43 protein-coding genes and 1 tRNA gene (1 of these 44 only partly in view) are annotated in these 48398 nt (G+C 53.5%); 30 read left to right on the top strand and 14 right to left on the bottom strand.

The window, feature by feature from the left end:
* Together ABLV07_RS17110 and ABLV07_RS17105 are read left to right on the top strand one after the other, a co-directional pair.
* Nucleotides 1-217, top strand: a 217-nt coding sequence (locus ABLV07_RS17110) for a hypothetical protein (RefSeq protein WP_205414387.1), incomplete at its 5' end; no start/stop codon positions are given.
* Nucleotides 218-347: 130 nt separating this feature from the next.
* Complete coding sequence (locus tag ABLV07_RS17105) at nucleotides 348-1079, top strand: arginine ABC transporter substrate-binding protein (protein ID WP_045413441.1); 732 nt, start codon at nucleotides 348-350, stop codon at nucleotides 1077-1079.
* A 41-nt stretch (nucleotides 1080-1120) separates the two neighbouring features.
* Here ABLV07_RS17105 and orn read toward each other — a convergent pair whose 3' ends face one another.
* Nucleotides 1121-1666 carry an oligoribonuclease gene (orn, locus tag ABLV07_RS17100; RefSeq protein WP_015704162.1) on the bottom strand — a complete coding sequence of 182 codons (546 nt, stop codon included), beginning with the start codon at nucleotides 1664-1666 and terminating at the stop codon, nucleotides 1121-1123.
* Nucleotides 1667-1760: 94 nt separating this feature from the next.
* On the opposite strand from orn, the gene rsgA reads away from it, so the two are divergent.
* The 3 genes from rsgA to mscM all read left to right on the top strand — a co-directional run bounded on the left by rsgA (nucleotide 1761) and on the right by mscM (nucleotide 7286).
* Nucleotides 1761-2822: a small ribosomal subunit biogenesis GTPase RsgA gene (rsgA, locus tag ABLV07_RS17095; protein WP_348853877.1), complete on the top strand. Its 1062-nt coding sequence runs from the start codon at nucleotides 1761-1763 to the stop codon at nucleotides 2820-2822.
* A gap of 150 nt (nucleotides 2823-2972) precedes the next feature.
* Nucleotides 2973-3935: an archaetidylserine decarboxylase gene (asd, locus tag ABLV07_RS17090; protein ID WP_015368643.1), complete on the top strand. Its 963-nt coding sequence runs from the start codon at nucleotides 2973-2975 to the stop codon at nucleotides 3933-3935.
* Between the two features lie 24 nt (nucleotides 3936-3959).
* Nucleotides 3960-7286: a miniconductance mechanosensitive channel MscM gene (mscM, locus tag ABLV07_RS17085; protein WP_015704159.1), complete on the top strand. Its 3327-nt coding sequence runs from the start codon at nucleotides 3960-3962 to the stop codon at nucleotides 7284-7286.
* 43 nt (nucleotides 7287-7329) lie between these two features.
* Here the strand turns inward: mscM and yjeM are convergent, their stop codons facing one another.
* Nucleotides 7330-8832, bottom strand: coding sequence for a glutamate/gamma-aminobutyrate family transporter YjeM (gene yjeM / locus ABLV07_RS17080; RefSeq protein WP_020079824.1), 1503 nt, complete (start codon nucleotides 8830-8832; stop codon nucleotides 7330-7332).
* 202 nt (nucleotides 8833-9034) lie between these two features.
* The gene (epmA, locus tag ABLV07_RS17075; protein WP_015368646.1) at nucleotides 9035-10012 is read right to left on the bottom strand and encodes an elongation factor P--(R)-beta-lysine ligase; all 978 of its coding nucleotides are present in this window, start codon (nucleotides 10010-10012) and stop codon (nucleotides 9035-9037) included.
* Nucleotides 10013-10289: 277 nt separating this feature from the next.
* Between epmA and frdA the strand changes: the two genes are divergently transcribed.
* From frdA to ABLV07_RS17050, 5 genes are all read left to right on the top strand, one after another.
* On the top strand, nucleotides 10290-12080 hold the full coding sequence (frdA, locus tag ABLV07_RS17070; RefSeq protein WP_015368647.1) for a fumarate reductase (quinol) flavoprotein subunit: 1791 nt from the start codon (nucleotides 10290-10292) through the stop codon (nucleotides 12078-12080).
* Entirely contained in the window at nucleotides 12073-12807 is a 735-nt protein-coding gene (frdB, locus tag ABLV07_RS17065; protein ID WP_015368648.1) for a fumarate reductase iron-sulfur protein, read from the top strand. The genes frdA and frdB overlap by 8 nt, the downstream gene beginning before the upstream one ends.
* A gap of 10 nt (nucleotides 12808-12817) precedes the next feature.
* Nucleotides 12818-13213 carry a fumarate reductase subunit FrdC gene (frdC, locus tag ABLV07_RS17060; RefSeq protein ID WP_015368649.1) on the top strand — a complete coding sequence of 132 codons (396 nt, stop codon included), beginning with the start codon at nucleotides 12818-12820 and terminating at the stop codon, nucleotides 13211-13213.
* Between the two features lie 10 nt (nucleotides 13214-13223).
* A complete protein-coding gene (gene frdD, locus ABLV07_RS17055) occupies nucleotides 13224-13583 on the top strand; it encodes a fumarate reductase subunit FrdD (RefSeq protein WP_015368650.1) in 360 nt (119 codons plus the stop codon).
* A gap of 113 nt (nucleotides 13584-13696) precedes the next feature.
* On the top strand, nucleotides 13697-14227 hold the full coding sequence (locus ABLV07_RS17050; protein ID WP_015368651.1) for a lipocalin family protein: 531 nt from the start codon (nucleotides 13697-13699) through the stop codon (nucleotides 14225-14227).
* Here the strand turns inward: ABLV07_RS17050 and sugE are convergent.
* The 4 genes from sugE to efp all read right to left on the bottom strand — a co-directional run bounded on the left by sugE (nucleotide 14224) and on the right by efp (nucleotide 15747).
* The gene (gene sugE / locus ABLV07_RS17045) at nucleotides 14224-14541 is read right to left on the bottom strand and encodes a quaternary ammonium compound efflux SMR transporter SugE (RefSeq protein ID WP_015704154.1); all 318 of its coding nucleotides are present in this window, start codon (nucleotides 14539-14541) and stop codon (nucleotides 14224-14226) included. The genes ABLV07_RS17050 and sugE overlap by 4 nt on opposite strands.
* Nucleotides 14542-14679: 138 nt before the next feature.
* Nucleotides 14680-14826, bottom strand: a complete 147-nt coding sequence (gene ecnB / locus ABLV07_RS17040) for a lipoprotein toxin entericidin B (protein WP_015368653.1) — start codon at nucleotides 14824-14826, stop codon at nucleotides 14680-14682.
* A gap of 158 nt (nucleotides 14827-14984) precedes the next feature.
* Nucleotides 14985-15116, bottom strand: coding sequence for an entericidin A/B family lipoprotein (locus ABLV07_RS17035; RefSeq protein ID WP_015368654.1), 132 nt, complete (start codon nucleotides 15114-15116; stop codon nucleotides 14985-14987).
* Nucleotides 15117-15180: 64 nt separating this feature from the next.
* Nucleotides 15181-15747 (bottom strand): elongation factor P, encoded by a 567-nt coding sequence (gene efp / locus ABLV07_RS17030; protein ID WP_003855940.1) that lies wholly within the window; start codon nucleotides 15745-15747, stop codon nucleotides 15181-15183.
* Between the two features lie 42 nt (nucleotides 15748-15789).
* Between efp and epmB the strand changes: the two genes are divergently transcribed.
* Nucleotides 15790-16821 (top strand): EF-P beta-lysylation protein EpmB, encoded by a 1032-nt coding sequence (gene epmB, locus ABLV07_RS17025; RefSeq protein ID WP_047045360.1) that lies wholly within the window; start codon nucleotides 15790-15792, stop codon nucleotides 16819-16821.
* Between the two features lie 155 nt (nucleotides 16822-16976).
* Here epmB and ABLV07_RS17020 read toward each other — a convergent pair whose 3' ends face one another.
* Entirely contained in the window at nucleotides 16977-17528 is a 552-nt protein-coding gene (locus tag ABLV07_RS17020) for a winged helix-turn-helix domain-containing protein (protein WP_045367391.1), read from the bottom strand.
* 501 nt (nucleotides 17529-18029) lie between these two features.
* On the opposite strand from ABLV07_RS17020, the gene ABLV07_RS17015 reads away from it, so the two are divergent.
* The 8 genes from ABLV07_RS17015 (at nucleotide 18030) to yjeJ (ending at nucleotide 27846) form a co-directional block, all read left to right on the top strand.
* The gene (locus tag ABLV07_RS17015; RefSeq protein WP_015368657.1) at nucleotides 18030-18599 is read left to right on the top strand and encodes a fimbrial protein; all 570 of its coding nucleotides are present in this window, start codon (nucleotides 18030-18032) and stop codon (nucleotides 18597-18599) included.
* 56 nt (nucleotides 18600-18655) lie between these two features.
* On the top strand, nucleotides 18656-19342 hold the full coding sequence (locus tag ABLV07_RS17010) for a molecular chaperone (RefSeq protein WP_015704151.1): 687 nt from the start codon (nucleotides 18656-18658) through the stop codon (nucleotides 19340-19342).
* A gap of 33 nt (nucleotides 19343-19375) precedes the next feature.
* On the top strand, nucleotides 19376-21922 hold the full coding sequence (locus ABLV07_RS17005; protein ID WP_126026877.1) for a fimbria/pilus outer membrane usher protein: 2547 nt from the start codon (nucleotides 19376-19378) through the stop codon (nucleotides 21920-21922).
* Nucleotides 21923-21945: 23 nt separating this feature from the next.
* Nucleotides 21946-22962, top strand: coding sequence for a fimbrial protein (locus ABLV07_RS17000; protein WP_032709650.1), 1017 nt, complete (start codon nucleotides 21946-21948; stop codon nucleotides 22960-22962).
* 131 nt (nucleotides 22963-23093) lie between these two features.
* Nucleotides 23094-23459, top strand: a complete 366-nt coding sequence (locus tag ABLV07_RS16995) for a hypothetical protein (RefSeq protein ID WP_015704148.1) — start codon at nucleotides 23094-23096, stop codon at nucleotides 23457-23459.
* A gap of 101 nt (nucleotides 23460-23560) precedes the next feature.
* Entirely contained in the window at nucleotides 23561-24850 is a 1290-nt protein-coding gene (locus tag ABLV07_RS16990; RefSeq protein WP_348853876.1) for an HlyD family secretion protein, read from the top strand.
* Complete coding sequence (locus ABLV07_RS16985; RefSeq protein WP_348853875.1) at nucleotides 24843-26966, top strand: peptidase domain-containing ABC transporter; 2124 nt, start codon at nucleotides 24843-24845, stop codon at nucleotides 26964-26966. Before ABLV07_RS16990 ends, ABLV07_RS16985 begins: the two co-directional genes overlap by 8 nt.
* A gap of 10 nt (nucleotides 26967-26976) precedes the next feature.
* On the top strand, nucleotides 26977-27846 hold the full coding sequence (gene yjeJ, locus ABLV07_RS16980; protein WP_047045352.1) for a YjeJ family protein: 870 nt from the start codon (nucleotides 26977-26979) through the stop codon (nucleotides 27844-27846).
* A 42-nt stretch (nucleotides 27847-27888) separates the two neighbouring features.
* Here yjeJ and ABLV07_RS16975 read toward each other — a convergent pair whose 3' ends face one another.
* From ABLV07_RS16975 to ABLV07_RS16965, 3 genes are all read right to left on the bottom strand, one after another.
* Nucleotides 27889-28242: a DUF4156 domain-containing protein gene (locus ABLV07_RS16975; protein ID WP_015368664.1), complete on the bottom strand. Its 354-nt coding sequence runs from the start codon at nucleotides 28240-28242 to the stop codon at nucleotides 27889-27891.
* A 127-nt stretch (nucleotides 28243-28369) separates the two neighbouring features.
* Nucleotides 28370-30016 (bottom strand): chaperonin GroEL, encoded by a 1647-nt coding sequence (groL, locus tag ABLV07_RS16970; RefSeq protein WP_015368665.1) that lies wholly within the window; start codon nucleotides 30014-30016, stop codon nucleotides 28370-28372.
* 37 nt (nucleotides 30017-30053) lie between these two features.
* Nucleotides 30054-30347 (bottom strand): co-chaperone GroES, encoded by a 294-nt coding sequence (locus ABLV07_RS16965; RefSeq protein ID WP_003855929.1) that lies wholly within the window; start codon nucleotides 30345-30347, stop codon nucleotides 30054-30056.
* A 231-nt stretch (nucleotides 30348-30578) separates the two neighbouring features.
* Here ABLV07_RS16965 and yjeH point away from each other — a divergent pair, with 231 nt between their 5' ends.
* Complete coding sequence (gene yjeH, locus ABLV07_RS16960) at nucleotides 30579-31826, top strand: L-methionine/branched-chain amino acid transporter (RefSeq protein WP_045389696.1); 1248 nt, start codon at nucleotides 30579-30581, stop codon at nucleotides 31824-31826.
* Nucleotides 31827-31857: 31 nt separating this feature from the next.
* On the opposite strand, the gene ABLV07_RS16955 is transcribed toward yjeH, so the two are convergent.
* Complete coding sequence (locus tag ABLV07_RS16955; protein ID WP_015368667.1) at nucleotides 31858-32328, bottom strand: FxsA family protein; 471 nt, start codon at nucleotides 32326-32328, stop codon at nucleotides 31858-31860.
* A 335-nt stretch (nucleotides 32329-32663) separates the two neighbouring features.
* Here ABLV07_RS16955 and aspA point away from each other — a divergent pair, with 335 nt between their 5' ends.
* The 7 genes from aspA to ABLV07_RS16920 all read left to right on the top strand — a co-directional run bounded on the left by aspA (nucleotide 32664) and on the right by ABLV07_RS16920 (nucleotide 40595).
* The gene (aspA, locus tag ABLV07_RS16950; RefSeq protein ID WP_015368668.1) at nucleotides 32664-34100 is read left to right on the top strand and encodes an aspartate ammonia-lyase; all 1437 of its coding nucleotides are present in this window, start codon (nucleotides 32664-32666) and stop codon (nucleotides 34098-34100) included.
* Between the two features lie 116 nt (nucleotides 34101-34216).
* On the top strand, nucleotides 34217-35518 hold the full coding sequence (locus tag ABLV07_RS16945) for an anaerobic C4-dicarboxylate transporter (protein WP_015368669.1): 1302 nt from the start codon (nucleotides 34217-34219) through the stop codon (nucleotides 35516-35518).
* A 99-nt stretch (nucleotides 35519-35617) separates the two neighbouring features.
* Complete coding sequence (gene cutA, locus ABLV07_RS16940; protein WP_015368670.1) at nucleotides 35618-35941, top strand: divalent cation tolerance protein CutA; 324 nt, start codon at nucleotides 35618-35620, stop codon at nucleotides 35939-35941.
* Nucleotides 35917-37641: a protein-disulfide reductase DsbD gene (locus ABLV07_RS16935; RefSeq protein ID WP_334642763.1), complete on the top strand. Its 1725-nt coding sequence runs from the start codon at nucleotides 35917-35919 to the stop codon at nucleotides 37639-37641. Before cutA ends, ABLV07_RS16935 begins: the two co-directional genes overlap by 25 nt.
* 35 nt (nucleotides 37642-37676) lie before the next feature.
* Nucleotides 37677-38252: a transcriptional regulator gene (locus ABLV07_RS16930; RefSeq protein WP_015704143.1), complete on the top strand. Its 576-nt coding sequence runs from the start codon at nucleotides 37677-37679 to the stop codon at nucleotides 38250-38252.
* Between the two features lie 65 nt (nucleotides 38253-38317).
* Nucleotides 38318-40405 carry a DUF1176 domain-containing protein gene (locus tag ABLV07_RS16925; protein WP_020079838.1) on the top strand — a complete coding sequence of 696 codons (2088 nt, stop codon included), beginning with the start codon at nucleotides 38318-38320 and terminating at the stop codon, nucleotides 40403-40405.
* Nucleotides 40406-40519: 114 nt separating this feature from the next.
* A tRNA-Phe gene (locus ABLV07_RS16920) sits at nucleotides 40520-40595 on the top strand.
* Between the two features lie 370 nt (nucleotides 40596-40965).
* Here the strand turns inward: ABLV07_RS16920 and ABLV07_RS16915 are convergent.
* Nucleotides 40966-41253, bottom strand: coding sequence for a PerC family transcriptional regulator (locus ABLV07_RS16915; RefSeq protein ID WP_020079839.1), 288 nt, complete (start codon nucleotides 41251-41253; stop codon nucleotides 40966-40968).
* A 330-nt stretch (nucleotides 41254-41583) separates the two neighbouring features.
* Nucleotides 41584-42150: a LuxR family transcriptional regulator gene (locus tag ABLV07_RS16910; protein WP_020079840.1), complete on the bottom strand. Its 567-nt coding sequence runs from the start codon at nucleotides 42148-42150 to the stop codon at nucleotides 41584-41586.
* A gap of 650 nt (nucleotides 42151-42800) precedes the next feature.
* On the opposite strand from ABLV07_RS16910, the gene pgaA reads away from it, so the two are divergent.
* The 3 genes in view from pgaA to pgaC are tightly spaced (at most 8 nt apart) and all read left to right on the top strand, a layout consistent with a single transcriptional unit that may run on beyond the window.
* Complete coding sequence (gene pgaA / locus ABLV07_RS16905; RefSeq protein ID WP_045367865.1) at nucleotides 42801-45248, top strand: poly-beta-1,6 N-acetyl-D-glucosamine export porin PgaA; 2448 nt, start codon at nucleotides 42801-42803, stop codon at nucleotides 45246-45248.
* Between the two features lie 8 nt (nucleotides 45249-45256).
* A complete protein-coding gene (pgaB, locus tag ABLV07_RS16900; protein ID WP_020079841.1) occupies nucleotides 45257-47272 on the top strand; it encodes a poly-beta-1,6-N-acetyl-D-glucosamine N-deacetylase PgaB in 2016 nt (671 codons plus the stop codon).
* Nucleotides 47265-48398: the 5' portion of a poly-beta-1,6-N-acetyl-D-glucosamine synthase gene (gene pgaC / locus ABLV07_RS16895; protein WP_020079842.1), read on the top strand. It continues 198 nt past the right edge of the window; only the first 1134 of its 1332 coding nucleotides appear in the window; it begins with the start codon at nucleotides 47265-47267; the stop codon falls past the right edge of the window. Before pgaB ends, pgaC begins: the two co-directional genes overlap by 8 nt.

Here is a 48398-nt window from a genome sequence, read left to right as displayed (position 1 = left end):
AACTCGCGACCCCGACCTTGGCAAGGTCGTGCTCTACCAACTGAGCTATTCCCGCGTTACTGCTTTTTTGCCATATTTCGATGGCGTCGTAATTTGCATTTCTGCGTCGTTACGGGAGGCGCATTATACGAGAATTCGATTCACCTGCAACCCCCTGGCGAGCACTTTTTTTCGTTTTTTGTTTGAATGGACATTTTCTCGCCACACAGCCCTCTGAATTGTATAAATAACCGCCATAATTAGCAAAATATCTTTTTACCCCCGCGCGAATGGCGCAAAATCGCCCGCATGACACCGCGGAGGTTATCCGCGAAAAGGTCCACCATGACGACAATCAGGGATTCAGAATGAAAAAAGCGCTTACCGTCCTGCTGCTGACCACATCCTTCATCGGAACGGCTTCTGCCGAGACTCTCCATTTTGGCACCACAACCGCCAATCCGCCGTTTGAGACCGTCAAAGGCAAAGGCCAGGCAACGGGTTTCGACATTGATTTGGCCAATGCGCTGTGTAAGCAGATGCAAGCGGAATGCAAATTCACGCCGCAGCGCTTTGATACCCTCATTCCGGCGCTGCGCTTTAAAAAGTTCGACGCCATTATCGCCGGCATTGAAGTGTTGCCGATGCGTGAAAAGCAGGTCGCCTTCAGCCAACCTTATCGCCAGGAGCTATCCGGCGTGGTAGTCACGGCAAAAGACGCCGCCCACGGGTTTGCCGACCTGCAGGGTAAAAAGCTCGCCGTCGTCAAAGGTAGCGTCCACCAGCGTTATCTACGCGATAAACAAAAAGGCATTCAAACCGTCGCCTTTGGCAACGATAGCGACGCGCTGGCGGCGTTGAAAAGCGGCGAAGTCGACGGCGCGATCGGCGATTTAGCGACGATGGACCAGTGGCTGGCGGATAATCCTGATTACGCCGAGATGAAAGAGCGCGCCACCGACCCGGCCTACTACGGCAAACAATATGCGATCGCGGTACGCAAAGACGACCCGGAATTGCTAAAGCAGATTAACGACGCGCTGGAGGCCGTGAAGGCGTCGCCGGAGTTCCAGCAGATGGAACAAAAGTGGTTTAAGTAACACATCAAAAAGAACGGGGCCATGTCGGCCCCGTTTACGCTTCAGAGCTTAATAAAATGCTCGCGATAATAGGCTAACTCGGCGACGGATTCACGGATATCGTCCATGGCCTGGTGAGTGCCCTGCTTTTTAAACCCATCGAGGATTTCCGGCTTCCAGCGGCGCGCCAGCTCTTTCAGGGTGCTGACGTCGAGATAGCGATAATGGAAGTAAGCTTCAAGTTCCGGCATATATTTGAACAGGAAGCGGCGGTCCTGACCGATGCTGTTGCCGCAAATTGGCGATTTTCCCGCCGGCACCCACTGCTTGAGAAACTCAATAGTGGCCAGTTCCGCTTCGCGGTCGCCCACGGTACTGGCCTTCACGCGATCGACCAGGCCGCTGCCGGTATGAGTGCGCACGTTCCATTCGTCCATTAGCGCCAGCTGAGCATCAGACTGGTGCACGGCAATGGTCGGGCCTTCTGCCAGAATATTCAGATTCGCGTCGGTGACCAGGGTGGCGATTTCGATAATGCGATCGCGCTCGGGATCCAGCCCCGTCATCTCAAGATCGATCCAAATCAGGTTGTTTTCATCTGCACTCATGCTATTTTCCACCCTTCTTGCGTGACTATATTCATCTAAAATAGCGTGTATCATAGAGGTTTTGCCCCATCAGGGCGACCAGGAGCCAGTTCGATTGAGTAAAAATAAGCTCTCCAAAGGCCAGCAGCGCCGCGTCAAGGCCAACCACCAGCGCCGCCTGAAAACGACTTCGGAGAAGGCCGACTACGATGACAACCTGTTTGGCGAGCCTTCTGAAGGTATCGTTATCAGCCGTTTTGGTATGCATGCCGATGTCGAATCCGCGGATGGCACGACCCACCGCTGCAACATTCGCCGGACCATTCGTTCTCTGGTAACCGGCGACCGCGTGGTCTGGCGGCCAGGTAAAGACGCAGCCGACGGGGTTAACGTCAAAGGTATCGTCGAAGCGGTACATGAACGCGCCTCGGTGCTGACGCGCCCGGACTTTTACGACGGCGTGAAGCCTATCGCGGCAAATATCGACCAAATCGTGGTGGTTTCGGCCATTTTACCCGAACTGTCGCTCAATATTATCGACCGCTATCTGGTGGCCTGCGAAGCGCAGAATATCGAACCGCTGTTGGTACTGAATAAGATAGACCTGCTGGACGATGACGGCATGGCCTTCGTCAACGAGCAGATGGATATCTATCGCCAGATCGGTTATCCGGTATTGATGGTGTCCAGCCATACTCAGGACGGCCTGAAGCCGCTTGAAGAGGCGCTGACCGGGCGCATCAGTATTTTTGCCGGCCAGTCCGGGGTGGGTAAATCCAGCCTGCTGAACACGCTGCTGGGACTGCGGGATGAGCAAATCCTGACGAACGACGTCTCCGATGTGTCAGGGCTCGGCCAGCACACCACCACCGCCGCGCGTCTTTATCACTTCCCACACGGCGGCGATGTGATTGACTCTCCGGGCGTGCGCGAGTTCGGGCTGTGGCATCTTGATGCGGAAAAAATCACTAACGGCTTTGTCGAATTCCATGATTATTTAGGCCATTGCAAGTATCGCGACTGCAAGCACGACACCGACCCAGGTTGCGCCATTCGCGAAGCGGTAGAAAAAGGCGCTATCGCTGAAAGCCGTTTCGCCAACTATCACCGCATCCTGGAAAGTATGGAACAGGTGCAGGTAAAAACGCGTAAAAGCTTTTCATCAACCGACGACTGACATTTAAGCTGTCGTCGCTATACGTACTCGCTTTGCCAGCACAACGGCGCGGATACAATTCGCTGAAGTTTACGTATAGAATCGTCCCCCTTTTCAGTACCCCGCGCCAAAGTGGGGTCAGGAACGACAATTAACGGCCTGGAGGCTACCTTGTTAAACTCGTTTAAACTCTCGCTACAATACATTCTGCCTAAACTGTGGCTCACCCGCCTCGCAGGCTGGGGGGCAAGTAAACGAGCAGGCTGGCTGACTAAACTGGTTATCGATCTGTTCGTCAAATACTACAAGGTCGATATGAAAGAGGCGCAGAAGCCAGATACCGCCGCTTACCGCACCTTTAACGACTTCTTCGTTCGCCCGCTGCGTGACGATGTTCGCCCGCTCAACACCGATCCCAACGTGCTGGTGATGCCGGCTGACGGCGTTATCAGCCAGCTTGGCGCTATCGAAGATGACAAAATTCTGCAGGCCAAAGGCCACAATTACACCCTGGAAGCCCTGCTGGCGGGTAACTACCAGATGGCTGACCTGTTCCGTAACGGTAGCTTCGCCACCACTTACCTGTCGCCGCGCGACTATCACCGCGTGCATATGCCGTGCAACGGTATCCTGCGTGAGATGATCTATGTCCCGGGCGATCTGTTCTCGGTAAACCACCTGACCGCGCAAAACGTACCGAACCTGTTTGCTCGCAACGAGCGCGTCATCTGCCTGTTCGATACTGAATTCGGCCCGATGGCGCAGATTCTGGTCGGCGCAACGATTGTTGGCAGCATCGAGACCGTCTGGTCCGGCACCGTGACGCCGCCGCGCGAAGGCATTATCAAGCGCTGGACCTGGCCTGCAGGCGAAAGCGAAGGCTCCGTTGCGCTGCTGAAGGGCCAGGAGATGGGTCGCTTTAAACTGGGCTCAACGGTGATTAACCTGTTTGCGCCGGGCCAGGTGAAGCTGGTTGAACAACTGCAAAGCCTGTCAGTCACCAAAATCGGCGAGCCGCTGGCCACGGCCGTAGAAACTGATATCTCCGTGGAACCTGCGCCGTTGCCGGAAGAAGAGATCCGCGCCGAACACCGCGCCAGCCCGCTGGTTGACGATAAACAAGACGAAGGTTAATTCCTGACGACAAAGGGTTACGCCGTGCGCCTGATATACACTTTTCTGTTGGCCTTGAGCCTCAGCTTCGGGGCGTACGCAGCGACGGCCCCGGACGTCAAGCAAATTACCCAGGAACTGGAACAGGCGAAGGCGGCGAAACCCGCCCAGCCTGAAACCGTAGAGGTCCTGCAAGCCGCGTTGAATGCGCTGGAGGAACGCAATGCCTCCGTTGAGCGCGCTCGCCAGTACCAGGATGTCATCGATAATTTTCCCAAACTGTTTCAAACTCTCCGCGCCCAGTTAGCGAATGTCAGCGAAACGCCGCACCAGGTACCTACCGCCCTCACCGCCGACGCGCTGAATCAGGAGATCCTGCAGGTCAGCAGCCAGCTTCTGGAAGCCAGCCGCCAGGCGCAGCAGGAGCAGGATCGGGCGCGGGAAATTGCCGACTCTCTCAACCAATTGCCTCAACAGCAAACCGACGCCCGCCGCAAGCTTAATGAGATTGAACGTCGCGTCGGCGCGCAGCCCGGCAATACGCCGCTGGCGCAGGCGCAAAATCTCGGTCTGCAGGCGGAATCCGCGCGTCTGAAAGCGCTGGTCGACGAGCTGGATCTGGCCCAACTCTCCGCTAACAACCGCCAGGAGCTGTCGCGCATCCGCTCTGAGCTGGCGCAGAAACAGAGCGAACAACTCGATGCCTACCTGCAGGCGCTGCGCAATCAGCAGAACAGCCAGCGCCAACGCGAAGCGGAAAAGGCGCTGGAAAGTACTGAGCTGCTGGCGGAAAACAGCGAAAACCTGCCGCCGGGGATCATCGACCAGTTCAAAATCAACCGCGAGCTGTCGCAGGCGCTCAATCAGCAGGTCCAGCGCCTGGATCTGGTAGCCTCGCAGCAGCGACAAGCCACTAATCAAACGCTCCAGGTGCGCCAGGCGCTGAACACCCTACGCGAACAGTCGCAGTGGCTGGGATCATCGAATCTACTGGGCGAAGCGCTTCGCGCCCAGGTCGCCCGTCTGCCGGAGCGCCCGCGCCCACAGCAGTTAGATACTGAAACGGCCCAGTTGCGCGTGCAGCGCTTGCATTACGAAGACCTGCTCAGCAAGCAGGCGCAGCTACGGCTGATTCGCCAGGCCGACGGCGAACCGCTCACCGCGGACCAAAACCGCATCCTGCAGGCGCAACTGCGCACCCAGAGCGAGCTGCTTAACTCGCTGCTACGCGGCGGCGATACCTTGCTGCTCGAACTGACGAAACTGAAAGTCGCCAACGGCCAGTTAGAAGACGCGCTGAAAGAGATTAACGAAGCAACCCACCGCTATCTGTTCTGGACCTCGGACGTCAGCCCAATTGGCTTCTCCTGGCCGCTGGAAGTGGTGCAGGATCTGCGTCGTCTGATCTCGCTTGATACCATCAACCAGCTCGGCAAGGCCAGCGTCATGATGCTGACCAGCAAAGAGACGCTGTTCCCGCTGTTTGGCGCGCTGGTGCTGGTGGGCTTCAGTATCTATTCGCGCCGCCACTTTACCCGCTTCCTTGAGCGCTCCAGCGCGCGGATTGGCAAGGTGACTCAGGATCATTTCTGGCTGACGCTGCGTACCGTGTTCTGGTCAATTCTGGTGGCTTCGCCGCTGCCGGTATTGTGGATGACGCTCGGCTACGGATTGCAGGCGGCCTGGCCCTTCCCGCTAGCGGTCGCCATTGGCGACGGCGTGACCGCCACCGTGCCGCTGCTGTGGGTAGTGATGATTTGCGCTACCTTCGCCCGGCCGAATGGATTGTTCATCGCCCACTTCGGTTGGCCGCGTAACCGCGTCGCCAAAGCCATGCGCTACTACCTGATGAGCATTGGCCTGATTGTGCCGCTGATAATGGCGCTGATCATGTTTGATAACCTCAACGACCGCGAATTCTCCGCCTCGCTGGGCCGCTTGTGCTTCATGCTGATATGCGGCGCGCTGGCGCTGGTTACGCTGAGCCTGAAACACGCCGGGATCCCGCTGTATCTTGATAAAGCGGGCGACGGCGAGAACATGGTGAACCGTCTGCTGTGGAACCTGCTGCTCGGCGCGCCGCTAATCGCGATGCTGGCGGCGGCGGTGGGCTATCTTGCCACCTCGCAGGCGCTACTGGCGCGACTGGAAACCTCGGTCGCCATCTGGTTCCTGCTGTTGGTGGTTTACCATATTATTCGCCGTTGGATGTTGATTCAGCGTCGGCGTCTGGCCTTCGATCGCGCCAAACACCGCCGTGCGGAAATCCTCGCCCAGCGCGCCCGCGGCGAAGAAGATACCGCCCACTCCACCAGCACCGAAGGCTCGGTCGAAGCGGAAGTCAGCGAAGTCGACCTCGACGCCATCAGTACCCAGTCCCTGCGCCTGGTCCGCTCGCTGCTGATGCTGATAGCCCTGCTGTCGGTGATTATTCTGTGGTCGGAAATTCACTCGGCATTCGGCTTCCTCGAAAATATCTCGCTATGGGATGTGACCTCCACGGTACAGGGGGTCGAAAGTCTTGAGCCTATTACCCTCGGCGCCGTACTGATTGCCATTCTGGTGCTGATTATCACCACCCAGCTGGTGCGCAATCTCCCGGCGCTGCTGGAGCTGGCGATTCTGCAACATCTGGATTTGACGCCGGGTACCGGCTACGCCATCACCACCATCACCAAATATCTGTTGATGCTAATTGGCGGGCTGGTCGGCTTCTCGATGATTGGTATTGAGTGGTCGAAACTGCAGTGGCTGGTGGCGGCGCTCAGCGTCGGTCTTGGTTTTGGTCTACAGGAAATTTTCGCCAACTTTATCTCCGGCCTGATCATCCTGTTTGAGAAACCGATCCGTATCGGCGATACGGTCACTATCCGCAGCCTGACCGGTAGCGTGACGAAAATAAATACCCGCGCCACCACCATCAGCGACTGGGACCGCAAAGAGATCATTGTGCCGAACAAAGCGTTCATCACCGAACAGTTCATCAACTGGTCGCTGTCGGATTCGGTCACTCGTGTGGTGCTGACTATCCCGGCGCCCGCGGAGGCCAATACGGAAGAGGTCACGCAGATTCTGTTGACCGCCGCTCATCGCTGCTCGCTGGTGATTGATACCCCGGCGCCGGAAGCGTTTCTCGTTGACCTGCAGCAGGGGATTCAGATTTTCGAGCTGCGTATTTACGCCGCCGAGATGGGACACCGTATGCCGCTGCGTCATGAGCTACATCAGCTGATTCTGGCGGGTTACCGCGCGCATGGCATCGACATGCCGTTCCCGCCGTTCCAGATGCGTCTGGAAAGCCTGGATGGCCTGCGCAGCAGCCAGCCGCTGAACTCAGCGGGTAAAAGCAGCCGTACGCCAGGAAGTTTGTAAGCACTAACTAGCCCGGTGAGCGCTTCACCGGGCATTCTCTTTCTTAACCCTCCGCCAGCGCTACCTGTACCGCCGTTCTCTGACGATAGTTCTCGTAGATCCCTAGCGCCAGTAGCGAGAAGAAAATCGGCCCGCCGACCATCCACAGCGTACTGTTCCAGTCGCCGGAATCCATCACCGGCTGAATAACGGTGAAGATATTGGCGAACGCTACCACCAATACCACTATCGTCGTCGCCAGCAGCGTACTTATGCGGCTTTTGAACATCACAAATGGACGATCGAGATCGGCTTTGGCCTTAAAGAACGGGAAAGCTATCGCCAGGAACAGATACGGCAAGGTCATTGAGACGTTAGCCATCAGCGTCAGCTTGTTATAAAACGCCGAGGCGGTATCGCCGCCGAAGGAGACCAGCAAAATAAACAGACTCACCAGCAGACACTGCAGCCACATGGCGTTAGCCGGCATGCCGTTGGCGTTAACTTTGGTCATCATCGTCGGCCACAGCGCTTTCGGCGTCCCCTGAATAATCGCCTTCAGCGGCGAATAGCTCAGGGTGAAGAATGCGCCGGTATAGGCCAGGAACATCGACAGCCCGGTAATGCGCGCAAACCATACGCCGGTCAGCGCCGCCGCCTGCGGCGACAGATGCAGCGCCTGTCCAAGCGTTGCGCCAAGGCTGGTCATCAACACATAGGTGATATTGCCGAGGTTGGTACTGTGGTTGCTCAATACCTGCTGCCAGTTGGCGCTGACGCCCCACAGCACGATGGCCAGCGAGTAGCCGATCGAAATCACCAGCGCGGCGATAATAATACCTTTGGCAAAGTTCTTTTCCGGCTTCTCGGTTTTATCCACCAGCCCGCCGACCGCTTCAATTCCGCCGTAGGCGAAAATGGCGAACACCACGAAAGAGAGCATCGCCAGCCCGGATTGATATCCTGGGTTCGGCGACGCCGTGAAATCCAGCGATTGTGCGAAATGGCCGCCGTTCAGCAGCAGAATCGCCCCACTCACCAGCAGAAGCACCAGGTTCAGGCACATCACCGCGATGCCGCCGACGGCGGTAATTTTGGCAATCTTATTTATCCCTTTCGCCGCCACCAGCGTCACCAGCACCATCCAGCAGGCGGCCAGCACGCCGACGGTTTGCGTCGAGGTTAAGCCGGCAAAAGCCCAGCTCTGGGTTTTATCCGCGCCGAAGAGAAAGGTCGAAAAAGGGACCCAAATTTTCGCCGCGGTGCTGACCATCCACACCACATAAGAGGAAAACCACATAAAGGTGCCAATAAATGCAAATCGCGGCCCGACGCTGCGGTTCATCCACGAATAAATCCCGCCCTCTTCCTTACGATATGCCGAACCCATCTCCGCCATCATTAAGGCGAAAGGAATAAAGAAAAACAGCGCCGAGAAAAGATAAAACGGCATCGCGCTATAACCCATCAGATAAAACGCCGAAGGGCTGTTGGCAAAGCCAAACACCGAAGTAAAGATCATTAATATCAGCCCAATCAGGCTCATCTTCTTGATTTGTTGAGGCATAAATCGATCCAAACGTGAGCGTCGCCGAACGGCGTCGCCAGGTAAGCAGAAATTGAACGCGGATCCTAGCAATAATCCAGTTTGAAATTGTGGTTATTAGGGCTAATGCAGCGGGGAGAACTGTAAAAATCTTTGAATGAAGGGGAAAACGCTAACGGCGGGAAACCGCTTCCCTCTCCTCATGAAAGGGAAGCGCAGTTAATCAGGCGCGATCGACGGTGAATGAGATCACTTCGCCGATGGTCTCTACACCTAACGCCAGCATCACCAGGCGATCGACGCCCAGCGCGACGCCGGAACAATCCGGCAGGCCGGCTTCCAGCGCAGCCAGCAGATTATAGTCGATGGGCTGCTCCGGCAGGCCACGGGCCGCACGTTTGCGGTTGTCCTGCTCAAAACGCTGCTGCTGTTCGCGCGCGTCGGTCAATTCATGGAAACCGTTCGCCAGTTCCATCCCCTTGTAGTAGACCTCGAAGCGCTCGGCGACGCGGTGATCTTCGGTGCTGATCTGCGCCAGCGAAGCCTGGCTTGCCGGGAAGTGATAGACGAACGTCGGACGTTCTTTACCGATGTGCGGCTCTACGCCCATGGCGAACAGCAACTGCAGCAGCGTATCGCGATCTTCTTCCGTATCAGCGATATTACTGAGATCGAGCTTTGCCGCCACTTCGCGCAGCTGGGTTTTATCTGCCGAGAGCGGATCGATCTCCAGATAGCGCTGGAAGGCCTGTTGATAAGAGAGGCTTTCCGCGGGTTGGCACTCGAGCACCTGCTGCAGTAAATCGTCAACTTCGTTAATCAGACGATACATGTCGTAGCACGGACGGTACCACTCCAGCATGGTGAACTCTGGATTGTGGTGACGGCCCATCTCTTCATTACGGAAGCTTCGGCACAGCTGAAATACCGGCCCGCACCCGGCGGCCAGCAGCCGCTTCATGTGGTATTCCGGGCTGGTCATCAGATACAGATTCAGACCCTGAGAGTGGCCGGGGCCGACGAAACGGGTTTCAAACGGGAACATGTGGATATCGGTCACCGTTGCCTGACTCATACAAGGCGTTTCCACCTCCAGCACGCCGCGGTCGGTAAAGAAACGGCGAATTTCCGCCATTACAGCCGCACGTTTTAACAGATTTGGAATGGATGCGCTCGGCTGCCAGGTTGCCGTCTCGCTCATGGTACTTTTCTCCGATTTCATACAAGGGCACGAAGTCTACTCGCAACCGTCGAGTGAAACAAATTTTGTGCAATCCGGCGGCGATATTACATCCTGATAATTTATTGCTAACTTAATTGCATAAATAAAATTGATAAATTAGCGCACGGATTGATAAAAAAATCGAACGCGTCAATTTTCCCCACCATCCCTATGGCTATACTCATTTACCTATAAAGGAGCAGTGATACTTTTTCGCCAGCCCGGCGGCGAAATACACAAAAACTGGAGGAATGTCGTGCAAACTTTTCAAGCCGATCTTGTCGTCATTGGCGCAGGCGGAGCAGGTCTTCGCGCAGCCATCGCCGCTGCGCAGGCTAATCCAAAAGCCAAAATCGCACTGATTTCAAAAGTCTATCCAATGCGTAGCCATACCGTCGCCGCCGAAGGCGGTTCTGCGGCGGTCGCGCAGGATCACGATAGCTTTGAATACCATTTTCACGACACCGTCGCCGGCGGCGACTGGCTCTGTGAACAGGATGTTGTAGACTATTTCGTACATCACTGCCCCACGGAAATGACCCAGCTTGAGCTGTGGGGTTGCCCGTGGAGCCGCCGCCCGGATGGCAGCGTCAACGTTCGCCGCTTCGGCGGGATGAAAATCGAACGTACTTGGTTCGCCGCCGATAAAACCGGCTTCCATATGCTGCATACCCTCTTCCAGACCTCCCTCCAGTTCCCGCAAATTCAACGTTTCGACGAGCACTTCGTGCTGGATATTCTCGTCGATGACGGCCAGGCCCGCGGCCTGGTGGCAATGAATATGATGGAAGGCACGCTGGTGCAAATTCGCGCCAATGCGGTCGTCATGGCTACCGGCGGCGCTGGCCGCGTCTATCGCTATAACACCAACGGCGGCATCGTCACCGGCGATGGCATGGGCATGGCGCTGGGCCACGGCGTCCCGCTGCGCGACATGGAGTTTGTCCAGTATCACCCAACCGGCCTGCCGGGATCGGGGATCCTGATGACCGAAGGCTGCCGCGGCGAAGGCGGTATTCTGGTGAATAAAAACGGCTATCGCTACCTGCAGGATTACGGTATGGGGCCGGAAACGCCGCTCGGCGAGCCGAAAAACAAATACATGGAACTCGGCCCGCGCGATAAAGTCTCTCAGGCCTTCTGGCACGAGTGGCGCAAAGGCAACACCATTCCGACGCCGCGCGGCGATGTGGTTTATCTCGACCTGCGCCATCTTGGCGAGAAGAAACTGCTTGAACGCCTACCGTTCATCTGCGAACTGGCGAAAGCCTATGTCGGCGTCGATCCGGTGAAAGAGCCCATTCCGGTGCGCCCGACCGCCCACTACACCATGGGGGGTATCGAGACCGACCAGCAGTGCGAAACCCGCATCAAGGGCCTGTTCGCCGTGGGCGAATGTTCCTCCGTCGGCCTGCACGGCGCCAACCGTCTGGGATCCAACTCGCTCGCCGAGCTGGTGGTCTTTGGCCGCCTTGCCGGTGAGCAAGCTATGCAGCGCGCAATGGCCGCGGGCGAAGCCAACAACGCGGCGCTGGATGCGCAGGTCAACGACGTGGAAAACCGTCTGAAAGACCTCGTCAACCAACAAGGCAATGAAAGCTGGGCCAAAATCCGCGACGAAATGGGTATGTCGATGGAAGAAGGCTGTGGTATTTATCGCACGCCGGAGCTGATGCAAAAAACCATCGATAAGCTGGCCGAGCTGCAGGAGCGCTTTAAGCGCGTGCGTATCACCGACACCTCCAGCGTGTTCAATACCGACCTGCTCTACACCATTGAGCTGGGCCATGGTCTCAACGTCGCCGAATGCATGGCGCACTCCGCTATCGCGCGTAAAGAGTCTCGCGGCGCCCATCAGCGTCTCGATGAAGGCTGTACTGAACGCGACGACGTCAATTTCCTCAAGCATACGCTCGCCTTCCGTGAGGCTGACGGCAGCACGCGCCTGGAGTATGGCGATGTGAAGATCACCACTCTGCCGCCGGCTAAACGCGTGTATGGCGCCGAAGCGGAAGCCGCTGAGAAGAAGGAGACGACCCATGGCTGAGATGAAAAAACTGAAAATTGAAGTGGTGCGCTACAACCCGGAAGTCGACACCGCGCCGCACAGCGCCTTCTATGAAGTCCCTTACGACGAACAAACCTCGCTGCTCGACGCGCTGGGCTATATCAAAGATAACCTCGCGCCGGACTTAAGCTACCGCTGGTCGTGCCGCATGGCGATCTGCGGCTCCTGCGGCATGATGGTCAATAAGGTGCCAAAACTGGCCTGTAAAACCTTCCTGCGCGATTACAGCAAGGGTCTGAAGGTTGAAGCACTGGCTAATTTCCCGATTGAGCGCGATCTGGTGGTCGATATGACCCACTTTATCGAAAGTCTGGAAGCGATTAAGCCGTACATCATCGGTAATGCGCGCACGCCGGATCAGGGGCCGAATAAACAGACCCCGGCACAGATGGCGAAATACCATCAGTTCTCCGGCTGCATCAACTGCGGTCTGTGCTATGCCGCCTGTCCGCAGTTTGGTCTGAACCCGGAGTTCATTGGCCCGGCGGCGATCACCCTCGCCCATCGCTACAACGAAGACAGCCGCGACCACGGCAAAAAGGAACGTATGGCGCAGCTCAATGCCCAGAACGGCGTGTGGAGCTGTACTTTCGTCGGCTTCTGCTCCGAAGTTTGTCCGAAGCATGTCGACCCGGCGGCCGCCATTCAGCAGGGCAAGGTAGAAAGTTCGAAAGACTTCCTGATCGCCACCCTGAAACCACGCTAAGGAGTGCACTATGACGACTAAACGCAAACCCTACGTGCGGCCCATGACCTCCACCTGGTGGAAGAAGCTGCCGTTTTATCGCTTCTATATGCTGCGTGAAGGGACAGCGGTACCAACGGTCTGGTTCAGCATCGTGCTGATTTACGGCTTGTTCGCCCTCAAGCACGGCGCCGAAAGTTGGGAGGGCTATGTGGCCTTCCTACAAAACCCGATTGTGGTGATCCTCAACCTGATCACTCTTGCAGCGGCGCTGCTGCACACCAAAACCTGGTTTGAGCTGGCGCCGAAAGCCGCCAACATCATTATTAAAGGCGAGAAAATGGGGCCTGAGCCGCTGATTAAAGGGCTGTGGGCGGTTACGGCGCTGGTTAGCATCGTGATCCTGTTTGTCGCGCTGTTCTGGTAAGGAGGCTGATATGATTAATCCCAATCCAAAACGTTCCGATGAACCGGTGTTCTGGGGGCTGTTTGGCGCAGGCGGTATGTGGGGGGCGATTATCGCGCCGGTGATGGTGCTGCTGGTCGGCATTCTACTGCCGCTGGGGCTCGCGCCTGGCGATGCTTTCAGCTACGAACGCGTTTACGCCTTCGCCCATAGCTTCATCGGTCGCCTCTTTATCTTCCTGATGATTGTTTTGCCGCTGTGGTGCGGCCTGCACCGTATCCACCATGCGATGCACGACCTGAAAATCCACGTGCCGAACGGCAAATGGGTCTTCTATGGCCTGGCGGCGATTTTAACCGTCGTCACCCTGGTCGGCGTGTTATTTATCTGATGCAACATCTCGCCCGGTAGCAATCTGTTACCGGGCTCGCTTATCGACAAAATCGCCCTACTTTTTTCCTGCCGCTATCTACACTTAGAGAAAAAGCGGTAAGGAAGATACCTATGCGTCTGCTGCCAGTGTTAACCGTGGTTATCGCGTCATTGCTGAGCGTTGCGTGCAGCAATCCCGTTCCTCCCGCTGGCGTGACCGTCGTCAGCCCATTTGAAAGCCAACGCTTCCTCGGCACCTGGTATGAAATCGCCCGCTTCGATCATCATTTCGAAAGCGGGCTGGAAAAGGTTACCGCGACTTACAGTCTGCGCGGCGATGGCGGCATTGATGTGGTTAATAAAGGTTATAACCCCGAGCGTGGGATCTGGCAGAAAACAGACGGCGTTGCCTGGTTCACCGGCGATCCCAACCGCGCGGCGCTGAAGATCTCTTTCTTCGGCCCCTTCTATGGCGGCTACAACGTGATTGCGCTGGATAAAGAGTACCGCCATGCGCTGGTTTGCGGCCCGGATCGCGATTACCTGTGGCTACTGGCGCGCACGCCGAAGATTTCGCCACAGGTGAAACAGCAGATGCTGGATATCGCCACCCGGCAGGGCTTCGACGTAAGCAAACTGATTTGGGTTAACCAGCGCTATTAATGCGCGCTGAGTTTCAGCCCGATAATGCCGATCACAATACAGGCGAGGCTCGCGATACGCATCGGGCTTGCGGATTCGCCCAGCAGCACGATGCCGGTTATCGCTGCGCCAACGGCGCCGATCCCGGTCCACACCGCATAGGCGGTACCCACCGGCAGTGATTTCATCGCCCACGATAACAGCGCCATACTGACGACCATAGCGGCTATGGTAATCACACTTGGCAACAGGCGGCTAAATCCATGGGTATATTTCAGGCCGACGGCCCACACGACTTCCAGCAAACCGGCGATAAAGAGAATGATCCAGGACATAAGGCTCCAGTAATGGGGCCGTCCCCGGATGAGATACGCTCACGGGTCGTCCCGCAAGGTGGTTGAAAACGTCGGGATTATAAACAACGGCGCCGGCAATGTGAAGACCGGTACGGCGCGAGGCCGTACCGGTAATGTTTAATTCTGAGCTTTGGTCGCCGCACCAGAGATAGCGCTGCCGCCGTCAGAAATGTCTTCACCGATACCACGCGTGGTGTTACATGCGGTGAGCACAGAAGAAAGGACCAAAACAGTAAAGAACGCCGCAATCGTTTTTTTCACCATAATATCATCCTTATAAACAGTTTTTGTTTTCTTGCCCTATAAGCATAGCCAAACTGATTCAGAATGAAGGGATAGTCGCGTTTTTTAAGAGAAAAAGAGGTTCAGGCGGAACTTAGCAAGATGAATTCAGAGAATGAGAATGATCTAATGAAATGAGATTAGCTAACGGCGTGAGAAATGGCATGCCCCAACCCCTGGATATCTTCGCCAAAACCGCGAGCGGTATTGCATCCAGTAAGCAACGCGCCGCTGAGCAGCAGCAAGGCAAGAAGTTTGAGCGTCTGGTTCATGTTAGTCCCGGCGTGAAAATGAAGGCGCAGCAACCAGGCTGCGCCCACCGTCTCAAAGCATGAATTACTTCACGCGAGATACGTATTCGCCGGAGCGGGTATCTACTTTGATGACTTCGCCGATCTGAACGAACAGCGGAACTTTAACCACTGCGCCAGTGGACAGAGTCGCCGGCTTGCCGCCAGTACCTGCGGTATCGCCTTTCAGACCTGGATCGGTTTCAACGATTTCCAGTTCAACGAAGTTCGGCGGCGTGACAGCGATAGGCTGACCGTTCCACAGGGTAACGATGCACTCAGCCTGATCCAGCAGCCATTTCGCGTTGTCGCCGATAGCTTTAGCATCAGCAGACAGCTGTTCGAAGGTTTCGTTGTTCATGAAGTGCCAGAACTCACCGTCGTTGTACAGGTAAGTCAGGTTCATATCGACAACGTCCGCGCCTTCTGCAGAGTCGGTGGACTTGAAGGTTTTTTCTACACGGGTGCCGGTCAGCAGGCGGCGCAGCTTAACGCGTGCGAATGCCTGGCCTTTACCTGGTTTAACGAATTCGCTGGCTTCAACCGCATACGGTTCGCCATCCATCATGATTTTAAGACCAGCACGAAAATCGTTGCTATAGTAAGTCGCCATAAGGCCCTCTGAAATTGTTTAACTTGGTAGCTAAGCCACAAAATGGCGCATATTGTAACCCTAAATACCCCATCCAGAGAAGATTGGATCACGCAACTTGCCGATGTTGTGACCAGTCCCGATGAACTAATGCATCTTTTAGATCTGGAAACAGATGCAAACCTATTGGCGGGACGCGATGCGAAGCGTCTCTTCGCGCTGCGCGTACCGCGCGCGTTTATCGCGCGTATGGAAAAAGGTAATCCAAACGATCCTCTTCTTCGTCAGGTACTTACCGCACAAGAAGAGTTTGTTGCCGCCCCAGGTTTCTCCACCGATCCGCTGGAAGAACAACACAGCGTTGTACCTGGCCTGTTGCATAAATATAGCAACCGGGCGCTATTGCTGGTGAAAGGCGGCTGTGCGGTCAACTGCCGCTACTGCTTCCGCCGCCACTTCCCTTATGCCGAGAACCAGGGCAATAAACGCAACTGGCAGGCGGCGCTCGAGTACATAGCCGCCAATCCGCAGCTTGATGAAATTATTTTTTCCGGCGGCGATCCGCTCATGGCCAAAGACCATGAGCTTGACTGGTTGCTGACGGAACTGGAAGCGATCCCGCATATTAAACGGTTACGCATCCATAGCCGCTTGCCGATTGTCATACCGGCGCGGATCACCGAAGGGCTGGCGGCTCGCTTTAACACCTCATCGCTGCAGATACTGTTGGTCAACCATATTAATCATGCCAACGAGATCGGCCCGGAGTTCCGGGCAGCGATGGCGCGGCTGCGGCAAGCGCGCGTAACACTACTCAACCAAAGTGTTCTGTTACGCGGAGTTAACGACAATGCGCAAACCCTGGCGGACCTCAGCAATACATTGTTCGACGCCGGGGTAATGCCCTACTACCTGCACGTGCTCGATAAAGTCCAGGGCGCAGCCCACTTCATGGTAGAAGATGAGGAAGCACGGGCGATCATGCGTGAGCTATTAACGCTGGTATCTGGTTATATGGTGCCAAGACTGGCACGTGAAATCGGCGGCGAACCGAGTAAAACGCCGCTGGATTTAGGTTTGAAACAACAGCCCTAGGCCCCTCTCTGCCGGCCCTGTCCGGCAGATACTTGAAAAGCATATTTTCCAGTTAAATATACCACTAGTTTTCCAGCCTTCGCCTGAATACAGTGCTTTCTTGAGCTTTATAATTATATATTAAGTACAATTTAAACGATGTAGTAATAATGTTTCTAATAAAATAACGAAAGGATATTAGTTACAGCCATAATTACGAACATAAGAATAAACCACATGGGTAATTTAAATGTTCTATCTCTTTTGTTTTCAATATAATTTTGGCGTTCATTGTTATTTATCTCTGGCACGCTATCTTCTATTGTTACAACCTTTTTTATTAAGGGGGTTATCTGGCAGGTAGACACTTCTTCCTCAGCTTTGACAACCGGTACGATCGAGGAACCAGTTGCAAGAATAAACCCACGCTGCCTGACAGTAACAATGATATCCTGTGATAACCCAGCCTTCAGCAGTGATTTTCTGAGCAATGATATGTTTTGATAAAAAGTATTTTGTGCGACGACAACCCCCCTTGTTTTCCAGACAGATTCCAGAAATTCTTCTCGAGAAATGATTCGTCCATTACTTTCAATTAACAATTGTAGACAACGTGCAGTTGGACCATTCAAGTTAATGCTTTCACCATTTCCATTAACAGGTCGTAACTCACTCATATTCACATCGAATATGACTTCATTATTAATAATGAACTCGCTAAATGCCATAATGCTTTTCCTTTTATTCATTAGTCACGTGAATTAAACATGAAGTTAATGAGATTCCATTTTTGAACTTGAGCAAATAGCCCTAAACAGCCCTGCCGTTAGATAGTTTCACATCTCAATCATTGGCTCTCCATTTTCGAACGGCGCTAAGGCCAACGTGACCTTTTAACGAAAAGGAAGCCAAGTATATTGTCGAACATTCATCACGTTAACGCAACTACTATTCAAGGAGATTAAAATGTGAAACGTTCCTCCCATCATTAAAATAGGTTATTCAATTAAAATTCACATGCATTTTACCTGCTTGCCAATTAAATTCCTCACTGCTCCCGTCTTACGCTAATTGCGGGCAAGTACCTGCATATTACAAGGGACACCAAAGGAGTAAAGAACGGGATAGTGTTAAGACTCAGCGTCAATTAACGGTTATTCAGTGATCCGTTAATTAAAACTGAGGCAACATCTATTTCAGGGATTACGTATTTATACATGGACAAATAAATGAAAAAAACAATCGTAGCTGTAATGGTTGCTGCATCTGCAGTTCTGAGCGCACAGGCAATGGCCGCTAACACTGCTGAAGTGACCGTTCTTGGCGAAGTCAACGACTCCTCTTCTTCTTGCGTAGTCACCCCGACTGGTACTCTGAACAACGGCATCGTTCGTCTGACTTCTGTTACCACCAGCGAAGCGAATGCACAGACTGCTAACGTCCTGTTCAAAAGCCAGAAGTTTGGTTTTGACGTTTCTGATTGTGCCAAAGGCAGCGAAAAACCAGCAACCGGCCTGACTGTTGCAGTTACTGGTACCACCAGCGCCAACGCAACAATTCTGGACAACACCGCTGACGACGGCGCTGCCGGCATCGGTATCGGCATCGCGAAAGCCAGCGATGGTTCTCGTGTAGCCTTCGATGGTTCCCAAACCATGGCTGAAACCTACACTGACGGTTCCGTCACTTCTCTGAACTATTACGCGGGTTATGTGAAAGTAAACGAAGCTACCACCGTAACCGAAGGTCCGGTTAAAGGCGTAGCAACCTTTACTATCGACTATACCACTGGCGCTTAATTTTACCCCGAAGGGCTCGCTGTCTGGCGAGCCCTTTTTTCGTTTAGAGAAATGCTATGTTCAGGACCTTATTTAAACTTGTCTTTCCCTGTTTTTTACTGATAAGCGGCATTGCGCATGCCGGTATCGTCATTGAGTCTACCCGCTATCTTTACAAAGAAGGCTCCCGTGAAGTAACGGCACAAATAGAGAACAAAGACGGTATCCCCTATTTAATCAAGTCCTGGATTGAGACCCCAAAAGGACAAACGCCGTCATTCATGGCCACGCCGCCACTGTTTCGTCTCGAAGCAAAACAACAAAATACCGTTCGCCTGTTTTCTACAGGTAATGTCGCGGCGCCAACCGATCGCGAATCGATATTTTATTTCAACGTTATGGCTATTCCCCCCGCGGATGATACGAATGCTAAAAATAATACCATCCAGCTGGCGGTTCGCCATCGTATGCGTCTGGTATTTCGGCCAAAATCGCTGTTTGATATGACCCCGAATACCGAAGCGGCAAAACTTGAATGGCGAAAATCAGGCAATAAATTATCAATTAAGAACCCTACGCCATTTTTCTATTACTTCAATACAATAAAAATCGGTAATACCGAAATTAAAAATGAAGTGAGTTCTGTCCCGCCGATGGAGACCAAGGAAGTCACTTTAAAACAAAATGTAACCGCATCAGGTATTACATGGAAAATAGTCAACGATTATGGCGGAGCCGGAACGCTCTATTCATCATCGTTGTAATTGGAAGTTGTTTAACCTTATAGGGATGTGTCTATGCAAAATAAAAATAAAGACCTATTCAAACTATCAGCGCCAGGAATTGCATTACTGGCCGCGTTTTTTTCTGGTTTGGATAACAAAGCGCAAGCACGTGATTTTTTCGATCCCTCATTCATAAACTCATTGAATGGTAGCGATCCTTCAAACGCCCCAGACTTATCTGTGTTTGAAGCCAGGAACGCGCAGGCTCCCGGTAACTACCGGGTGGACATCGTCTTTAATGGCCAATACCTGGATACCAAAACTATAAAATTTGTGATTGATAATAGCCGGGCCAGCACCGCTAGCGATGAGATCAAACTGGCGCCCTGCTTCAGTCTCAAGGACTTATCGCAATATGGCGTTAGAGTTAAAGCGTTCACTAAATTGAAAGAAGATGCTAATGGTTGTACTAACCTGACGGTTATTCCAGATACCAAAGCGGATTTTGATTTTAACGCGCAGCGTTTAAATATCTCCATCCCTCAGGCGGCATTATCTACCGTCGTGCAAGGATTTATCCCTGAGGATCAATTTGACGACGGAATTAACGCGCTACTGGTGAATTACCAGTTCAGCGGCTCGGATGATTTCGAATCCGAAGACGAATACTATAGTCTTAACCTCCAGTCCGGCTTAAACCTCGGCCCCTGGCGCATCAGGAATCTGAGCACCTGGAATAAAACAAAAGGCGACGCAGGCGACTGGGAGTCGGCGTACCTGTACATGCAGCGTAGTATACGCCCCATTAACAGTAATTTGGTGATGGGCGAAAGCTCCTCGCTTTCCGGGATCTTTGACAGCGTTCCGTTTACTGGGGTCCAACTCGCGACGGATACCTCCATGCTGCCAGAGAGCCTGCGCGGCTATGCGCCAATTATCCGAGGGATTGCAAAAACCAACGCCAGGGTGATCGTTAAGCAAAACGGCTATCAGGTCTATCAGACCTACGTTGCCCCTGGCGCCTTTGAAATCACCGATATGTATCCCAGCGGCGGTAGCGGCGACCTGTATGTAACCGTAGAAGAATCAGATGGCTCAAAGCAAGAATTCATCGTACCGTTCGCCACGCTACCGGTCATGGTGCGTGAAGGCCAGCTGCAGTATGAAATCACTTCAGGTAAATATCGCCCATATGATGACGGCGTACATGAAACGCCATTTACCCAGGCAACGGCCAGCTACGGGGTGTCCAGTAGCCTGACCGCCTACGGCGGGATGCAGATGGCCTCGCATTATCAGGCGTTGTCATCCGGTCTCGGCTATAACCTCGGCGATTTCGGAGCCGCGTCAGCTGACGTCACCCAAGCCTGGTCAAAAATGCAGGATCGGGAAAAGACTTCAGGACAGTCCTGGCGAATCCGTTATGGTAAAAATATCCTTGATACCGGCACCAACATCACCATCGCTGGCTATCGATACTCTACTAAGGGATTTAACACCTTATCCGAGGTGCTGGATAGTTATGCTAATGACGGTCGCTATACCACCCGTTCATTACGCAATCGCACCAACCTGACCCTCAACCAAAGTCTGGGTAAAGGCCTGGGCAGCGTATCTATTAGCGGGCTGGTTGAAGATTATTGGGATGATAAACGCACCAACAAATCTATCAGCGTTGGCTATAACGGCGGCTTTAGAAATGTGAACTTCTATCTGGGCTATAGCTATAGCCGCTATACCTGGAGCAACAATAGCTCCGACAGCGACGCGCAGGACGATCAGCGCATTACGTTGACCGTCACGCTGCCAATCAGCAACTGGCTCCCTGGCACCTACACCAGCTATCAGCTCACCAATAGTAACCCCGGCTCGACGGATCAATCCGTCGCTATCGGCGGCGTGGGGCTGGAAAACGATAGCCTGGACTGGAGTATCCAGCAGGGATATAGCAACCGTGAGTATTACAGCGGCGACATGCGCGCTACCTATAACGGTTCCCAGGGCAGCATCAATGCCGGTTATAGCTACGATCGTGACAGTCAGCGCGTGGATTATGGCGCCAGCGGTAGCATTATCGCCCACGCCGACGGTATTACGTTAGGACAGGACATCACCGATGCCGCCGTGCTGGTTAAGGCTCCAGGCTTAGATAACGTCAAGCTGACTACCGATAGCACTATCTCAACCGACTACCGCGGCTATGCCATCGTGCCTTACGTCACCCCTTATCGCCGTACTGATATTACCCTTGATAGCACCACACTCGGTGATGATATGGAACTGCCGGAAACCACGCAGAGCGTAGTACCTACCCGCGGCGCCATTGTACGAGCCAACTACGACGGCAAGATCGGACAACGCGCCTTTATTCACCTGAAAACGGCTAGTGGTCAAGACGTTCCTTACGGCGCTATGGTCTTACTAGCCGACGATGCGAAAAGCCAGGCGAGTATCGTCAGCGACGCCGGGATGGTCTATATGTCCGGTCTGCAGCAAACCGGGATGCTCAACGTACAGTGGGGAAAAAGTAGTTCCCAGCAATGTAAAGCCCCCTTCACGTTACCTCCGCGAGAAAGCAAAACCGCTGGCTTAAACCAGATCGAAGCGGTGTGTCGCTAGCCATTATTTAAGGACGAATATTGATGAAGAGAATGTTTATTCTATTAATGCTTTTAGTTACCTGCGGTGAGGCGACTGCAAAATGTAGTTACTCAGGCAGCATCCAGCGGCAAGCATTTACTATTAGAGCAAAAATACCGACAGACGACTCAATTCCAGTGGGAAGCATATTATATTCGGCTAAATACGGCACGGGTAACTATAAAAACTTCTCATGTAGCCAAAAAACTAACGATCAGTATATAACTACCATCAGTACACCAGAAGTAGCTGGCGTTACAGGAATACAGGGAAAGCCAGTATATGAAACCGGAATTGACGGTATTGGATTCCAGATATCCGATCTTCTGGAAAGCAAAAATGGCGCATTAGTGCCTGCTGTCGCGGGCTCAGTACTAGTACCATTTGAAAATACGTCAGATAATTACTATAAATTCATTACCGTGTGGTTTATCAAAACCAAGCAGGTCATTGATACTTCAGGTTCGGACTCAAACCCATCAATAAGTTTCTCTGTCGGCAATCCTACCACCAACCCTGGAAGTAATGACAAACTATTATATACAACCAATATCAAGCTAAAAAACACCAAATATCAGGCAACCTCATGTGACATATCACCATCCAGTTCACAAATAACGCTCGGCCGGATTAAAAAAAGCACGCTAATGTCGGTCTCCCGCGGCGGCGTCACGCCAGAGCAAAAGAATTTCTTATTAACCATTACCTGCCCTGCAGGTTCCATCGGGAATACTTTAATGTACTGGTTTAATCCGATAGGCACCGCGAGCACATCTGGCGATGGTATCATTGATAATATGATAACCGACGATTCTGGCGCCAAAAATGTTGGTATCATTTTCAAACAAACTGGCACCCCGTTAGTCTTTTATGATATGGATAGCTACAGTTTTAATAGTGCCGCAACATCGCAGGTGATCAATCTCACCGCTGATTACTATCGCAAAAGCAATAGTGTTGACGACATTACAAATGGTAGAGTTAAAGCAATGTTAGAAGTAGTTATTCAGGAACAATAAAATCCTCAAACAGACATGAATTCTACATGAATTCATGTCTGTTGAGTTGTTAAAACTACAAACCTCATTTACATTTTCTTCCGTCCTATAATTAGGCCAACCAGTAATAATATTAATTTAAAGGAATAAATATGAAGGAATTAACTGTATTTGAAATGGAAGAGATCTCCGGTGGTTACACTTGGGATTTCTCATCAGTTACCTCCACTATCACTTCACTAGCTAGCAATGCGGTAGAGGCTCTTGCTATTGGAACATTAGGTGCCATTATTGTGTCAGCCGTCGGCACGTGGATTGGTGGTGTTCAAGGCGGTCATAATGGTGGTATTTTGGGACTTGGCCTACTTGGTAATGCTGTAGGGGCTGTTGTTGGCTTTGTTCTTGGTGCTATTACCGGAGCTGCTGGAGCCGTCGCATTCGGTTGGGACAAGTCAATGGCTATTTTCCAGGAATTTATAGATAGTGCCCTTGATGGTACCTTTGCACCGGGATCTTGATAATAATTTCGCGCGTTGGAAAAAGTTCCATACAATAAACAAAGGCCTTTAGGCCTTTGTTTTATATCCAATCCAAGCCAAAGTAAATATAACTTATCAATATGAATAAAAATCTCTATCGCAAGGAAGCGATCGAATACAAAAGGCATCACTGGAAAGGGAAAGCCTTGTTGCTCGCTGGCTTACCCGCCTGGTTAATCGCCTTATTGTCGGCATTATTTCTCATTGCGCTTATCTGCGCATTGATATTTTGCAAGTTTACCCAGCGTGTCGATGTTAAAGGCGAAGTCATTACCCTGCCTCACTCAATTAACGTCTTTGCGCCACAGCAGGGGTTTATCGTCAAGCAATTCGTAAAAATTGGTGACGTCGTTAAAAAAAACCAACCGCTATACGAGATTGATGTTTCCCGCAGCACCACCAGTGGCAATGTTAGCGCGGCACAGATAGAAGTTATCAATGAAAAAATCGCCAACTCTGAAGATATTATTAAAAAACTGGAAGATAATAAAAACCAGACGTTAAATACGCTGAATGCGCAGTTGAAAACTACCACTGCCTCCCTGAAGGAGACCAACCGTATGCTGGTCAACACCCAGGTAGGCCTGAAGAAAATGCATGATAACCTTTCCAGCTACGATAAATACCTTAGCAACGGCCTGATAACAAAAGATCAGTATAACTATCAGCACTCTTTATACTTTCAGCAGCAGAGTGCCTACCAGTCTTTAGTTAGCCAAAAAATGCAACTCGAATCGCAAATTACACAACTTAATAGCGATATAATCACTAAAGCTGCTGATTTTGACAACCAAATTTCCAGTCAATACAACCAGGCCAATGATTATAAAAATCAGTTAGTGGAATCTAATGCTAACGGTAATATTATTATCAAATCGACCAGCGATGGCAGGATTGAGTCACTGTCGGCTACCCAAGGGCAAACCGTTGATAATGGAAGTAGCCTGGCCCAGATAAAACCGACCGGAAACGTTGAGTATTATCTCATTCTGTGGCTACCCAACAATACCATTCCGTATTTAAAAACGGGAGATACCATCAATATTCGCTATGATGCCTTCCCATCGGATAAATTTGGTCAATTCCCAGGAAAAATTATATCCATATCATCAATGCCAGCGTCACGGCAAGAAATGTCTGAATACACCAACGTCAGTAACGGTACCAATCAGCAACAAGAACTGGCGCTGTATAAAGCGATTGTCAAAATTAAAGATAAACAGTTCGAATATGACGGGAAAAAGCTAAGCCTCTCCAATGGGCTTAAAGCACAGGCTGTTGTCTTCCTTGAAGAACGCCCTCTCTACATGTGGATGTTTACTCCGGTTTATAAGATTACTCAAAGCGTGAGCGGCCCGATTCATGACTAATGAACTGTTTGAAAAAATTACGGCGAAAGTTAATTTTTCAATACTGAAAAAAACGCCGGTCATATTGCAATCTGAAGCCGCCGAGTGTGGCATTGCCTGTCTGGCAATGGTTTGCGGCCATTATGGTCTCGATATCGATCTGTTCAATTTCCGTCAACGCTTTGGCAGCCCCTCCCAGGGGGTAACGTTGATGTCACTGAGCAAAACGGCAGAACATGCTGGCTTAAAAAGCCGTGCGCTGTCGCTCGATCTTGATGAAATCAGACAATTAAAGCTGCCCTGCGTTATCCACTGGGGAATGAACCACTACGTCGTGCTCACCAAAGTACGCAAATCTAGCTTTGTGGTTCACGACCCGGCGCTGGGTAAACGCATTATCGGCATTCAGGAAATGTCGAACAACTTTACCGGCATCGCGTTAGAGTTATGGCCCGATCAGAACTTCCAGCAGGAAAAAGCCAAATCTCGCCTGCGTTTGTTAGATCTGATGCGTAATATTGTTGGCTTAAAATCAGCGCTGCTGAAAATTTTCGCCTTTTCCGTCGTCGTTGAAGCGATTGGACTACTGTTGCCAATAGGCACGCAGTTGGTCACTGACCACGTGATCATGGCCCACGATCAAAGCCTGCTCTCGGTTATCTGTATTGGTCTGGTCTTCTTTACCCTCTTCCGCACCTTTATCAGTATGCTGCGCGCATGGACTTCACTGACGCTCAACACGCTAACCAATATTCAGTGGAAAACCACTCTATTCGATCATTTGGCTAGCCTGCCGCTGGCATTTTTCGAAAAGCGTCATCTGGGGGATATTCAGTCCCGTTTCTCTTCGCTGGATACCATTCGCTCCACGTTCACTAATAGCATCGTCAGCGGCATTATCGACTCGATCATGACAATCGGCCTGCTGATTATGCTCACCCTGTACGGCGGTTGGCTAACATGGGTCGTCGTTGGCTTTACCTTATGTTACGCCCTTATGCGTCTGGGAACTTATCGCTTCTATCGCCGCGTTGCTGAAGAACAGGTAATCAAAGGCGCGCGCTCCAGTTCACACTTTATGGAGTCGCTATACGGTATTTCGACCATCAAAGCGCTGAACCTGAAAGAACGCCGCTCTCAGCACTGGCTGAATATCAACATCGACGCCTGTAATGCGGGGATCAAACAGACCCGTTTCGACATGATGTTTAGCGGTATCAATACCTTTATTACCGCCATCGATCAGGTTGCGGTACTGTGGCTGGGCGCCATTATGGTTATTGATAATGAAATGACCCTCGGTATGTTTATGGCTTTTAACGCCTACCGGGGCCAGTTCTCCCAGCGCGCATCCAGCCTGGTTGATCTTACCATGCAGCTGCGCATGCTCTCGCTGCATAACGAGCGTCTTTCAGAGATCGTCTTCAGCGAACCAGAGCAAGAGCTACCGTCACGTGAAGTCTTTTCGAAGGATGCCGGCGCCAGGCTTGAAGTCAGAAATCTCAGCTATCAATACGATCCCTTTTCGCAGCCGATTTTCTCAAATCTGAACATCACCGTTGAGCCGGGGGAATCCGTCGCGCTGGTCGGCCCGTCCGGCGTCGGTAAGACCACGCTATTGAAAGTGATGTGCGGGCTGCTCTCGCCCACCAGCGGCGACGTCTTCGCCGATAATCTCGATATCCAGAAGATAGGTCTAAATAACTATCGCCAGGGAACCGCCTGCGTGCTGCAGGAGGACCGCCTCTTTTCCGGGTCGCTTATCGATAATATCAGCGGTTTTGAAGATAACGCCGATGTGGATTTTGTCGTCGAATGCGCCAAACGCTGCAACATTCACGACGAAATTATGAAAATGACGATGGGCTATGAAACCATCGTTGGTGAGTTGGGCCTGGGGATTTCCGGGGGCCAAAAGCAACGTATTTTGATTGCCCGCGCGCTTTACCGTAAACCGAGCATTCTGTTTATGGATGAGGCCACCAGCCATCTTGATTTAAGAAATGAGTCGGTTATCAACCAGTCTATTTCAGGCCTCAGTATTACCCGCGTCATCGTCGCCCACCGCCCGTCAACCATCGCCTCTGCCGATCGGGTTATTGATTTATCGCAGTCAAGAATACCAATGCCAGCGTAAGGAGAAGAGTATGCAAGGAACGTTTATTGGTTTTAACACCGCCGGAATTACCTACGAAGACCATTTCATGGCGCTGCTGCTGAAAGTAAAACATCAGAATGGCATGTTTCAGACGTACTATTTGCAGGCGCCGGTGCTGGCTGACCTGCTCATGGTCCTGGCAAACCGGATGTCTATTTTCTTGCAGAGATTACAACAGGATGGCGAGAATGAGGCTCAGAAAGTGGAGCTTCTTGCCTACAATGAAACGCTAATAGCCAACACGCCAGAGATAGATATGTTGGAGGTACAAAACCCCAACCCGGAGCTGCGAATCATGTCGATCACCCTGAAACCAGGGGAAACAGAATCGACGCTGATATTAATGCTGCAGAACGAGCAAATTGCAACTCTACGGATTGATGACCGCCAGGTCGAAGCGCTGATATTGGGGATCCAACAATCTCTCACCATGGCCGCGGACACGAAACTGAATGAATATTTAGCTTTGGCTCTGGACTTCGTACCGCTGTATACCGTCGATTTAACGACCCAACCTAATATCGAGTACCAGCAATACGCTCAGGAAGAGTGGAAGTTAAATCTGTTCAACCATCATCTTGGCGTGCTGTATAGCTACGAGCAGGAAGAGGGTAAAAAAGTACTCTCTGGCGCGGTGATTAAAACCAGCGCCGCGCATCAGTCAGATTTTGAAAAAAGTATCGCGCTACGTCTGATTGAAAAGAGCCAGAAGCTAAAACAAGTTCACAGCCAACATACACCGTATCAAATCTTCAGCAAGGTGATTCCATCCGCACCGGGACAAATGCTGACTAAGGATGAATGCTTAAAGTCATTGCACGAATTCTACGTGGCTACCAAAGCAGCGCTTGAGGCATAAATTGTTAAGCACTCTCTGCCTGCGCAGAGAGTGCTTAACGCATCAGTTCGGGCACTTATAAACCTGGCCGTTCATCTGGCTATCGGTCGGGACAAAGCTCGACAGCAGATTTTGCGTCGGGCTGCTCACGCCATAAATGACGTTACCGCCCATGGCCGCCGCCTGGTTACGCAGCGCATTCGCCGCGCCGCGCATCGAGCCGCCTTCATCGCCATTCTGCCCGGACAGCCAGTTGCTTTGCGTGCCGGTTGCCGTCCCTAACAGCTGGCATTCCGTTCCCGGTTTATCTTCAACAAAACGCACGCTCTGGCCGCCTGCGGTTAATTCGTTGCTGGAACTGCAACCCGCTAACAATAATGCTGCGCCGACAATCCCTGCTAAATATTTTACCTGCATGTTATTCCCCAATGAGCTGGACGCACTGGCCCGGATGTAAACCTTATACTAAAAAGCCAGCAAAAAGAAAAACCCCCAGCCATTTCTGACCGGGGGTTTCTGCATTTTTATGCCGTATAGCGCACGATTACATCATGCCGCCCATACCGCCCATGCCGCCCATACCGCCAGCAGCACCTAAGTCAGGCGCGTCACCTTTCGGCAGGTCGGTCACCATGCACTCGGTGGTGATCATCAGACCAGCAACGGATGCCGCGTACTGCAGCGCAGAACGGGTGACTTTAGTCGGATCCAGGATACCGAAGTCGATCATGTTGCCGTACTCTTCGGTAGCCGCGTTGTAACCGTAGTTACCGTCGCCTGCTTTCACGTTGTTGGCAACAACAGACGGCTCTTCACCAGCGTTGGAAACGATCTGACGCAGCGGCGCTTCCATTGCGCGCAGCGCAACTTTGATACCGACGTTCTGATCTTCGTTCTGACCGGTCAGGCCAGCGATTTTCGCCGCCACGCGGACCAGCGCTACGCCGCCGCCAGCTACCACGCCTTCTTCAACCGCAGCACGGGTCGCGTGCAGGGCATCGTCAACGCGCGCTTTTTTCTCTTTCATTTCAACTTCGGTAGCAGCACCGACTTTGATTACCGCAACGCCGCCGGCCAGTTTAGCCACGCGCTCCTGCAGTTTTTCACGGTCGTAATCAGAGGTCGCTTCTTCGATCTGCTTACGGATCTGAGCAACGCGGCCCTGAATTGCGGCTTCTTCGCCAACGCCATCGATGATGGTGGTGGTGTCTTTATTGATAACAACGCGTTTAGCCTGACCCAGGTCTTCCAGAGTCGCTTTTTCCAGCTCCATACCGATCTCTTCAGAGATAACGGTACCGCCAGTCAGGGTCGCGATGTCCTGCAGCATAGCTTTACGACGGTCGCCGAAGCCCGGCGCTTTAACCGCTGCAACTTTCACGATGCCGCGCATGGTGTTAACAACCAGGGTCGCCAGCGCTTCGCCTTCAACGTCTTCAGCGATGATAACCAGCGGTTTGCCAGCTTTCGCTACGGCTTCCAGAACCGGCAGCATTTCGCGGATGTTGGAGATTTTTTTGTCAGCCAGCAGGATGAACGGGCTTTCCAGTTCAACAGCGCCGGTGTCCGGCTTGTTGATGAAGTAAGGGGACAGGTAGCCGCGGTCAAACTGCATACCTTCAACGACGTCCAGCTCGTCTTCCAGACCGGTGCCGTCTTCAACGGTGATAACGCCTTCTTTACCGACTTTATCCATCGCTTCAGCGATCAGTTTACCTACGGTTTCGTCGGAGTTAGCGGAGATAGTACCAACCTGAGCAATGGCTTTAGAGTCAGAGCACGGTACGGACAGCGCTTTCAGTTCTTCCACAGCGGCAACGACAGCTTTGTCGATACCACGTTTCAGATCCATCGGGTTCATGCCCGCAGCAACGGCTTTCAGACCTTCGTTAACGATAGCCTGAGCCAGTACGGTTGCGGTGGTGGTACCGTCGCCTGCAGCGTCGTTCGCTTTAGAGGCAACTTCTTTCACCATCTGCGCGCCCATGTTTTCGAATTTGTCTTCCAGTTCGATTTCACGAGCAACGGAAACGCCATCTTTAGTGATGGTCGGCGCGCCGAAGGATTTGTCCAGAACAACGTTACGGCCTTTCGGGCCCAGGGTGACTTTAACTGCATCTGCCAGTACGTTTACGCCGCGCAGCATTTTTACACGAGCGTCGTTACCGAATTTTACGTCTTTTGCTGCCATTTCTTTTATTCCTCAAATTCGTTCAGGGTCGTGCGAATTACGCTTCAACAATTGCCAGGATGTCGCTTTCGGACATGATCAGCACTTCTTCGTTGTCGATCTTCTCAGACTTCACGCCGTAACCATCGTTGAAAATCACGATGTCACCAACTTTAACGTCCAGCGGCTGCACAGTTCCGTTTTCCAGGATGCGGCCTTTACCGACAGCGATGATTTCGCCACGAGTTGATTTAGCTGCCGCAGAACCGGTCAGAACGATGCCGCCTGCAGATTTGGTTTCAACTTCTTTACGTTTGACGATCACACGATCATGTAACGGACGAATACTCATTGATAGCTCTCCTTCGAGAAAGTCATTATCAGTTATGGATGGCGCCGGGCCGTAAACGGTTTCCGACTAGTGCAGAGAGAGATGGGGATGGCCATTTACGGCTTCAAGGGGAAAATTAAAAAAAAATTTCCGCCTGTGCGCTGACGCGCAAAAATATTCCCGCGGCGGCTGCGCTATCTGGCGCAAAGGGTTGTGATAACATCGTTTTTTTGCCGCGCGCAGGGTTGAGTCATGAGTGGGTTAAAACAGGAGCTGGGGTTAGGTCAGGGAGTCGGGTTGCTTTCAACATCACTACTGGGAACCGGCGTGTTCGCCGTACCGGCGCTGGCGGCGCTGGTCGCAGGCGATAATAGCCTGTGGGCGTGGCCGGCGCTGATTCTCCTGGTCTTTCCCATCGCTATCGTGTTTGCCGTGCTTGGGCGCCACTTTCCCAGCGCTGGCGGCGTGGCTCATTTTGTAGATATGGCGTTCGGCCCGCGTCTGGCGCGGGTAACCGGTTGGCTGTTTTTGTCGGTGATCCCGGTGGGCTTACCCGCCGCCCTGCATATCGCCACCGGTTTTGGCCAGGCGCTGTTTGGCTGGCACGATACTCAACTGCTGCTTGCCGAGCTCGGCACGCTGGCGATCGTCTGGTGGGTGGGCTCGCGCGGCGCCAGTTCCAGCGCTAATCTACAGACGCTGGTCGCGGTAATGATTGTCGCGCTGATCGTCGCCATCTGGTGGCGCGGCGGCATAAACCCGGCGCAGATCCCTTTCCCGGAACCTAAAGATGTCGACACGTCGCAGCTGTTTGCTGCCCTATCGGTAATGTTCTGGTGCTTCGTCGGCCTTGAAGCCTTTGCTCATCTGGCATCAGAGTTTAAACGTCCGGAGCGCGACTTCCCCCGAGCGCTGATGATTGGCTTATTGCTGGCAGGAACCGTTTATTGGGGCTGTACCGTGGTGGTACTGCATTTTCGCGCCTTCGGTACAGAAATGGCGGCGGCGGCCTCGCTGCCAAACATCGTAGTACGGCTATTCGGCGTGCAGGCGCTGTGGGTCGCCTGCGTGATCGGCTATCTCGCCTGCTTCGCCAGCCTCAATATCTATATCCAAAGTTTTGCCCGCCTGGTCTGGTCGCAGGCGCAGTTCAAGCCGGAAGGTTATCTGGCCCGCCTGTCGCCGCGTCAGGTACCGCGCAATGCGCTGAATGCGGTCTTAGGCTGCTGCGTACTCAGTACGCTGTGCATTTACGGGCTGAACATTAATCTCGATGCGCTGATCGTCTATGCCAACGGCATTTTCATCATGATTTATCTGCTGTGCATGCTGGCGGGATGCCGACTCCTGCACGGTAAATACCGCGTGCTGGCCATTGTGGGCAGCGTGCTCTGCGTTTTGCTATTGGCAATGGTCGGCTGGAAGAGCTTGTACGCCATTATTATGCTGGCGGTGCTGTGGTTCGCCTTACCTGCACGGTCATCCTCAGCAAGCCGATAACAAAAAACCGGCGCAGGCCGGTTTTGTCGTTTTAGCGGTCGTCTTTGTGATCCAGACGGTCGCGTTCGTCGTCTTTGCGCTGGAACTCCCCTTCGAAGGTGTCTCCGTTGCCGGCGCCAGCGCTAAAACCGCCGCCCGGCATCCGGCTAAAGCGCAGATACGGCATCAGTTTTAAAGTCATCAGCTTTTGCACCGGCGGCAACAGCAGCAGCAGGCCGAGGAAGTCGGTAAAGAAGCCCGGGATCAACAGCAGCAGCCCGGCGATAATCAGCGACACGCTTTTGATCATTTCTGCGGCAGGGCTTTCGCCAGCCGCCATTTTCTGCTGCATCAGCATCAGGTTTTTGAAGCCCTGGTTGCGCACCAGCGACATCCCCACCACCGAGCTAAAGATAACCAGAATCAGCGTCAGCAACACGCCAAGCACGTGTGCGACCTGGATAAAGATCGAGATCTCGACGTAAACGTATAAGAAAAAGGCAATAAATGGGATCCAACGCACCGGCGTCTCCTTCATTCGGCCGTCGTCGCAGACGCCCGTAGTGATAAATTTGCTATTCGCGTCATAGGAATGTGGGGTTGGCGCGCCATTTTTCAATCAACGGTAACGGCATTTTTTTCAAAAATAGTAAAGCGGTGACTCATTTCACAGATTAATAATTCTTATCCGCCGCGCTATATAATAAGTGATCAAGGTTACTGAACTTCGCTATCATCAGCATATGATCGTGGGCACCGGGCCGGTTAAGGAAATAATCTTCGGTCTGAAAATACGCTAAATCCTATAAATTCTGTGTATTTGGTGAATTCATTGGCAGCTTGAAAAAGAAGGTTCACATGTTAAACAACATTCGTATCGAAGAAGATCTGTTGGGCACCAGGGAAGTTCCAGCTGACGCATACTATGGCGTTCATACTCTGAGAGCGATTGAAAACTTCTACATCAGCAACAACAAGATTAGCGACATCCCTGAGTTTGTTCGGGGCATGGTGATGGTGAAGAAGGCCGCCGCGCTGGCTAACAAGGAACTGCAAACCATTCCTAAAAGCGTAGCGAACACCATTGTCGCCGCATGCGATGAGGTGCTGAACAACGGTAAATGCATGGACCAGTTCCCGGTTGATGTGTTCCAGGGCGGCGCGGGCACCTCCGTCAATATGAACACCAACGAAGTGCTGGCGAATATCGGTCTGGAACTGATGGGCCACCAGAAAGGTGAATACCAGTTCCTCAACCCTAATGACCACGTCAACAAATGCCAGTCCACCAACGACGCCTACCCAACCGGTTTCCGCATCGCGGTCTATGCTTCGATTCTCAAATTAATCGATGCCATCAAACAGTTGGGCGAAGGTTTCCAGGCGAAAGCCGTCGAGTTCCAGGACATCCTGAAAATGGGCCGCACGCAGTTACAGGATGCGGTGCCGATGACCCTCGGCCAGGAATTCCACGCTTTTAACGTTCTGCTGAACGAAGAAACCAAAAGCATTCTGCGTACCGCAGAACTGCTGCTGGAAGTGAACCTCGGCGCGACCGCTATCGGGACTCGCCTGAACACCCCTGACGGCTACCAGCAGCTGGCGGTACAGAAACTGGCGGAAGTCAGCAACCTGCCGGTCGTTCCGGCGGAAGACCTGATTGAAGCGACTTCTGACTGCGGCGCGTATGTGATGGTTCACAGTTCGCTGAAACGCCTGGCGGTCAAACTGTCCAAGATTTGTAACGACCTGCGCCTGCTCTCTTCCGGGCCGCGCGCTGGCCTCAACGAAATCAACCTGCCAGAGCTGCAGGCCGGTTCCTCTATCATGCCGGCAAAAGTTAACCCGGTGGTGCCGGAAGTGGTTAACCAGGTGTGCTTCAAAGTTATCGGCAACGATACCACCGTAACCATGGCCTCCGAAGCCGGTCAGCTGCAGCTGAACGTTATGGAGCCGGTGATTGGCCAGGCGATGTTTGAATCTATCCACATCCTGACTAACGCCTGCTACAACCTGCTGGAAAAATGCGTGAACGGCATTACCGCCAACAAAGCGGTATGCGAAAGCTACGTCTACAACTCCATCGGTATCGTGACCTACCTCAACCCGTTCATCGGCCACCACAATGGCGATATCGTCGGCAAGATTTGCGCCGAAACCGGTAAGAGCGTACGTGAAGTGGTACTGGAACGCGGGCTGCTGACCGAAGCCGAACTGGATGACATTTTCTCGCCGCAAAACCTGATGCATCCGGCTTATAAAGCAAAACGGTATACCGATGAAAGCGAACAGTAAGCTTTCAGGGTAAACTAACCAAAGGCATGTCAGCGATGACATGCCTTTTTGCTTTTTTGGGTTTACGAAACGACAACAATTCAATATCAACTTGTTAAAAAACAAGGAAGGCATATATGTTTGGTGCAGAGCTCGTGGTTGTCCTGCTGGCAATCTATTTGGGGGCCCGACTGGGGGGCATTGGTATCGGCTTTGCCGGTGGCCTCGGCGTCCTCGTCCTGACCTTAATTTTTCAAATTCCACCCGGGGCAATCCCCTTTGACGTCATTGAAATCATCATGGCGGTTATCGCCGCTATCGCCGCGATGCAGGTCGCCGGAGGGATGGACTATCTGGTCAGCCTCGCCGAACGTATGCTACGCCGCCATCCCAAGTACATTACCTTCCTGGCGCCGCTGGTCACCTGGTTTATGACCGTGCTGGCAGGCACCGGTCATACCGCGTTCTCGACCCTGCCAGTGATTACCGAAGTAGCGAAAGAGCAGGGTATTCGCCCTTCCCGCCCGCTCTCCATCGCCGTTGTCGCTTCGCAGATTGCGATTACCGCCTCGCCGATCTCCGCGGCAGTGGTCTTCTTTGCCGGTATTCTCGAACCGCTTGGCGTCAGCTACCTGACGCTGCTGGCGATCTGCCTGCCGGTTACCCTGATTGCCGTCATGCTGACCGCCGTGGTCTGTAACTTCCTCGGCTGCGAGCTGAAAGACGACCCGGTCTACCAGGAACGGCTGGCAAAAGGGGAAGTGAGCCTGCGCGGCAGTCAGGTCTTCGAACTGAAGCCGCATGCTAAACGCTCCGTCCTGCTGTTCCTCGTCGGCATCGTCGCGGTCATGTTCTACGCTACTGCCATCAGCGACACCGTCGGCCTGATCCAGAACCCGGTACTGCCGCGTAACGAAGCGATCGTAGTCTTCATGCTGACCATCGCCACGCTGATTAGCATCACCTGTAAGATCGACACTGGCGAAGTGCTGAACGCCAGCACCTTTAAGTCCGGGATGAGCGCCTGCGTCTGCGTGCTCGGCGTCGCCTGGCTTGGAGATACCTTCGTCAAAGCGCACATTGCCGATATCCAGACGGTAGCGGGCGATCTGCTGCACAACTATCCGTGGTTGCTGGCGGTAGTGCTGTTCTTCGCCGCTACGCTGCTCTATTCACAGGCCGCCACGACCAAGGCGTTGATGCCCGCCGCGCTGCTGCTCGGCGTCACCCCGCTGACGGCAATTGCCTCATTCGCCGCGGTCTCAGCGCTGTTCGTGCTGCCAACCTATCCGACCCTGCTGGCCGCGGTTGAAATGGACGACACCGGCTCCACGCGTATCGGCAAATATGTCTTTAACCACGCCTTCCTGATCCCAGGCGTCATCGCCATTACGCTTTGCGTGATCCTCGGATTCATCTTCGGCGGCCTCATGCTGTAAGATCGTTAAAAAGGGGCCAGTAAAGTAACTGTCCCCTTTGGTTAATCTCCCCGCATCATGCATGCTATAGTGCCTCTTTTCGCTGATACGAGGTTCACGATGACTACGCCTGATGCTGTTGTTGTACTCTGTACCGCGCCGGATGAAGCGACCGCCCAGGATCTGGCGGCCAAAGTGCTCGGGGAAAAACTCGCCGCCTGCGCCACCATCCTGCCGGGAGCGACGTCGCTCTACTACTGGGAAGGAAAGCTTGAGCAGGAGTATGAAGTCCAGATGCTGCTCAAAACCAACCTGGCCCATCAGCAGGCGTTACTGGACTGTCTGAAGTCCCATCACCCGTATCAAACCCCCGAACTACTGGTCCTGCCGGTTACTCACGGAGACAACGATTACCTCTCATGGCTCAACGCATCATTACGCTGATCCTGCTACTGTGCAGCGCATCCGCCAGCGCCGGGTTGTTTGACGCCCCCGGGCGCTCAAACTTCGTGCCTGCCGATCGGGCTTTCGCCTTTGACTTTCAGCAGAATCAACACGACCTCAACCTGAGCTGGCACATCAAGGATGGCTACTACCTCTACCGTAAGCAGATTACGCTGACGACAAAGGACGCGGCGATCGTCGACCCTTCTCTACCGCCTGGCGAATGGCATGAAGACGAGTTTTATGGCAAAAGCGAAATTTATCGTCAGCGCCTGATGTTGCCGATTACCCTCACGCAAGCCGGCAAAGCAGCCACGCTGACCGTCACCTATCAGGGCTGTGCCGACGCCGGGTTCTGCTATCCGCCGGAGACCAAAGTCGTGCCGCTCAGCGCGGTGCTCGCCGATTCCGACAAGGCGCAAGCGGCCAAACCATCAGCGCCCGCCACGCTCCCGGCCAGCGGTAGCCAGACCGGCGCGGAACCCGAGTCGCTGCCATTTTCGGCGCTATGGGCGCTGCTGATTGGTATCGGCATCGCCTTTACGCCTTGTGTTTTACCGATGTATCCGCTGATTTCCGGGATTGTCCTCGGCGGTAAACAGCGCTTATCAACGGCGCGCGCCCTGCTGCTGGCATTTATTTATGTCCAGGGGATGGCGGTAACCTATACCGCGCTGGGTCTGGTCGTGGCCGCCGCCGGTCTGCAATTCCAGGCCGCGCTGCAGCACCCTTACGTATTAATTGGGCTGTCAGTGGTATTTATCGCGCTGGCGCTGTCGATGTTCGGTCTGTTTACGCTACAGCTGCCTTCATCGCTGCAAACCCGACTGACGCTAATGAGCAACAAGCGCCAGGGGGGCTCGCCGGGCGGCGTGTTTGCAATGGGCGCTATCGCCGGGCTTATCTGTTCCCCTTGCACTACGGCCCCGCTTAGCGCCATTCTGTTGTATATCGCCCAAAGCGGTAACCTGTGGCTCGGCGGCGGCACGCTGTATCTGTACGCGCTGGGAATGGGGCTGCCGCTGATCCTGGTGACCGTGTTCGGTAACCGTCTGCTACCGAAGAGCGGGCCGTGGATGGCTCATGTCAAGACCGCGTTTGGCTTCGTGATCCTCGCGCTGCCGGTTTTTTTACTGGAGCGTGTTATTGGCGAAGCCTGGGGTTTACGCCTGTGGTCGCTGCTTGGCGTCGCCTTCTTTAGCTGGGCGTTTATTACCTCGCTTGGCGCGAGCAAACCGTGGCTACGGCTGGTGCAAATCGTCATGCTGGGCGCTGCGCTGGTTAGCGCGCGTCCGCTGCAGGATTGGGCCTTTGGCGCGCCGGCTGTCCAGCAGCAGGCGCATCTGGAATTTACCCGCGTCAGCACCGTGGATGAACTCAACCAGGCGCTGGCGCAGGCCAAAGGGAAACCGGTCATGCTCGATCTGTATGCCGACTGGTGCGTGGCCTGTAAAGAGTTCGAAAAATATACCTTTAGCGCTCCTGAAGTGCGACAGGCCCTAAAAGAGACCGTTTTGCTGCAAGTGGATGTCACCAAGAACAGCGCGCAAGACGCGGCCCTGCTGAAGCATTTACAGGTGCTCGGCTTGCCGACGATTCTGTTCTTCAACGCGCAGGGAGAAGAACAGCCCGCGCAGCGCGTCACCGGGTTTATGGATGCCGCGGCATTCAGCGCCCATTTGCGCGATTGGCAACCGTGAACGACACTTGAGGAGGATAAATGGAGGAGACTACCGTGCAACGTGAAGATGTCCTGGGTGAAGCCATACAAATTCTCGAAATCGAGGGTATCGCCAACACCACGCTGGAAATGGTCGCCGACCGCGTCGCATATCCGCTTGATGACCTCAAGCGTTTTTGGCCTGACCGCGAAGCGTTGCTCTATGACGCCCTACGTTATTTAAGCCAGCAGGTAGACGCCTGGCGTCGCCAGCTATTGCTGGATGAGACGCTGAGCGCAGAACAAAAGCTGCTGGCGCGCTATAGCGCACTGACCAAATGCGTCAGCAACCACCGTTATCCCGGCTGCCTGTTTATCGCTGCCTGTACCTTTTACCCGGATGCCCAGCACCCAATTCACCAGTTAGCGGAACAGCAGAAGCAGGCTTCGCTGGCCTACACGCACGAGCTGCTCACTCAGCTTGAGGTGGATGATCCGGAAATGGTCGCCAAGCAGATGGAATTAATCGTCGAAGGCTGCCTGAGCCGCATGCTGATCAAACGTAGCCAGGCCGACGTCGATACCGCCCATCGTCTGGCGGAAGATATCCTGCGCTTTGCCCGCTGCCGGATGGGCGGCGCGCTTACGTAATTCGGATTTCCGAACCCCCGCAAGGCGCATATAATTCCCTGACACTTTCTGTGGTAGGGATTTCTATGCGTCCACTTCTCTGGGCCGCCGTACTGGGGCTCTGTTCGACCTCGCTGATGGCCGCCCCTCCTCGCGGTTTCTCTTTCGCCTACAAAGATTGGGAAGTCGCCTGCGATAATACCGGCACCTGCCGGGCGGCGGGCTATGGCGCGACAATGGGCGAAGTCAGCGTTCTGCTGACCCGTAGCGCCGGCCCCGGGCGGCAGGCAACCGCGCAGGTCACGTTTGCGCAGACCGAGCACGATATTCCGCCAGATGCCAGCGTAAATCTGTTTATCAACGATAACGATCGCGGAGCGCTTGAGGCTATCGACGACAGCCATTTTCATTTTGACAGTACGCAAACCAGCACGCTTATTACCGCCCTGGAGCAAAACGCTAAAATCGAGCTGGCGCTCAATGGCCAGCGCAAACGGCTGTCTAACGCGGGCAGCAGCGCGGTGTTCCTCAAGATCGATGAATTCCAGCAGCGGATCGGTACCGCCGATGCGCTGTTACGTAAAGGCGGCGGTGACGGCAGCACCGTCCTGCGCGCCATTCCCGCACCGGAGATCCTGAGCGCGTCGTTTATTCACAACGCCCAGCCCGTTGCGCTCAATGCGAAACAACAGCAGAAATGGCTGCCGCAATTGGAAAGCACGCTCAACCGCCAGTGTGATGACTGGCAAAACACCGATATTCCGGCCAACGAACGGCAGATCACCGTCGCCCCGCTGGATAAAAATCACTCGCTGCTGCAGACTCTATGCTGGCGCGCCGCCTATAACGACGGCTACGCGATGTGGGTTGTCGATAACACACAGGCCGCCAGGCCACAGCTGATAACCACTGATGCCTCCAGCTATAACGATGGCGTAATGACCTTCTTCAACAAGGGACGCGGCGTCGCCGACTGCGTTAACGGGGAAGAACGTGTGTGGGATGGCAAAACCTTTGTGCAAAGCCTCAAGTACAGTACCGGCATGTGCCGGGAAATCACCCCAGGCGGAACCTGGCAGCTTCCCACCTTTGTTAGCAAAGTTATCCCCCGCCAGCAACGAGAGGCCGACATACTCGCGCTGAAGACGTTGCACGATGCGGTACTAAAAGAGCAAAAACGCAACCCGGAACTCGCATTAGAGAACATTGCGGAACAGTTTCCCCTCAGCGGACACATCAGCCACTTTACCCTCACCTATGCCGACGACGCGCCGGTCTCGACGACCAAGCCAGCGGCGGATATCAGCGACGATGAATGGCAAGCGTTTTTGCATTCCGATATCAGCGCCGATTCGGAAAACGGCAAAGTCAGCTTCACGCTTATCGACCTCGACGGCGACGGCAAACGCGATCTCATCATCGATAGCTATGTTGGCGGCACCGGCCTGTTCAGCTATACCGGTGTGCTGAAACGCGGTGATAGCGCCTTTGAGTCGGTGAACAATGCCGACAGCAATGACGACGATAACTTCGATGCCGGCGTGCCCGGCGCCCTTTACTCTATTAACGATCGCGGAGCGAACCAGTGGGGCCGCTGGATCAGAATCAACGGCCAGGTTTACGCCCTGTGGTTTAACGGCGTGTTTGGGGAAGATAATCTCTATCTGCTGCGTCCGTTCAACCAGAGCGACCTGACGCCGGCCATCACCATCCGCTACCGTTATAACCTCAATATCATTAGCGCTGCGGAAAACGAGCAGGCCCCCACCCCCGCCTTAAACGATAAAGATAGAGCTGGCTTATTGAAGTCATTGGACGTCATGCAAGGTAGCCTGCTAAAGGATAAATCTGCTGACGATAGCGATGAGCCGATTTGCCCGATCCCGCCAGGCACTGCGAAAGACGATGCGGACAGCTACTATGGCGGCGCTGCAGGACACTATACTGTCGAAACGGTGGCGTGGATCCCGGTATGGCTCAACGATAAATGCTTTATCGGCACGATTTTCAGCCATCATGGCGCTTACCGCCATGGAGTGGATGCGATCTTAACCATCAGTTCGCCACGGGATGACGAAGAGCTCGTTGGCGATTACGATATCTCCGGAAAACGCCATGCCATCGCCATCACCAGCGGCTGGAAAGTTCGCGAAGGCGATAACGGAGTGATGTGATTTTAAGCAAAACGCCCCTTTTGGCGCAGAATTGCCGCAAAGATAAGCAATCAAACAATAAATAGAGAAATTTCATTGACGCAGTGGGCGGATTACGGTTTAATGCGCCCCGTTGCCCGGATAGCTCAGTCGGTAGAGCAGGGGATTGAAAATCCCCGTGTCCTTGGTTCGATTCCGAGTCCGGGCACCACTATTTAAAGAACCCGCCCAAAAGGCGGGTTTTTGCTTTTCTGCGGCCGGACTCTCCATCGAACTGCGTTCGATTATTCGCCGCAATGCGGCTCACCCCTTCGGGGCCAGCGCAACAAGCGCGCTGTTCAACGTCGACTGCAAACCCGTAGGCCTGATAAGCGCAGCGCCATCAGGCGGAATGCAGGCATAGAAATCCCCGCTTGTATCGATAGCCTTTCCTCTACCCAATGTATGATTTCAAAATGAAAAAAAATGAGCCTGAAGGAGGAATGGAGGGAGCGCCATGCATCAGAATTTAATCCCCACACAGGGCACAGATGCTCTCCTCCTGAAACGGGTGAGAGAGAAAGGAATGCCGTCACGCAGAGCTAGCGCCGCGTCGCTTTCTTTTTAGCGGGAAGGCGGAACACTTCGCCATTCGGCTTAGCAATTCCCATACGATACTGCGTCTCTCTGGCTGCCTTGTGGATGTCAGCAAACTCTTCTTTACGCGCCGGCGGCAGCTTCGCTTTTTTCAGGCATTTATTGCGGTGCATCCTAATCCATTCACGGTCGTTATCATCGACGCACGTCTGCATCACATCCACCCAGCGCGAAGCGGCCCGACGGTACAATCCACGGGCTTCCAGAGACTCGGCGATACTGTCCTTGATCATTCGATAATTTCTCTCACATATGCTAGCTAATTTGCGTATATAAATATAACCACGCCATCCGAAGAAATAATGAAAGAAAACCCCGATAATTTGATCCACGATAAATCTATGCCAGCTCAATATTGAGGGCATTTATAATATTAATTGCTGTGTGCATTAAAACTGCCGAAGCAGTAAGTACTTCCAAAGAGCATTTTTATCATATACCGCGGATTATCATCTGAGTTATTCCTGAACTACGGTTATACCTATCAATGATTGATTAAATTAACATAATACCGTTGTTGAGTAGCTTGTCGTAGATACCTTACTCTGTATTCATTTCCCTTTTTATCGCTTCTGTGCGGGACACTCCAGCAGTCTATTTTTAAAGATAAACAAACAGGCCTCATTAAAGTTGGCCAGCCCCAGACGTTCATAAAGCTCAATGCGTTTACGATACAGGCTTTTCACTGAAGTATTAAGCACCCCAGCAATTTGATCCATGGTCATTCCGGCCCTGAGCAAAGTCAACGTCATATGTTCCTGTGGTTTCAGACTGAAATTCTTGAGCCATTCTCGGGTCAGCCGCTTACTCTTCACATCAAGAAACAAGCTAAATAAATTAGCCATATCCGTCGGCGTCAAAGACATGTTGAGAAACCACTTTAAGCTCAGCAAATGCTCTTCCCGATGGCGCATATCAAGCATAATACAGCAGATACGTTTACCCGCCTCCGCTGCGCCAGGAATAAGATAATCATAAAAACAAAGCGGCGCCCGACTATCCACCAGCACCGAAAACTCCTCGGCATCACTCTCAAAAAGCTTATGCTCAATCGAATGTAACTGGATGATATCTGGAAAGAAAATCCTTACCCCTTCAAAGAGATAGTGATCCTGAGTAACTAAAAACATTGTCGTTGCCACAAATCATCCCTTTAACAATAAAGCAACAAAACCCCTCCAGGGAGAATATGCACAGCGCCTGGTGGCGTGCTGACTATGGCGAGCAAAATAAAGCATGTGTTTGTCGTTTTAGTAAACCTCCAACCTCTCCATCTATAGTGAACGCTCCACTCCACGACTCTTACGTCATTTCCTAATTATCTGCCCTTCGACTAATTATAAATAAAAAACTCGCACAAAAAAGAAGCTTTTCTACTATTGAGATTTTTTGTCAAAAATCGTCTTAAATATCTACAAGAACAGCCTGAAATTATTCGTGAAAAAGCCAACCAAAAACATTAAAACAGAATTTCGGACAGACCTTAACTTTTTCCAATTCAGTTAGTTATGCGTAACATCAGACAATTAATTATTCTATAAAAAGACAATTTCCAGATTTATCTTAAAACCACAGGTCTATTATTTGACATATTTTCAGGCAAACATATCAGGTGTACATTAATCGCCACCCCGTTATCGCGAGGAGATATTTTATTACCTTAAATAAGTAATCGCAGTCGCGTACCGTCAGGTAAAAACTCATTACCCATCCTTTTGCATTCAGCTAAAAGGCCGACGTGTTGTGCAATGGATTCTTGATGGACATATGGTAAATAGTTATGGGAAGATCAACGCGTTTCAATAAGTTATTCTTTTATCGCCGCACGACATTCTCGTTTTCAATTAGTTTATTGTTGTTAACGCCTATTCTGGCTCAGGGGGCTGAGTCGATATATGATCAGCATGTGCTACAGGCGCGTGAAGGTAATTACTCCCCTTTTCTCGATTATCTTCAGCAGTATCAACAACAACATGCCTTGACGCCCGAGCAAGTCGCCGACTGGCTACAAGTTGCCTCCTGGGCTGGACGTGATGAGGAAGTTATCCAGGTTTGGCAGCGCTATCAGGTTTATATGGCGCTACCGGCACGTGGTACGGCAGCAGCGGCGCAGGCTTACCGTAATCAAAAACGGTGGTCTTCGGCGCTGGCGCTTTGGGATCAAGCGCTCAGCCAACAGCCGATGAACGACGATTATCTTATTGGCCGGATTAAAACGCTTGCCGATGCGCGTCATGACGGGCAGGCGCTAAGTGAAGCCCGGCGCTTAGCCGCCACCACACCCAGCACCGCTCACCTGCAGACGCTCTCCTACGTCTATTTACGTCAGGGAAAAAGCTGGGACCAGCTGCTCACCGATATGCGCGCGCAGGAACTTGCGCCGCAAAACAGAGAAACGCTCAATAGCTTGCTTGAGAGCCTGAGCAGCAATCGCATCAGTACTCCCGCGCTGCAATGGTCAGCCAAAACCACCTTAACGCCCGCGCAGCAGCGACAGCTGGAAATGGACGCGGCGGCGGAGTGGGTACGGCTGGCGGACACCCCTACCCGCGGTGAACAGGAGCGCTTTCGCCTGGCGCAAGCGGCGCTCAACCGCTACGACGCGCTGTTCGCCCGTTGGCGTCAGGATCCGCAGGCTGCAGAGGATCTTGCCCGCGCGCGTATTGACCGCCTCGGTGCGCTATACACCCGCGGCGATTACCCCCAGGTCATCAAAGAATATCAGTCGCTGACCGCCGCTCAGCAGCCCGTTCCTGACTGGGCCATCGGCTGGGTCATCTCCTCTTACCTTGCGCAACAGAACGTCGAGGCCGCGCTGGCGATCGCCCGCCAACATCCCCTTTATCGCCCCGATCCGCAAGATGATCGGCATGAGTTATTTTACGCGCTGCTGGACAGCGGCCAGTATCAGGCCGCCCGCGACTATCTCGCCATAGTGACTAACGGTATCCCCTACACCCGCCGCCTCTACGGCTCGCCGACGCCGCAGCCAAACGATCCGTGGCTGAACGCCCAATCGTTGAAGGTACAGTATCTACTGAGTACTAATGCGCTGCCGGAAGCCGAGCGTCTCTCCCGCCGGCTGGCCGCCACCGCGCCCGGTAATCAGGGACTGCGCATTGACTACGCTGCGATACTGCAGGCGCGCGGTCTACCCCGCGCCGCCGAACGGGAACTGAAAGCGGCGGAAGCGTTGGAGCCTTCGAATATTCCCCTCGAACGCCAGCAGGCCTACGTAGCGATGGATCTTCAGGAGTGGCGGCAGATGGAGCTATTAACCGATGACTTGCTGGCGCGCAGCCCTGAAGACCTGAGCACGCAAAAATTAGTCCGCGCTCGCGAGGTGCACCATATGTCGGAATTGCGTCTCAACAGTACTCAGGGGATCCACTCGGATAACCCGGTCAGCGGTAGCCACGATTTTAGCTGGGATGCGGCGATTTACGGCCCGCCAATCGCTGATAACTGGCGGCTTTTCGCCGGTAATCGCTTCGCCAAAGGAAATTTTGATGAAGGAAAAGGCTCCAGCCGCCAGCTCTTTGGCGGTATCGAATGGCGCCCGCGTGATGCCTGGGCTGAACTGGAAATCTCCAACAACAATTTCGCCGGCGACAACAAACCCGGCGCCCGGCTTTCCGCCTGGCAAAGTTTCAACGACCGATGGCAGATTGGCGGCGAGGTCGAACGTCTGTCACGGCAGACGCCGCTGCGCGCGCTGCGCAATGGTATCAGCGCCAACCGCGGCGAGGGCTGGGTTCGCTGGTATCAAAACGAACGACGCGAATATCGCTTCAGCGCCGCCGCCAGCCGCTTCTCCGACCACAACCGTCGTCAGGAATACACCTTCTCCGGCAAAGAGCGGCTCTGGCAATCGCCAACCATCACGCTCGATCTGGAACCTGGGCTCTCCGCCAGCGCCAACAGCCGGACGGATACCCTCTACTACAACCCGAAACGCGACTTCGCCGCCACCTCGGCGCTGGTCGCCGATCACGTCATGTATCAGCACTACGATACCGTCTGGAGCCAGCAGCTTGCGGCAGGCGGCGGCGCCTACTGGCAAAAAGCATATTCGGCCGGGGCTATCGCCATGCTTGGCTACGGCCAGCGTATTCGCTGGAACAACGTGATCGACACCGGCGTGATGCTGAACTGGGACAAGCGCCCTTACGACGGCAAACGCGAAAGTAATCTCTCCATTGCCCTTGATGCGAATTTACGGTTTTAAGGATAAACATGGTCAACAAAAGTATCCGCATCAGCCTGATGGTTATCGGCTGGCTCCTGATGACCTGCGCGCTTCGCGCAGAGACGATTCCTTTTCTGCCGCCGGACGCGCGGCCGCAGCCGGAGGCGAATAAGCCCTGGCCGCAGAATAAGTTTCTGGTACTGGCCTATCACGATGTGGAAGACGATGCCGCCGATCAGCGCTATCTGGCGGTGCGTACCAGCGCGCTCAACGATCAAATCGGCTGGCTGCTGCACAATGGTTATAAGGCCGTCAGCGTGCAAAATATTCTCGACGCCAACGCGGGGTTAATCACCCTGCCGCCGAAGGCATTTCTGCTGAGTTTCGATGATGGCTACAGCAGTTTTTACACCCGGGTCTGGCCGCTGTTAAAAGCCTGGAATGTACCGGCTCTATGGGCGCCGGTAGGCAGCTGGGTCGATACGCCGGGACAGAAAAAAGTCGATTTCGGCGGTCTGATGACTCCGCGCGAGCGTTTCGCCACCTGGGAGATGGTGCGCGAGCTCGCGCAATCGCCGCTGGTTGAAATCGGTGCGCATACCTGGGCTTCACACTACGGTATTCAGGCCAATCCACAGGGCAGCCGCGAACCGGCGGTTGCCAACCGCTTTTATGATAAAGCCAGCGGACGCTACGAAAGCGACCAGCAGTTTCACCAACGCATCGATACCGACGTGCGCAAAGTGAGCGACAAAATCGCCGATGTCACCGGCAAAGCGCCGCGCGCCTGGGTATGGCCCTACGGCGCCGCCAACGGCACATCGCTGGCTATCGCCAAAAATCGCGGCTATCAACTGGCATTTACCCTCGGCGATGGTCTGGGCGATGTGCGCGATCTGGATAATATTCCCCGTCTGCTTATCTCCGGTAATCCGTCGATCAAGGCTTTCGCCAGCCAGGTGACGCAAATCCAGGAGCGTGAACCAGTTCGGGTGATGCACGTCGATCTTGATTATGTCTACGATAAAGACCCGGCTCAGCAGCGCAAAAATATCGATAAGCTGATCCAGCGCGTCTACGACATGAAAATCACTCACGTTTTCCTGCAGGCCTTTTCCGATCCGCTCGGCGACGGCACGGTGAAAGCGCTCTACTTCCCCAACCGCCGCCTGCCGATGCGCGCCGATCTGTTTAATTTCGTCGCCTGGCAATTGCAGACGCGCGGCGGCGCCAAAGTGTATGCGTGGATGCCGGTGCTGGCGTTCGATCTGGACAGTGCGCTGCCGCGCGTACAGCGCTGGGATGAGCAGAGCAACACGCTGCGCCAGGCCACTCGCCCCTATGTACGTCTGTCGCCATGGAACAGCCAGGTGCGCGATGAGATCCGCGATATTTATCAGGACCTTGCCCGCTACGCGACCTTTGACGGCGTGCTGTTCCACGACGACGCGGTGCTAACGGATTATGAGGATGCCGGCGCCGGGGCGATGGCCGCCTGGCGGGCGGCGGGCCATCGGGAGGATATCGCGCAGATCCGCCAAAACCCCGCCGCGCTGCACGCCTGGACGCGGTTTAAAAGCCAGACGCTTATCGACTTCACCCGCACGCTCAGCCAGAGCGTGAAAGCGATTCGCGGCCCACAGGTGAGAACCGCGCGCAATATCTTCGCCCTGCCGATCCTGCAGCCGGAAAGCGAGGCCTGGTTCGCGCAGAATCTGGATGATTTTCTGGCGGCCTACGACTGGACGGTGCCGATGGCGATGCCGCTGATGGAATCCGTTCCGGTCGCGGAAAGCGATGCGTGGCTGGCTCGCCTGGTGCGCGCCGTCAGCGCCAGGCCGGGCGCATTGAAGAAAACCATTTTTGAGCTGCAGGCTAAAGACTGGAATCTCCCTCAGCAGAACGCCATCCCTGACCAACAGCTGGTCGACTGGATGCGGACGTTACAGCTCAACGGCGTCAACAATTACGGCTACTACCCCGACGATTTCCTTAATAATCAGCCTGATATCTCGAAAATCAGGCCCCTGTTTTCATCGTACTGGTATCCCAACAATGACTGATCGCATTATCGCATTTTCGATTTTATGCCTGGTTTTCGGGCTGCCTCTGGGCGTGGCCGCCGTTTTCACCGGCGAGTTGATACTGGATTTCGTCTTTTTTTGGCCACTGTTTATGTCGGTGCTGTGGATAACCGGCGGACTCTACTTTTGGTTTCAACTGGAGCGCCACTGGCCGTGGGGTAAAGAGACCCCGCCGCCGGAGCTGGTAGGTAATCCGTTGATCTCCATTTTGATTCCCTGCTTTAACGAGGAGAAAAATGCCCGCGAGACCATCGAAGCCGCGCTGGCGCAGCGCTATCGCAACATTGAGGTAATCGCCATCAACGACGGATCCTCCGACGATACCGCCAGGGTGCTGAATCAACTGGCGGAAGAGTACGCTCTGCTGCGGGTGATTCATCTGGCCGAAAATCAGGGGAAAGCGGTAGCGCTGAAAGCCGGCGCCGCCGCCGCGCGCGGGGACTTGCTGGTGTGCATCGACGGCGATGCCCTGCTCGATCGCGATACCGCCGCCTACCTTGTGGCGCCGCTGATTCAGTATCCCCACGTCGGCGCGGTGACCGGCAACCCGCGAATTCGTACTCGATCGACGCTGATTGGCCGCATTCAGGTCGGCGAGTTCTCTTCGATAATCGGGCTGATTAAGCGTACCCAGCGTATTTACGGCCGGGTGTTTACCGTCTCCGGAGTGATTGCCGCTTTTCGTCGCCAGGCGCTGGCGGACGTCGGCTACTGGAGCCCGGATATGATCACCGAAGATATCGATATCAGCTGGAAGCTGCAGCTACGCCATTGGGCGATTTTCTTCGAGCCGCGGGCGCTGTGCTGGATCCTGATGCCGGAGACGCTGAAGGGGCTGTGGAAACAGCGGTTACGCTGGGCGCAGGGCGGCGCCGAGGTTTTCCTGGTCAATCTGCGCCGCCTGTTTCGCTGGGAGCATCACCGGATGTGGCCGCTGTTCCTCGAATATGCCCTCTCCACGCTGTGGGCCTTCGCCTATGCGGTCACCATTTTTCTGTTCATCGCCAGCCATTTTGCCCCGCTGCCGGAAAACCTGACCGTCCGCAGCCTTTTTCCGCCGGAATTTACCGGGCTACTGCTGGGGGTGATGTGTCTGCTGCAGTTT

The organism is Klebsiella sp. CN_Kp097 (genome assembly GCF_040064495.1).
Lineage (GTDB): Bacteria > Pseudomonadota > Gammaproteobacteria > Enterobacterales > Enterobacteriaceae > Klebsiella > Klebsiella aerogenes.
The sequence above is the reverse complement of the archived record's forward strand: the minus strand, read 5'-3'. Positions and strand labels throughout refer to the sequence as shown.

Excerpts from the sequence above, each read along its gene's own strand:
- ABLV07_RS16910 (WP_020079840.1), bottom strand. The coding sequence starts at position 42,150 with ATGTTTTTAGTTACTCAGGATCACTATCTCTTTGAAGGGGTAAGGATT.
- ABLV07_RS16975 (WP_015368664.1), bottom strand. The coding sequence starts at position 28,242 with ATGCAGGTAAAATATTTAGCAGGGATTGTCGGCGCAGCATTATTGTTA.
- ABLV07_RS17015 (WP_015368657.1), top strand. The coding sequence starts at position 18,030 with ATGAAAAAAACAATCGTAGCTGTAATGGTTGCTGCATCTGCAGTTCTG.
- ABLV07_RS16965 (WP_003855929.1), bottom strand. The coding sequence starts at position 30,347 with ATGAGTATTCGTCCGTTACATGATCGTGTGATCGTCAAACGTAAAGAA.
- aspA (WP_015368668.1), top strand. The coding sequence starts at position 32,664 with ATGTTAAACAACATTCGTATCGAAGAAGATCTGTTGGGCACCAGGGAA.
- ABLV07_RS16985 (WP_348853875.1), top strand. The coding sequence starts at position 24,843 with ATGACTAATGAACTGTTTGAAAAAATTACGGCGAAAGTTAATTTTTCA.
- ABLV07_RS17105 (WP_045413441.1), top strand. The coding sequence starts at position 348 with ATGAAAAAAGCGCTTACCGTCCTGCTGCTGACCACATCCTTCATCGGA.
- orn (WP_015704162.1), bottom strand. The coding sequence starts at position 1,666 with ATGAGTGCAGATGAAAACAACCTGATTTGGATCGATCTTGAGATGACG.
- yjeM (WP_020079824.1), bottom strand. The coding sequence starts at position 8,832 with ATGCCTCAACAAATCAAGAAGATGAGCCTGATTGGGCTGATATTAATG.
- pgaA (WP_045367865.1), top strand. The coding sequence starts at position 42,801 with ATGGGAAGATCAACGCGTTTCAATAAGTTATTCTTTTATCGCCGCACG.
- ABLV07_RS16925 (WP_020079838.1), top strand. The coding sequence starts at position 38,318 with ATGCGTCCACTTCTCTGGGCCGCCGTACTGGGGCTCTGTTCGACCTCG.
- ABLV07_RS17050 (WP_015368651.1), top strand. The coding sequence starts at position 13,697 with ATGCGTCTGCTGCCAGTGTTAACCGTGGTTATCGCGTCATTGCTGAGC.
- pgaB (WP_020079841.1), top strand. The coding sequence starts at position 45,257 with ATGGTCAACAAAAGTATCCGCATCAGCCTGATGGTTATCGGCTGGCTC.
- ABLV07_RS16995 (WP_015704148.1), top strand. The coding sequence starts at position 23,094 with ATGAAGGAATTAACTGTATTTGAAATGGAAGAGATCTCCGGTGGTTAC.
- yjeH (WP_045389696.1), top strand. The coding sequence starts at position 30,579 with ATGAGTGGGTTAAAACAGGAGCTGGGGTTAGGTCAGGGAGTCGGGTTG.
- groL (WP_015368665.1), bottom strand. The coding sequence starts at position 30,016 with ATGGCAGCAAAAGACGTAAAATTCGGTAACGACGCTCGTGTAAAAATG.
- ABLV07_RS17010 (WP_015704151.1), top strand. The coding sequence starts at position 18,656 with ATGTTCAGGACCTTATTTAAACTTGTCTTTCCCTGTTTTTTACTGATA.
- epmA (WP_015368646.1), bottom strand. The coding sequence starts at position 10,012 with ATGAGCGAGACGGCAACCTGGCAGCCGAGCGCATCCATTCCAAATCTG.
- ecnB (WP_015368653.1), bottom strand. The coding sequence starts at position 14,826 with ATGGTGAAAAAAACGATTGCGGCGTTCTTTACTGTTTTGGTCCTTTCT.
- cutA (WP_015368670.1), top strand. The coding sequence starts at position 35,618 with ATGACTACGCCTGATGCTGTTGTTGTACTCTGTACCGCGCCGGATGAA.
- ABLV07_RS17035 (WP_015368654.1), bottom strand. The coding sequence starts at position 15,116 with ATGAACCAGACGCTCAAACTTCTTGCCTTGCTGCTGCTCAGCGGCGCG.
- ABLV07_RS16990 (WP_348853876.1), top strand. The coding sequence starts at position 23,561 with ATGAATAAAAATCTCTATCGCAAGGAAGCGATCGAATACAAAAGGCAT.
- efp (WP_003855940.1), bottom strand. The coding sequence starts at position 15,747 with ATGGCGACTTACTATAGCAACGATTTTCGTGCTGGTCTTAAAATCATG.
- ABLV07_RS16935 (WP_334642763.1), top strand. The coding sequence starts at position 35,917 with ATGGCTCAACGCATCATTACGCTGATCCTGCTACTGTGCAGCGCATCC.
- yjeJ (WP_047045352.1), top strand. The coding sequence starts at position 26,977 with ATGCAAGGAACGTTTATTGGTTTTAACACCGCCGGAATTACCTACGAA.
- ABLV07_RS17020 (WP_045367391.1), bottom strand. The coding sequence starts at position 17,528 with ATGGCATTTAGCGAGTTCATTATTAATAATGAAGTCATATTCGATGTG.
- frdC (WP_015368649.1), top strand. The coding sequence starts at position 12,818 with ATGACGACTAAACGCAAACCCTACGTGCGGCCCATGACCTCCACCTGG.
- ABLV07_RS16945 (WP_015368669.1), top strand. The coding sequence starts at position 34,217 with ATGTTTGGTGCAGAGCTCGTGGTTGTCCTGCTGGCAATCTATTTGGGG.
- sugE (WP_015704154.1), bottom strand. The coding sequence starts at position 14,541 with ATGTCCTGGATCATTCTCTTTATCGCCGGTTTGCTGGAAGTCGTGTGG.
- frdB (WP_015368648.1), top strand. The coding sequence starts at position 12,073 with ATGGCTGAGATGAAAAAACTGAAAATTGAAGTGGTGCGCTACAACCCG.
- frdD (WP_015368650.1), top strand. The coding sequence starts at position 13,224 with ATGATTAATCCCAATCCAAAACGTTCCGATGAACCGGTGTTCTGGGGG.
- ABLV07_RS16915 (WP_020079839.1), bottom strand. The coding sequence starts at position 41,253 with ATGATCAAGGACAGTATCGCCGAGTCTCTGGAAGCCCGTGGATTGTAC.
- ABLV07_RS17000 (WP_032709650.1), top strand. The coding sequence starts at position 21,946 with ATGAAGAGAATGTTTATTCTATTAATGCTTTTAGTTACCTGCGGTGAG.
- ABLV07_RS17005 (WP_126026877.1), top strand. The coding sequence starts at position 19,376 with ATGCAAAATAAAAATAAAGACCTATTCAAACTATCAGCGCCAGGAATT.
- epmB (WP_047045360.1), top strand. The coding sequence starts at position 15,790 with ATGGCGCATATTGTAACCCTAAATACCCCATCCAGAGAAGATTGGATC.